This window comes from Methylobacterium persicinum, from assembly GCF_022179525.1.
Lineage (GTDB): Bacteria > Pseudomonadota > Alphaproteobacteria > Rhizobiales > Beijerinckiaceae > Methylobacterium > Methylobacterium persicinum.
The window spans coordinates 1-56,636 of sequence record NZ_BPQX01000042.1 but is presented as its reverse complement, the minus strand read 5'-3'; the positions used below and the strand labels follow the sequence as shown (position 1 = coordinate 56,636).

The window sequence follows — 56,636 nt, the reverse complement described above, 5'->3', positions numbered from 1 at the left end:
GCGACCGCCATAGCCGCGGGTGAGAAAGACCGGCGTCCGTCCGCCATCGCGCAGCATGGCAGCGAGGGCCAGGGCGGCCGGCGTCTTCCCGGCCCCGCCCAGGGTGAAGTTCCCGAGGCACAAAACGGGGCAGCTCGCCCGCTGCCCCGGCCGATCCATGCGCTTGGCACCAGCCGACCCATACAAGGCTGCAAGCGGCGAGAGCAGACGTGCGGTCCAGTGGTCCGGCGCGCCCTGCCAGAAACCGGGCGGACGCATCAGGTCCGGCTTCGTGCGGACGGATGGACGCCGTGCAGCTTCATCTGCGCCACGAAGGGATCGAGCACGGCAAGGGTCCGGCCGACCGCACCCTCGAAGGGCCTTAGGGCCGCCTGACCGGCCTCGGCCATCTCTGCGAGGCGCGTGCCGTCGCCGAGCAGCCGTCCGACGAGATCCGTCAACTCGGCACCGTCGGCGACCAAAGCCGCGCCGCTGGATCGGTCGAGGGCGCTGTAGACCTCAGCAAAGTTGTCGGTATGGGGCCCGTGCAGGACCGCCGCATCCAGCCGCACCGCTTCGATGGGGTTCTGCCCCCCCCGGGGCGCGAGGGATCCGCCGAGGAAGACAAGGGGGCAGAGCCGGTAGAACAGACCCAATTCGCCGATCGTGTCGGCGACATACAGATCGACGCTCGGATGGGGGCGACCACCAGCCGAGCGGCGGGCGGTCCGAAGCCCCGCTTCCGTTCCGATGGCGGCGGCTTCGCCCCCTCGCCGGGGATGCCTCGGCGCGAGGATCGTAAGCAGGTTCGGAAACCGCCCCTTCAACTCCGCATGGGCGCGGGCAACGGCGGCCTCCTCGCCCGGATGGGTGCTCGCCGCCAGCCAGACCGGCCGTCCTGCCATCATCGGCCGGAGGTAGTTGAGCTGCTGCGGATCCGCGGGCGGAACGGGGGCATCGAACTTGAGATTGCCGACGACAGACACGCGCGGGGCGCCGAGCTTGGCGAAGCGGGACCCATCCTCCGCCGTTTGGGCGAGGCAAACGGCGATCCGCGAGAGCAGAGCCGCCGCCGTACGACGGGAGCGCTCCCAGCCCCTGAAAGACCGCTCGGACATCCGGCCGTTCACAAGGATCAGCGGGATATCCCGCTCGTCGAGGGAGATGATCGTGTTGGGCCAGATCTCCGATTCGGCGACCACGGCGATGTCAGGCTGCCAATGATCCAGGAAGCGCTCGATCCAGCGCGGCGCGTCCAGGGGCATGTACTGATGCACAGCGCCCGGCGGCAGGCGGGCGCCGATCAAGTCCGCGGCGGTCCGAGTCCCGGTCGTGACCAGGACCGAATATCGCCGGGCGATCATGCCCTCCACTAGGGCGACGAGAGACAGGACCTCGCCGACGCTCGCGCCGTGCATCCAGACCAGGGGGCCGATCGGCCGCGCCCGCCCCGGCAGGCCGCGCCTTTCCCCGAGGCGACGGGGATCCTCCTTGCCATGGCGGGCCCGCCACGCCAGCAGGCCGGCCACGGCGGGCTCTCCGATTCGCAAGCCGGCCCGGTAGATCTGCAACGGCAACGTCAGGGGAGGGTGCCTCAAGCCGCGCCCTCCTGGAGCGCTCCTGCCGACGCGGCGGGCTCGCCGTAATAGGCGGCCCGGTCATGCCGCCCGATCAGGGCGTAGGCCCGGGCGTGGACCCGGTCCATCTCCGCCTCGAGCTGGCGGCGCAAGCCCTCGAACGCCTCGTCCTCGCAGTCCCTCGGCACGACGATGGGGTCGCCCAGCACGACCGCTCCCCGGCCGAAGGGAAGGGCGAGGCAGGCCCGGTCCCAAGATCCGAATCGGAGGTGGCGGCTCGTCGCCACCGCGGCGGGGATGATCGGTCGTCCTGAGAACCTCGCGAGGGTCAGGATGCCGGCATCGCAGCGGCGCGTCACCTTGGGCACGTCGGCACTGAACGGCACCGATTCCCCGGCCTTCAGGGCCTTAAGCATGGCCCGCAAACCCTCCGCACCACCCTTCGCTCGGGTATCGGCGGTCCTGCGGCGCCCTCGGGCCCCGGAGGCGCGGATCACCCGCACACCCAGGCATTCGAGGGCGATGGTGTTGATGTCCCCGTCCGGGTTCCGGGAGATGATGGTCGCCACCCGGTCGGAGGGGCGGCGCATCAGCGGCATCTGGATATGCTGCCCGTGCCACATGCCGAAGATCGCCGGCAACTGCGCGTCGAGCCAGGCATTCGCATCGCCGGGGCCGCCGGCCCGGCTCCCCGCTTCAAACGTGAAGCGGTTGGTGGCGCCGACGAGACGCAGGTAGCGGGCGGCGAGGCGCCCGAGCGCCCGCTTCACAGGCGGCTGTCGAAGAAGGCGCTTGATGAAACTCATTACGGCCCGCTGGTCAGGCGTGGCGGCATACGCCCTGCGACAGGGACGACACAAGTCGCCAGATTGCACTCTCCACGTTCCCGTACGGCGTACCAAGCCGCCGGAGACCGACCGAACCAAGCTCACAAAGGCGTGTCGTCGGCTTGTTTGGAGCGATTCCAGATTGTAGATTGGAATTGTTCCAGAACGGAGGCGGCGATGGCGTTGGTGGTGGAGGAGACGGCCGAAGTCCTGGCGGAGGCGCGGCGGGAATTCGTTCTGCGCTATGTCCAGCCCGGCTTGGCCGGCCTGATCGACGGGTCTGTCTCGACCCTGGCGCCGATCTTCGCGGCCGCCTTCGCCACCGGCCACAACTGGTCGACATTCCTCGTGGGCCTCGCGGCCTCGATCGGGGCCGGGATCAGCATGGGCTTCACGGAAGCCCTCTCGGACGATGGAAGCGTGACGGGGCGGGGCAACCCGCTGATCCGGGGCCTCGTCTGCGGGGTCATGACCACGATCGGGGGCCTCGGCCACACCCTTCCCTATGCCATCCCGGACGACCTTCCCCCCGGCTGGCCGAACGCCTTCATACTCGCCACGGGGCTCGCCATCGCCGTGGTGGTGGTCGAACTCGCGGTGATCGCGGGCATCCGCACGCGATTCATGGCGACGCCGTTCTGGCGGGCGGCCCTGCAGGTGATGCTCGGCGGCTTGCTGGTCCTCGTCACGGGGATCGTGATCGGAAGCGCTTGACGCGGGGACCGGCCGCCGCGATGCCGGGGCGACATCCGGAGCGCCCCCTCACTTGCCCTTCCGCCTCGCCCATCTCAGCGACCCGCATGTCGGCCCGCTCGGCCGGCCGAGGCTCCATCAATTGTTCGGCAAGCGGGCGACCGGCTACGCCAATTGGCAGCGGGGGCGGTCCCGCAGCCACGACATGGCGACCCTGTCCCTTCTGGTGGCCGATCTTCGCGCGCAGGGAGCAGATCATGTCGCCTGCACAGGCGACCTCTGCAACATCGGCCTGCCCAGCGAATGGGCGACGGCGCGGGCCTTCATGGAGGCGCTCGGGCCGTCGGCGGATGTGAGCCTCGTGCCGGGCAACCACGACGCCTATGTCCGTGGTTCACTCGAAGGCCTGCTCGCGTCCTGCGGAGCCTACATCACGGACGACTCCGGAGTGCCGGCGCATTTCCCCTACCTCCGGCGGCGCGGGCCGATCGCCCTCGTCGGCCTTTCGAGCGCCATCCCCACGAAGCCCTTCGTCGCCAGCGGACGCCTCGGACCACCGCAACTTGCGGCGGCGGAGACGCTGTTGAGGGCGCTGGCCACGGAACCGGGGCGCCCCTGCCGAGTGGTGATGATACACCATCCGCCCCACCCCGGCGGGGCGTCGCCGGGCCGCGAGTTGAAGGACGCCGCCGCCTTCGCCGCGATGATCGGGCGGGTCGGCGCCGAACTCGTCATGCACGGCCACAACCATGTGGCGAGCCTCGCCCGGATGGCCGGTCCGGGTGGCTTCGGGGTGCCGGTGGTGGGCGTGCCGTCCGCCTCGGCCCTGCCGGACGGACATGGCGCTTTGCCGGGGCGCCGGGCAGGCTATGCGCTCTACGAGTTTGAGAAAGTCGGCGACGGCTATGCCATCGCCGCCCGCCGCCGCGGCCTCGATGCCTCCGGCGTGATGGCCGATCTCGGCTCCTTCGACCTGAAGACGGCCGCGCTCACGGGTACGGCGGCCTGAGGGGCCTGTCAGGTGGCGTTGGCGAGGACACCCGCCGGGCGACGGACGATGCTGGCCTCGTAACGCTCGGCCTGGACGCGGGTGAGACCGCTGACCAGGGCGAGCTTGCCGAGATACACGGTGTAGGTGCCGTCGTGGGTCGGCTTGACTCGAATGGTGTCGGACATGGGAACCTGCCTTGTGCTGGAGAAAGCTGTCGCAGGATTGTCGGCCTCACCGGTCCCCTTCTGGGCCGGTATCGGTGGCGCACGCCGTGAGTGGAGGTTAGGCAAGTCGTCCTTGGACGCAAGGCCAGCCTGTGGTGAAGTACCGACGACCGGAAAGTTGCAGCGCGGGAAGGCTTTGACGAGTCACGCGATCCGGCGCTTGCTCAAATAATGGGCAAGACCCATGCATTTTGTATAAGGCCGCAAATACCGGATTGAGCCGGCTCAACAACTGGCGAATCACCGTATTTCCGACAGAACCGAGGTCGAGCCCATGGAATTCTGGCGTCTCACAGCCACGGAACTCTCCCACAGGATTAGCAGCGGCGAAGTCTCAGCCCGGGAAGTCGCCGCAGATGCCCTCGGCCGGCTGGAGGCGGTCAACGGTGCGCTCAACGCGGTGGTGGAACACCGGCCCGAGGAGGTTCTGCGCGAGGCCGATGCGGTGGATGAAAGCCGCCTGCGGGGCGATGCCCTCGGGCCACTCGCCGGCGTGCCGGTGACCATCAAGGTCAATGCCGACCAGCGTGGCTTTCCCACCACGAACGGGCTGCGCTTGCAGAAGGATCTGGTCGCCGAAGCCGACAGCCCGGTCGTGGCGAACCTCCGCCGGGCCGGGGCGGTGCTCCTCGGCCGCACCAACACGCCGGCCTTCTCCCTGCGCTGGTTCACCACCAACGGCTTGCACGGCGCGACGAAGAACCCCCGTGACCCGTCTTTGACTCCGGGCGGATCGTCCGGCGGGGCCGGGTCTGCGGTGGCGGCGGGCATCGGCGCCATCGCCCACGGCACCGACATCGCCGGATCGGTGCGCTACCCCGCCTATGCGTGCGGGGTCCACGGCCTGCGCCCGAGCTTCGGCCGGATCCCGGCCTGGAACGCGTCGTCCCCGGAACGCGGGATCGGCCCGCAACTCATGGCGGTGTCTGGGCCCCTGGCCAGGAGTATCGGCGACATCCGCCTTGCCCTGTCCGCGATGGCGGCACCGGATCCCCGCGACCCGTGGTGGGTCCCCGCACCTCTCGAAGGCCCGGCCAGGCCGCGCCGGGTGGCCCTTTGCCTGCGTCCCGGCGGCCTCGCCATCGTGCCGGAGGTCGAGGCGGCCCTGCGCGACGCCGCCGCCCGGCTGGGCGCCGCCGGCTGGGAGGTCGAGGAGATTGCCGATACGCCGCCGATCCGCGAGGCCAACGACATCCAGCTCACGCTCTGGCTCGGGGATGGCTATGCCGCCGTCCGGGCGGCGGCGGAGCGCGAGGGCGACCCGGAGGCCATCGGCCTCCTCGAAGCATTCCGGAGCAGGGCGGAGTCCCTTGGGCCGGACGCGATCCCACAGGCGCTTGTCCGCCGGGCGACCCTCGTCCGGCAATGGTCCGTCTTCCTAGCCGACCACCCCGTTCTGCTGCTGCCCGTCTCTGGTGAACTGCCCTTCCCGGACGGGCTCGACCGGACCCCGGATGGCATCGCCCGCGCCTTCGAGGCGAACCTATTGCAGGTGGGACTGGCGCCGCTCGGCGTTCCCGCCCTCACCGTCACGACGGGTCTCGTCGGCCGCACGCCGGTGGGCGTCCAGATCGTCGCCGCCCGGTTCCGGGAGGATCTCTGCCTCGCGGCGGGCGAGGCGATCGAGGCTGGCGGCGTACCGGCCATGCCGGTGGACCCGGTGGGCGTCTGACCCGTCCGGTCCCGGGGGCAATGGCGGGACAAGGAGAAAGGATTGGAGGAGCGACGACGGCCTGCCGAGCGTCAGGCCCCCAGCCGCAACAGCAGCCCGGCGAAGAGCCGCGCCCGGCCCGGAAGCGAGTCGATCAGCACGTGTTCCTCGGGCGTATGGTAACCGCGCCCCAGGGCGCCGAGCCCGTCGAGGGTCGGGATGCCCAGGGCTCCCGTGAAGTTGCCGTCGGACCCGCCGCCGGCACTGCCGTGGGTGAGCACGATGCCGGCCCGGGCGGCGATGTCCTTCGCGATGGCGTAGAGGGCGAGCGTGCCCGCGTCCGGCTCCCAGACAGGGCGCGTGACGCCCCGGCTCACGCTGAAGTAGACACCGTCCTCCTCCCCGCAGAGGGCGAGCATCCGGTCTACGACGCGGTCGAGGTCGGCTTGGCGCTTGGCCATGCTGAGGGCCTGTCCCCGGCAGAGGGTGGGGACGCAGTTCACCCATTGCCCGCCCGAGACGATGCCGGTGGACACCGTGCAGTCGGCATCGGACAGGGCGTCGATCGCTAGGACCTTCCGGGCCATGGCGCGGATCGCCGAGCGTCCCTCGGCCGGCGATGAGCCGGCATGGCTCGGCCGGCCCACGGCCTCGAGGTGGAATCGGGCGATGGCGTAACGCCCGGTGACGACACCGTCACCGGGTTGGCCGGGTTCCGGAACGAGGACGAAGGCATGGCGCGCGGCCTCGGCCTCGATCAGGTCGCGGGTCGAGGGACTTCCCACCTCCTCGTCGCTGGTGAACAGCACGGTCACCGGCAGGGGTGTCCGGGACCCCGCGGCGGCGAGGGCGCGGATCGCCGCAAGGGCGATGACATTGCCGCCCTTCATGTCGAGGGCGCCCGGCCCGTAAGCCCGGTCGCCCTCGATCCGCCAGGGCATGTGCGCCAGACTTCCCACGGGATGGACCGTGTCGAGATGGCCGAGGACGAGGATGCCGGGCTCATCCCGGCGGGGATGGGGGAATCGGGCTCGGACGCAGTCCCCCAGGCCCATGCGGCCGGGGATGGTCTCGACTTGCGCCCCGGCGATGGCGAGGTCGCGGGCGGCCAGGGCCATCATGCGGTTCACCGCCGCCGCATCGTGGGTCGGGCTTTCGCACTCCACCCAGGCCCGCAGGGTATCCAAGATCTCGTCCGGCGCGACATGCAGTGCGCTTGTCATCGGGCAGCCTCCGGGGCGGTGGCGGAGAACGGGTCGGCAACCCGCGGCCAGTAGCGCGGATCGCGCTTCGTGTAGGGAATCGCGCCGTAATCCGGGGGCACCGCGCCGGGCGCTGCCACGTAGCGCACGGTGGAGGCGAAGGGGATGAAGCCGGCATAGAAATGCTGCATCGACTTCACGACGACGATGCGCTTGTCGTCCAGCGTCAGGCCGAGGCCGGTGAAGGCGTCGGGGGCGAAGGGCTGCTGCCGCTTGTGCGTGAGCACGAGATGGATGCCGTTTGCCTCCACCCAGGCCGCCGGCCCGAGTTGCGCCCGCCCGCCGCTGAGGCCGCCCTGGCTGTGATCCTCGGACAGGCCCCGGACCGTTACCCGAAGATCCACCGGTTCGCCTGAGGTCACGCCGCACTTGCCGCCAATCCGCAGGTCGAACGTCGCGCCGAGGCCCGCCTCGTGGCAGATGCCAACGGCGCCGGGGTCCCAGATCATCCCCAGCGCGGCCCCCTTCACCCCGCGGGCAACGAGCCGCGCGAGGACCGCCGTGTTGTCGGAGGGCGCGCCAGCGCCGGCGTTGTCGGCGGTGTCCGCCAGCACCATCGGCCGGGGGTCGTCCGAGTCCAGGGCCGCATCGATGGCGGCGTCGATCGTGTCGAAGGCGGTGGCGGCGGCGTCCCGCATCGCCCAGACTTCGGCGGCGAGTTCGTCGGCCAGGGCCTGCGCCCTGTCATCGTCGCCATCGGCAACGACGAGCATCTTCGCGCCGACATCCGCCACGTCGGCGTAGGGGAAGCCGTGGCCGAAGGAGACGGAGAGGATGCCGTCCCGCCCCTCGAGCGCGGTCATCCGGCGGACGAAGCCCGCCACCGGCTCGCGGGTGGTGCGCCACATGCTGACCATCCGGCAATCGGCATAGGCCATGACCGGGCGGATGCGCCGCTCCGCCGTCCCGATCACGAGCGGATAGAGGTCCCGGGCCCGGTCCACGATGTCGGTGTGCGGGTATTCCTTATAGATCACCATCACGTCCGCGGCCCTGCGCATCGCTTCGGTGAGGTGACAGTGCAGGTCGATCTCAACCCCGATGGTCACGTCCGGCCCGATCAGCGCGCGGACCTGTTCGAGGGTGTCGCCCTCGCAATCGTCGTAGCCTTCGGCGACCATCGCCCCATGCATGAACAGGAGCACGCCATCCACGGGCAAGGCGGCGCGCAGATCGTCGAGGAGCGTGTCACGGAGCTCTTCGTAGACGCCCCGAAGCGTCGTTCCGCCGGGCTGGGCGAAGGTGGAGATGCTCTCCACGACTTCGTGCCCGTCCGCCTCGGCCAACTCCCGCCATGCCTTAAGGCCGATATTGCTCAGGGAGGGTGGCGCGCGGGTGCCGTTCCGTCGGGAGTAGTCGGCCAGGAAGGCCGCGCGGCCGGTGGGCAGGGGGGCGAAGGTGTTGGTCTCGGTGGCGAGCCCGGCGATGAAGAGCTTCAAGGGGTCTCCTTGGTATGAAATCGCCCGGGCCACCAGCAAGTCATGCGCCGGTTGCCGGGGTGAGGAGGATCGTGTCCCGCGTCGCAGCCTCCACGGCTCCCGGCGAGTAGGGCATCGGGACGTGCTCTTGGCGGGACCAGACCTCCGCAAGGTCGCGGTAATGCGGGCTGCGCGGGTCGCCCGATTGGCCGGGAACGTTGACGAAGACCGAGCGGTCCCAGGCGCCGACATCCACCACCATGCGGAACGACGCCCCGTTCGTGATGCGGAACGTGTCGGTCCGGTACTCGGCATGCATCGGGCTTGCCCCGGCCCCGCCGAGGGCAAACGGGCCGACATCCCAGCCGCCACCGGCCCCGAGGGGCGAGAGGGGATGGGTAAACAGGGCCCGGTGTATCCGCCCCCATGTCCAGGCGTCCGGATCGTCGCCCATCTTATCCCGGCAAGTCGCCCATGCCGCCGCGAGGGTATCGGCCAAAAGTTCGTCGCGCCGCCCGGGTGCGAGGCGGCTTTCCAGCCCCTGAATCAGGCTTTCGGCGTCGCCGGGCGGGATCAGGCGCCGGATGGCCGGATCAGGGACCAGCGCCGCGATCAGGGCCGGGCGCAGGTGGCGGACCCAGAGCACCTCCACCAGGGCGGCGGCGGCACTGCCGGCGGCGAGGGTGCCGTCGAAACCCCGGAGCATGTCCTGCGCGGCGCGGATCTCCGCCCGGTCCCCCGCTGGCATGGCGCAGGCGATGCTGGCGATCCGTAGGGCCGGCTCGGAGAAGGCGTCCGCCTGCAGGGCCTGCGAATCGGCGATGCCGTGCGCCTCCTGGCCGCCGAGCACGGAGCGGATGCGGTTCGCCCGCCACGGCTCGTGCCATTCGAATCCGAGCTTCCGCTCCCCGGCCGGGTAGCCGGGGGGCAGGTTCATCTCGTTGGCGGTGGCAAGCCAGCCCTCGACAGGGTCGATGGCGCGGGGAAGGGCGGCGGCATTGTGGAAACCATCCCAATCGAACCGCCCGTCCCCCGGCACGGGGAGCAGGCCGTCATGGGCCGGGCGCCGGGGCGCCTTGCCGGCCATGAACCACGCGATCCGACCGTCACAATCGGCGTAGAGTTGGTTCACGGAGGGCGCCGACCAGTGGCGAAGGGCGTCCCCGAAGGCCTCCGGGGTGGTCGCTCCGAGATAAGCGAGGCTGCCGAGATAGGCAGCCGCCCCCGGTGCGGACCACACTGTGGCGAGGGCGAAGGCCCGGGTTGCATCCTCCGCGATGACCGGCCCCTGGCGGGTGAAGGCCAGGGTGACAGGCTCGGCGGCCTCGCCCCGGACGGGGATGGTGTCGGCGATGCGGAGGATGCGCTCCCAACCCTCGTCCCGGCGCACGAGGTCCGGGTCGTCGGGATGCTTCTCGCAGACGAAAAGGTCCTCCTGATCCATCGGCGCGATGGTCAGGCTGAAGGCGGCATGGCCGTTATGGCCGATGGAAATGCCGGGCAGGGCGGGCTCCCCGGCGCCGATCACGTCGAGGCCGGGCGCGGTCAGATGCACGGCGTAGCGCAGGGACGGGTTCAGGTAGACCCGGTGCGGATCGCTCGCGAGGATCGGCCGCTCGGTATCGGTGCGTCTAGGCCCGACGACCCAGTTGTTCGAGCCCTCAGCGGGCTCGGGCGGCACCGGAGCCCCCGTCCGGCACACGGCGCCGTAAGCGTCCACCTTGCACCAAGCCCAGGCCTCGGCACGGGTCGCCGCCATCCGCTCCGGCGTGAAGGTCACCTGCGCGGTGGCGAGGCGGAACACGTCGAGCAGATCGTCGGGCCAGTCGGCGGCGTCGAGCCCCTCCGGCACGACGACGTCGTGGGGCGGGCTCAGGCGCTTGCGCAGGTCGTCCGTGGCGAGGCCCCCGCCCCGGGCGAGCACCTTCGCCCGGGCCACCTCGGACAGGACGTTGCGCACCAACCCGTGGCTGCGGATCCGCACCACGTCCTCCGGTGCCCAGAGGGCGGGCGCAGTACCCGTCACGGCGAATTCCGGCGGGAGCAGATCGGGCCGCTTGGCGGTCAGGCCGATGAAGGCGTTGAGGCCGCCCACGAAGGCGGTGACGATCGCCTTCGTATCCTGCGGTCCGTAGGCCGCCCATTCGGCCGCCATGTCGCCCCGGTAGAGAAACAGGCGCGCGGCCCGGTCCTGGGCGAGGAAGCCCGGGCCGAAATCCGCGGCCAGGAGCCCGAGCCCCCGCTTGCGCCACAGGTCCAGCTGCCAGAGCCGGTCGCGGGCGGCGTTGAAGCCCTGGACGCGGAAGGCGTCGAGGGCGCTCCCCGCGCGGATATGGGCGAGGCCCCAGCGGTCGATGCGGATCTCGGCCGGCCCGGTGAGGCCCGGCAGGGTGAAGCCCGCGCTCACAGCACCACTTCGATCAGAAAAGGCCCCCGCTCGGCGAGCCCGTGCTTCAGGGCATCGGTGAATTGCGCAAGGGTCTCGACCCGGCGCCCGTCGACGCCGAAACCGCGGGCCAGGGAAACCCAGTCGATCGCCGGATTGTCGAGGCTCAGCATCCCGATGGCCTTGGGGCCGGGATTGAGGGCGCCGACATTGGCGAGTTCCCCCCGCAGGATCGCGTAGGCGCGGTTCGACCAGATCACCGTCACGACGTCGAGTCGCTCGCGGGCCTGCGTCCAGAGCGCCTGCACCGTGTAGAGGCCGCTGCCATCCGCCTGCAGATTGATCACCTTGCGGTCGGGGCAGGCCACGGCGGCCCCCGTCGCCATGGGAATACCGACGCCGATTGAGCCGCCGCTGAGCTGGAGCCAGGTATGCGGCGCGCTGGCCTTGGTGAGGCCGAAGAAGTTGCGGCCCGTGGTCAGCGACTCGTCGCAGATGATAGCCCCCTCCGGGATCAGGGCGCCGATCACCGCCCCGATGGCATCCTGCTCGAGGGCGCCGGAGGTCGGGATCTCCGGCCGCGTGCCGAGGTCGGGCAGCGCGACCTCAGGGGCGTTCACGGCTTCGGCGAGGCGTTCCAGCGCGTCGATCTGGTCGTCTTCCGGCGTCGCGAGGGTGTGCGTGCGGCAGCCCTCGGGAGCGAGCAGGCTCGGCTTGCCGGGGTAGGCGAAGAAGCCGACAGGCCGGGTCGCGCCCACGAGGATGATGTGCCGGAAGCCCTTCAGGGCCTCGATGGCTTGGTCGATCGGATAGGGCAGACGCTCGATCGGCACTGTGCCCGCGCCCCGGTCGATCCGCGCATTCGACGTCATGGCAAGGAGCTTCGCCCCCGTCTTCCGGGCAATCCGGTCCGCCAGAACACGGCCTTCCCCCCGCACCGCCCGGTCGCCGAGGTGCAGCAGCACCGGCTCGCCGCTCGCCAGGGCATCGGCGGCGGCCGCGACCGCATCGTCTGTGACGCGCGCCCGGTCAGGCACCGGCGGAACGGGGGCGACGCCGGTGCCGGGGTCCCAGGCGGTGTTGGCCGGCAGGATGAGGGTCGCGACCTGCCCCGGCGCCGTGCGGGCGGCGGCGATGGCGTCGGCGCCATCCCGGCCGATGGCCTCCGCACTCATGCCCGTGCGCAGCCACGCCGACATCGGGCGGGCCAACCCCTCGATGTCGGAGGTGAGGGGCGCGTCGTATTCCCGGTGATAGGTGGCGTGTTCGCCGACGATGTTCACCAGGGGCGAGCGCGCCCGCCGGGCGTTGTGCAGGTTGGCGAGCCCGTTGGCGAGGCCGGGGCCGAGATGGAGCAGGGTCGAGGCCGGCTTGTCGGCCATGCGGGCGTAGCCGTCCGCCGCGCCCGTGGCGCCGCCCTCGAACAGGCAGAGCACGCAGCGCATTCCTTCCACCCGGTCGAGGGCGGCCACGAAATGCATCTCGGACGTGCCGGGATTGGTGAAGCAGACCTCGACACCCCCCGCCACCAGGGTGCGTACCAGACTTTCGGCGCCATTCATCGGCGCAGCCGCCGCCTCCGTCGTCGGTTCAGCCACGCCTGTCCTCCCAGAACCCGCGAAATCCACTCATCGTGGCACGGCGGAGCCTGGGCGCAAGGGGCCGCCGATGCAGAACCGCGCCGCTGTTCCCCTCCGCTTCGGCACAGCTCGTGGCGCGGGTCTTGCGGAGCTGACCCAGCCGCGTCAGCCGAAGGCCGATCGGCCCGCGCCATCGATCACCGCGAAGTCGAGGCCCGCTAACAGGGTCGCCCTCGCGCGGCTCACGCGGCTCTTCACGGTGCCGACCTGGCAGCCGATCCGATCCGCGGCCTCCTCGTAGGTGAAGCCCTCCGCACCCACCAACAGCAGCGCCTCGCGTTGCGCGGCGGGCAGGCGATTCAGACGGTCCCGCACGGCGGTTAGGGTGCTGGCATCCTCCTGGTCGGACAGGGCGACGAGGCGCGCGGCATGGGCGCCGTCGGCATCCTCCACCTCGCGCTTGGCCTTGCGCAGATCCGAGTAGAAGAGGTTCCGCAGGATCGTGAAGACCCAGGCGGTGAAGTTGGTGCCGGGGCGAAAACGGTGCTGGTTAGCCCAGGCCCGGGCGAAGGCCTCCTGCACGAGGTCGTCCGCCCGGGTCCCGTCCCCGCAGAGCGAGAGGGCAAAGGTCCGCAGGGCCGGAAGCGCGTTGATGATGTCGCTGCGGAAGTCGAAGGCGGCGGCGGCATCGATCTCCCTGAACAGGGTTTCGAGCCAGCCCACGAGGCCGGACAGCCGATCGGGCACCGGATCGTTTTGCGTCACGGCGAAATAATCGCGCAGGGGCGCAGCCAGATGCCGTCCGACGTCATGGGCCGTGCTCGACCGTTCGCGTTTTAAGGAAAATTCCCCTGGAGTATCGGGCAGTTCGACAGCCATCCGCTCGCCTCCTGTATATTGCATTTTGAAGACTATCGAAGTTTCCTAGGTCGCCTTCGCTGAACCGTTGCTAAACAGGCCCGTCAGCATTTGCCGGATCGTCCCGGTTCCCCGAACCTTGGCCTTCCATTCGCGGGGTGGCCTTAACCGGAGGCAGGGTGCATTCTCCGGCAGAGGGCAGAGGCATGGCGCACGATCACGGGCATTCCGCCCCCCATCATCACGGGGGCGATCACGATCACGGCAGCGATCTCGCGCCCGTCGAGGCGCGTGTCAGGGCGCTGGAATCCCTCCTCGTCGAGAAGGGTTACGTCGATCCCGCAGCCCTCGACGCCCTGGTGGAGATGTACGAGACCAAGGTGGGTCCGCATCTCGGCGCGCGGGTCGTCGCGCGGGCCTGGGTCGATCCGGCCTACCGCGAAAGGCTGCTGGCGGATGCGACGCCGGCCATCGCCGAACTCGGCATCGGCGGCCGCGGCGGCGAGCACATGGTGGTGGTCGAAAACACACCCGAGACGCACAACATGGTCGTGTGCACGCTGTGCTCCTGCTACCCCTGGCCGGTGCTGGGACTGCCGCCGGTCTGGTACAAGGCGCCGGCCTACCGGGCCCGGGCGGTGATCGATCCCCGCGGGGTGCTTGAGGAGTTCGGCGTCGCCCTCCCGGCGACGACGCGCATCGCGGTATGGGATTCCACGGCAGAGACGCGCTTCATGGTGCTGCCCATGCGGCCGGCCGGGACCGAGGGCCTAACCGAGGAGGCCCTGGCCTCCCTCGTCACCCGCGATGCGATGATCGGCACCGGCCTTGCCCTCGCCCCGGGCGGGAAGAGCAAGCCATGAACGGGGCGCAGGATCTCGGTGGAAGCCACGGGTTCGGGCCCGTCCTCCCGGAGGAGAACGAGCCGGTCTTCCATGCCGAGTGGGAGAAACGGGTCTTTGCCCTAGCGATGGCGATGGGCTTCACCGGCACGTGGAACCTCGACGGCAGCCGCGCGGCCCGGGAATCCCTGCCGCCGGCGCAGTACCTCGCGTCGAGTTATTACGCGATCTGGCTCGAGGCCCTGGAGGCGCAGATCCGCGCCCACGGTCTCGCCACACCGGAGGAGATGCGGTCAGGGCGCTCGGTGCAGGCGCCCGCGCCGATCGCCCGGATCCTCACCGCCGACATCCTCGAACCCCGCTTCCGCGCCGGCTTCCCGAGCGACCGTCCCGCCGAGGCGCCGGCCCGCTTCGCCGTGGGAGATGGTGTGATGGCGAAGGTGATGAACCCGGTCGGACATACCCGCCTGCCGCGCTACGTCCGGGGACGGATGGGGACGGTCGAAGCGGTCCATGGGGCCTTCGTCTTCCCCGATAGCAATGCCTACGGCCGGGGCGAGAACCCGGTCTGGCTCTACACCGTCGGCTTCGACGCAGCCGAGATCTGGGGTCCCGACGCGGATTTCGGTGGGCGCATCACCATCGCGGCCTTCGAACCCTATCTCGATCCGGCATGACCGCTCCTGAACCCCAGTCTCCCTTCGCGGCCCCCTGGGAGGCGCAGGTTTTCGCCCTCGTCGTCGCGCTGCAGGAGGCGGGCTTGTTCACGTGGTCCGAATGGGCCGACGCCCTCGGCCGGACGATCCGTCCCGAGGGGGAGGGCGAGCAAGCCGCCGATTACGGATGCTGGCTGCAGACGCTGGAACGCCTCCTCGCCGAGCGGGGCGTCGCCGATGCGGCTCGCCTCGACGCGCTCACCGCAGCATGGCAGCGGGCTGCCCACGCCACGCCCCACGGCCAACCGATTTTGCTCGCGAACGACCCGGCGGGCGCGGCGTAGGGGAAAGATAAGCCGGAGCAAACCCTACCAGCGCAGTTCCGCCAGCGGCACAGGATAGGCATGGGGGCGCGTGGCGAGCATGCCGTCGATGAGCGCCAGGACCTCGGTACGTCCGCAATTGGCGGCCGGCTCGAAGGGCGTCCAAGTTTGGGTGAAGTCGAGTCGCTCGAACACGTCGCGGTAGTGGCGCAGCTCGTTTACCGTCAGAGGCACGCCTCGGACGAAGGCCTTGTGGGCTGAGATGGTCCGCGCCCGGCGAAAATCGTCCGGCTCGAGTTCGAACTTTAAAGCGTCGCCGCAGAGGCAGATCTTGCGCTTGCGATCGAACAGGACGGCATGGCCGTCGAAATGACCCGCCGTGCGGTGCAGTTCGAGGCCGGGGAGGGGTTCCAGGAAATCGTCGTAGGGCCAGCTCACCTGCAGGGCCGCGCTCCACGTGAAGTCCGCCGCGGGCAGGCAGAGTTCCGGATCGAACCGGTCCTGCAACTGCACCAAAGCGCCGTAGGAGTGAGGATGCGAGGCCGACAGGATCCGCATGCCGCCGAGGCGCTCGATCTGATCCAGCGCCGCCTCGCTGAAGACAGGGCACCCCTCGAAGCCCATGTTCCCGTCCTCGGTGCGGATGAGGTAGGCGGAGGGGCCGATGCCAGAGACCGGTTCGTTCCAGAACCGCCAGACCCCCGGTTCCAGCTCCTCCCAGTGGCAGGGGAAGGCGGCCTGCGCCTCGGTGGTGGTGCGGAAGCGCCAGCCGTCCTGCGGCACCACGTGCCGCGCGTCGAGGCACATCGGGCAAGCGGCCGGCGGCTCGAAATGGCGCTGCCAGAACCCACAATTGTCGCAGGTGTAGGCGGGCAGCTTCAGGGCGCCCGCGAAGGGCAGGTATCCGGGCATTGTCTCAGGTCCTCGGCGAATCCGGTGGCAGAAGAACCGGCCCGCTGGTCGCGCCGCCTCACGCGACGGTGAAGGCACCGCCAGAAACTGTCCTCGAAGGCCACGGTTTCCAGGTGCAACCGGTCACATCCTCCACCCCGCGCCGCGACATCTCTGCTTAAAGATCGCGCTCGACGGCTGGGGTGAACCGGGACACACTTCATCGACCGGACGCGGCAGGGCGCCGCCCGGCCGGTGCGACGCCGTCGCAATCCGAGGCGAATGGGGACTATCCCATGCCGACAGCACGTCCGTTCAGGCTCCCGATCGATCCGTGGCCGAGGGCGTCCCTCGGGGAACGCGCCGCCGTCGGGTCCGTGCTGTTCTTGCTGCTCGCCCTGCCGTGCGTCGCCGCGGCCCTCGCCCTGGCGCTCGCGGCGATTCTGGCGCATCACGCTTACCGGTCCTACGATCTCGGCACTGCCCTGCGCGCCTTGATCGACAGGCGCAGACGTCACGGACGGCACGGGTTCCCCCTACCGGGAACCGGCCGCCGCTGAACCGGATGCGTCCCGGATCCCGCCGGATTTGACCTCGGCGCTCTGCCTGGGTCAGTCATGGCGCGAGGCCGGAGACCGACATGTTCCGTTCGTTGATGACCGCACGGCGTTTCGCGCCGCTGTTCTGGTGCCAGTTCTTCTCGGCCTTCAACGACAATTTCCTCAAGAATGCGTTGGCCTTCCTGATCCTGTTCGGCCTCGGCGGCGGGGCGGGGGCGGGCGATGGGGACCATGCGGGCGTGCTCGTCACCCTCGCGAGTGCGGTGTTCATCGGGCCGTTCTTCATCCTGTCGGGCCTCGGCGGCCAGTGGGCTGACCGCTACGACAAGGCGCTGATGGCCCGCCGGCTGAAATTTGCGGAGATCTTCGCCGCAGGCTGCGCCGTCGTCGGCTTCCTGCTCCACTCGGTCCCGGTCCTGTTCGTGGCGCTCGGCCTGTTCGGGACGATCGCGGCCCTGTTCGGCCCGATCAAGTACGGCATCCTGCCCGACCATCTCCGGCGGGAAGAACTCCCAGCCGGGAACGCGCTGGTCGAGGCGGCGACCTTCCTGGCGATCCTCCTAGGGACCATCGCGGCGGGCACGGCCTCCGCCATGGGCGGTTCGGGCGCGCTGTTCGGCGCCCTCGTCATGGCCTTCGCGGTGTTGTGCTGGCTCTCGGCCCGGATGATTCCCGCGACCGGGGAGGGCGCCCCGGACCTTCACGTCGATCCCAACATCGCCCGCTCCACGGTCTCGCTCCTGCGCGACCTGTGGGTCGATACCCGGCTTTGGCGGGGGTCGCTGATCGTCAGCTGGTTCTGGCTCGTGGGGGTCGTCGTCCTGTCCCTTCTGCCGGTGCTGGTGCGCCAGTCCTTCAACGGCACCGAGACCGTCATCACCCTTCTGCTGGCGACCTTTTCCATCGGGATCGCCCTCGGATCGGGCCTCGCGTCCTGGCTCGCCAGCGGACGGATCGTGCTGCTGCCGACCCCCGTCGGCGCCGTGCTGATGGCCCTCTTCGGGTTCGACCTCGCCTGGACCGTGGGGCACCTGCCGCCGCCTCCCGCCGAGGCGATTGGACCGCTGGCCTTCCTCGATACCGGCCACGGCCTGCGCACGGTCATCGATTTCCTCGGCCTCGCCGTGGCGGGGGGGCTCTACATCGTGCCGTCCTTCGCGGCGGTGCAGGCCTGGGCCGAGAAGGCGATGCGCGCCCGCATCATCGGCGCGGTCAACGTCATCACCGCCGCCTTCATGGTCGGCGGGACCCTCGCCCTCGCGGCCCTGCAGGCGGCGGGGTTGTCGATCGCCAGTCTCCTGGCGGTGGTCGCGGTCCTCAATCTCGTCGTCGGCGGCGTCGTGCTGGCGACCTTGCCGACGAGCCCGTTCCGGGACGCCCTGTCGATCCTGTTCCGGGCCTTCTACCGCCTGGAGGTCCACGGCCTCGACAACATTGAGAAGGCCGGACCCAACTGCATCGTGGCGCTCAACCACGTCTCGTTCCTCGATGCGCCGCTGGCCCTGTCGCTACTGGACCAGGAGCCGGTCTTCGCCGTCGACAGCGGCATCGCCCGACGCTGGTGGGTGCGCCCCTTCCTGAGCATGACCCGGGCGATGCCCCTCGACCCGACCAAACCGCTGGGCACGAGGACCCTCATCAACGCGGTGAAAGCGGGGGAGACGCTGATCATCTTCCCCGAAGGACGGCTCACCGTCACGGGCAGCCTGATGAAGGTGTACGACGGGGCCGGCCTCATCGCCGACAAGACCGGCGCGATGGTGGTGCCCGTGAAGATCGACGGGCTCGAGCAGACGATCTTCTCCCGCCTGTCCCAGCGGCAGGTGCGCCGACGCTGGTGGCCGAAGGTCACAGTCACCGTCATGCCACCTCTGCGACTTACCGTCGATCCTGCGCTCAAGGGCAAAGCCCGGCGGCTGGCGGCAGGTGCGGAGTTGTACGACGCGATGTCCGAGTTGCTGTTCCGCACGGCGGAGATCGACCGCGGGCTCATGGCGGCGCTGATCGAAGCCGGCGAGCATCATGGCTGGCGCCGCAACGCCCTGGAGGATCCGGTCACGGGCCGGCTGACCTATGGGCGCCTCGTGATGGGCGCCAACATCCTGGGCCGCAAGCTGATGCCCCTCGCCCCTGAGGGCGGCCGCATCGGCGTGATGCTCCCCAACGCCAACGGTACGGCGGTGACCTTCTTCGCCCTCGCCTCGGCAGGCCGGGTGCCGGCCATGATCAATTTCTCGGCTGGGGCGAAGAACGTGCTCTCGGCCTGCGCCACGGCGGAGGTCGATACGGTGCTCACATCGCGGGCCTTCATCGAAAAGGGGCGTCTCGGCCCCCTCGCCGAGGTGATGGCGGGCAAGGTGAAGCTCGTCTACCTCGAGGACATTCGCGCATCGGTCACCACGACGGACAAGATCCGGGGCTTCCTGAGCCCGCGAAAGCCCCTCGTCCCGCGCCGGGGGGAGGATCCGGCGGCGGTGCTGTTCACCTCCGGCAGCGAGGGCACGCCCAAGGGCGTTGTGCTGGCTAACCGGTGCATGCTCGCCAACGTCGCGCAGGTGGCCGCACGGATCGATTTCGGGCCGATGGACAAGGTGTTCAACGTCCTGCCGGTGTTCCACGCCTTCGGGCTCACGGCGGCGCTCGTCCTGCCCCTCGTCTCCGGTGTCCCGGTCTACATGTATCCCTCGCCGCTCCATTACCGGATCGTGCCGGAGCTGATCTACGGGACGAACAGCACCGTGCTGTTCGGGACGGACACCTTTTTGAAGGGCTACGCCCGGGCCGCGCATGCCTACGACCTGCGCTCGCTGCGCTACGTCGTCGCCGGCGCGGAGGCGATCAAGGACGACACCCGCCGGACATGGCTGGAGAAGTTCGGCCTGCGTATCCTCGAGGGCTACGGCGTCACCGAATGCGGCCCGGTGGTGGCCCTCAATACGCCGATGTTCAACCGCTTCGGCACGGTGGGCCGGATCCTGCCCGGCATCGAGACCCGCCTCGATCCGGTGCCGGGCATCGACGAGGGGGGCCGCCTGTGGGTGCGTGGCCCCAACATCATGCTGGGCTACCTGAAGGCCGAACGGCCGGGGGTCCTGGAGCCGCCGCCGGAGGGCTGGCACGACACCGGGGACATCGTGACCATCGACGAGACCGGGTTCGTGACCATCAAGGGCCGGGCCAAGCGCTTCGCCAAGGTGGCGGGCGAAATGGTCTCCCTCGCCGCGGTGGAGGCCCTGGCCGCGGAACTGTGGCCCGACCGGCCGAGCGCGGTGGCCGCGCTGCCCGATCCGCGCAAGGGCGAGCGGCTCGTGCTGTTCACCCAGGCGAAGGAGGCCACGCGCGCCGCGTTCCAGACCTTCGCGAAGGGGAAGGGCGCGTCCGACGTATCGATCCCCGCCGACGTCGTCGTGCTCGACGCGCTTCCGATGCTGGGGGCGGGGAAGGTCGATCTCGTGGCCGTCGCCAAGCTCGCGCAGGAGCGGGCCGGCGCCGAAGCCGCCTAAGCATCTGGCTGGACAGGGAGTATCTCCTCTCCCCGAAGGCGTGGAGAGGGGGGAACGCACGTTTCCCGACGAGGTCCGCTCGCTACTAGCAGAGCGCGGTTGAACGACCCCGCCGGACAGGGCATCCTCGCACCGTGACCATGCCGCGGCGATCCCGCCCGGCGGGCGGGAGATCAGGGATGCGGGGCGGGGGGTCTCGTCTTCTCCTGCAAGTCTGCGCGGTACTCCCGCTGGTCTGTCTCCTGGCGCTCTGGACCTACGCGCAGTCCCTGCCGCCCCTCGACCTGACGGCGGCGCGGGCGCGCTCGGCGGTCATCCTCGACAGGTCGGGGGCGTTGCTGCGCCCCTTCGCCACCACGGATGGCCGCTGGCGCCTGCCGGTGACGGCGGATGCGGTGGACCCACGCTACCTCGCCATGCTCCGCGCCTTCGAGGACCGCCGGTTCGCGCACCATATCGGCATCGACCCCCTCGCCGTCCTGAGGGCGGCCGCCCAGGGGCTCGGACGGGGCCGTATCGTGTCCGGCGGCTCCACCCTGTCGATGCAGGTCGCCCGCCTCGTGGAGCCCCGGGCCAAACGCTCGGTGGAGGCCAAGCTCCGGCAAGCCGTGCGGGCTGTCGAACTCGAACGCCGGCTCGGCAAGGCTCAGGTCCTCGAGCTCTACCTCGCCCTGGCTCCCTTCGGCGGCTCCCTCGAAGGCATCCGGGCGGCGAGCCTCGCGTATTTCGGCCGCGAGCCGGCGAGGCTGACGGCGGGGCAGGCCGCCCTTCTCGTGGCGCTGCCGCAATCCCCCGAGACCCGCCGGCCCGACCGCTTCCCCGAACGGGCCCGGGCCGCGCGGGACCGGGTGATCGACATCGCCCACCGGAATGGGCTTCTCGGCGATGGCGAGGCGGCCTCGGCGAAGGCGGAGCCGGTTCCCACGATCCGGCTTTCATTCCCGATGGTGGCCGCCCATGCGGCCGAAGAGGCCCTCGCCGCCAACCCGACCGCACCAATCATCGGCCTCACCCTCGACGGGCGGCTGCAGGCGAGCCTGGAAGCCCTCGCGGCCGAACGGGCCGTGGCCGCCGGACCGGCCCTCTCGGCGGCGATCGTGGTCCTCGACAACCGCGATGGCCGGGTCATCGCCCGGGTCGGCAGCGCCGGCTATCTCGATGCAAGCCGCCGTGGCGCCATCGACATGTCCCGCGCCATCCGCTCACCGGGCTCGGCCCTGAAGCCCTTCGTCTACGCGATGGCGTTCGATGGGGGGATCGCCCATCCCGAAACCCTGATCGAGGACCGGCCCTCGCGCTTCTCAGCGAGTTATGCACCGGAGAATTTCGATCTGACGTTTCAGGGAACGGTCACGGCCAGGCGCGCCCTGCAGCAGTCCCTGAATGTACCCGCCGTGGCGCTGATGGAGGCAGTGGGTCCGGCGCGCTTCGTGGCGCTTCTGCGGAACGCCGGGGCCGACCTTCGCCTGCCACAGGAGGCCGCACCCGGCCTGCCCGTCGCCCTCGGCGGACTCAGCCTCACCCTTACCGACCTCGCCAGGCTCTATGCCGGTCTCGCCAGGGGCGGGGACATGCCGCCGACCGCCTGGGAGACCGGCTCCGGTCCGCCGCCGGGCTCCGGCAGGCCGATCGCCGGAGATGTCGCGGCGTGGTACGTGGCCGATATCCTGCGCGGGACGCCGCCGCCGGATAACGCCCTGCCGGGGCGCATCGCCTACAAGACGGGCACCTCTTACGGTTACCGGGATGCCTGGGCCGTCGGTTTCGACAGGCGCATCACCGTGGCCGTCTGGGTCGGACGCCCCGACGGGGCGGCGGTCATGGGCCTCGTCGGTCGCCTCGTGGCCGCTCCAATCCTGTTCGACGCCTTCGCACGCTACGGTGGCGAACCCATTGCCGACCCCCGTCCGGCGGATGCCCTCCTCGCCGCCAACCCGGACCTGCCGCCACCCCTGCGCCGTCTCGACCGCGGCGGTGCACAGGAGGGCCCGGCAGCCCTGCGGATCGCCTATCCGCCGGACGGGGCACGGGTGGATCTCGGGCTGGCGAACCCGGCGGCCCGCGGTGCCGTATCAGAAGGCGACGGCGTGATCCTCAAGGCATCAGGGGGCGTACCTCCCCTCACGTGGATGATCGACGGGATGCCCGTCGCGCGGACCAGCCGGCGGCAATCCGTCTGGACGCCGGAAGGCGCCGGCTTCGCGCGCATCTCCGTTCTCGACGCCACGGGCGCAAGCGACAGCGTCGCCGTTCGCATCGAGTGACCGGGCGCGGCGAATGCTGCTACCATCGTGAGTGCGTGCTTACCTTGATCTTTGAGACTGGCTTTACGGAATCTCAATAAGCGCCCGTCCATAATAACATGTGATGCTTGTAAGACTTCTTACGTTTGCCGCCGGTGCGGCGGGGCTGACGGCGCTCGCCCTCGCCGCTGGTCCAGCAGGACCGGCGGAGGAAGGCCGTCGTGCCGAATGGCGTGCCGAGTACCTTCCGCCGGCGTCAATCCCGTTTCCGGAGTCGAACCCGTATTCGCCCGCCAAGGCGGAGCTGGGCCGCAGGCTGTTCTTCGATCCCATCCTGTCCGGCGACCAGACCCGCGCCTGCGTGAGCTGTCACCGGCCGGATCTTGCTTGGGGCGACGGGAGGGCCCGGGCCGCCACCCGGGAAGGCGGCGAAATGGACCTCCGGTCGCCGACACTCCTGAATTCGGCGTGGCAGGACGGACCGTTGGGTTGGGACGGCAAGTTCCGGTCCCTTGAAACAGTCTCGCGGGTTCCGATCGCCGCGCCAAGCAATATGAACCTCAAGTTGTCCGACGCGGTGGCCCGCCTCTCCGCCGACGACGGTTACCGTGACGCCTTCGCGGCCGCGTTCGGCGATCCCGCCGTGAGCACCGACCGTCTGGAGGCGGCGCTTGCCACCTTCGAACGTCTCATCGTGGCGGGGAAGGCGCCGTTCGATCGATGGATCACCGGGGATGAGGACGCCATCCCCGCCTCCGCCAAGCGGGGCTTCGACCTGTTCAACGGCCGAGCCGGCTGTGCCGGATGCCATTCCGGGTGGTCCTTCACGGACAATTCGTTCCAAGATATCGGCACCGCCACCGGCTCCGATATCGGCCGGGGCAGGCTGATGCCGAGTTCGGTCGCCCTGCAATATGCCTTCAAGACGCCGACGCTGCGCGAGGTGGACCGGCGGGCCCCGTACATGCACGACGGATCAGTGGCGACCCTTTCAGCGGTGATCGACCTTTATGACCGAGGGGGCATCGATCGTCCCAGCCGCGCCCGGCAGATCAAGCCGCTGAACCTCACCCCCGCCGAGAAGGCCGACCTTCTCGCCTTCCTGGCGACACTAACCGCCGAGGCCGACCGGGAAGAAACGTCCACAGTCTTCCCTCCGGATGCCCCGAAGCCCTGAACGGGCCTCCTTGAGCATGTCTCCTGGCCAAGGCAAATGAAGGCCGCGCCGGCCGTGGTCTAGCGGAACACCGGCAGGCCGGATCCGAGCAGGATCAGTCCAGAGACGAGGAAGACGCCGCCCGACGTCTCGAAAGCCTGCGCACGCAGCCCGGCCGACGGGGCGCAGGCCGCGCAGACGACACCGAGGCAGAGGCTCAAGGCGCTCGCCAATCCCACCATCAAGACACTCTCCGCACCTACATCGGTCGCGTCCCCGCGGCCATGTCGGCACGCTACACGCCGGGCCTTAACCCCAAGCTTCCGAGGTCCGTTCCGACCCGGCCGGGAGGGGGCGCCGCATCCCAGTCTCACGGGCAGAAGCGCCTACGCCCAAACCCGGAATCCACAGCGTTAACCTTCTGGGCACACTCATTAACAAAGGCTTAGCGGACCGGGGGGAATTCGACTTAAATAGATTTCATAGACGACCGACGCGTGAGTCGAGGAACCTATGAAGTCCCCCAGGACAGCGTTTTCTGGTTTGCTTCCCTCCCTCGCGCTCGCGGCGCCGCTATGCTTAGCCGCGTCAGGAGAAGCCAGCGCCCACGTGAAGTGGTTCTGCGCTTACGACATCGCCGGGCAGCCCCGCAGCCTCGAGAATGTCCTGTGCCTGAACTTCGAATGGCTGGTTGGCCTTGCCCTCGTCTGCCTGATGTTCGGTTGTCTTGCGGAGGGGACGCCGCTCGGCACTGCGCTGCTCAACGCCCTCGACAGGGTGACGACACGGATCCGCACGGACACCGAGCTGCTGGTACGGGCCACGGTGGGGTTCTTCTTCGTGTCCCTCTGGGGTCTCGGCAACGTCATCCTGACGCCTGAACTGACGACGGACGTGGCCTGGATCCCGTGGCTCCAGCTCGGCCTCGCCGCCTGCCTGATCTGGCGGCGGACAATGCCGCTGACCGGGCTCGGGATCGTCTTCCTGTTCTCCTCCGCCACGGCGCAGTACGGGGTGTTCCACCTTGCCGATTACCCGGTCTTCCTCGGGGTGGCGCTCTACCTGATCCTGCGCGGACTTGAGATCGAACCGTTCGGCATCCGCCCCCTGGACATCGTTCGCTGGACCGCCGCCGTCACGCTCATGTGGGCCTCGGTCGAGAAGTGGGCCTATCCGCAGTGGACCGATCCGCTGATCGCCGCCAAGCCGTCGATGACCATGGGGGCGAGCCCTGAGCTCTTCATGCAGGCTGCAGGCGTCATCGAATTCACCCTGGCCTTCGCCCTGATCTGGACACCGCTGGTGCGCCGCACCGCCGCCCTGATCCTTGCCGGCGTCTTCATCTCGGCCGTGTTCGAGTTCGGGAAGATCGACGCGATCGGCCATTCTGGGATCATCGTCGTACTGCTCGGCATCGCCGCCGATGACGTCCGGGCGAAGGTCCGCGTCCGGCACGCGGTGATGGCGCCGGCTTGGTACGCAGCCTCCCTCGGCGTCTTTCTGCTGCTCTACTACCTCGGCCACGCTGCCCTGTTCGGCGGCCTCTCCGAACTGCCGGTCATCTGACCGCCCCCCATGCCGCCTCCGTCGCCCCACGGCGAGGAGGTGGCCTTCACCGGCTGAAGGCGGGGAAGGCGTCCCGGAGGCCTGTCAGGAGGATCTGGGTCCCCACGCACAGGAGCAGGAACGCGAACAGCCGCCCGAGCACGCGCGCCCGCGCCGGGCCGATCAGGGCGACGACCCGGTCGGCCGCGCCATAGACGAGGGCGACGATGAGAGCGACCCCCAGCGCGGCGAGGGAGATGCCGCAATAGAAGCCCAGGCGGTCCGCGAAGGGCTCCGGCCGGCTCGCCCCTAGGGTGATCGCGACGGCGATGGTGCCGGGGCCGGTGGTGAAGGGCAGGGTGAGGGGGAAGAACGCGATATCGGTGAGCGCCGCGGGCGGCGTGTCGGCCCGGCGTTCTGGTGAGGTCTCCGGGCCCTTCCGGTCACGGGATCCGGATGCCTCGGCCTGCTTGCGCGCCTCCCGTGCCTCCGGCCGGTTAAGCTGGGTCCAGGCCGAGGACATCACGACGAGGCCGCCCGCGATGCGCAGGGCCGCAAGGCTGACGCCGAAGAAGTTGAGGATCGGCGTCCCGGCCCACAGGGCGCCGAGCATGATCATCGAAGCGTAGACGCCGATCCGGCGCGACAGCTCGACCCGTTCCAGATGGCTGAACCCGGCCGCGACCTGGGCGAAGATCAGCGAGCCCCCGATCGGATTGACGATGGCGATCAGCCCGGAAAAAGCCAGCAGGAAATGCTGGAACGCTGACTCGACGCTCACCTTAATTCCCCCTCCGTACGGCCATCGCCGCGGCGGCTCCAACGCCAGGTCGCACCCTAAGCCGCCCTAAGGGGACGCAGCGAAGCACGGACCATCGCGGTGGCCGGGAGGTTCGTTACCCCGGCGCGGGCGCCGGCACGAGGACCCGGGCCGGGGCGAGGCGACGGGCCCGGCGCACCTGTGTCACGGGGATCGGCCGGAAGAGCTGCTTCGTGGCGTCGATGACGTGGAGGCCGGCGAAGGGCATCGCGAGGCTGGTGCCGCAGGCCTCCCAGATCGGCCCCGTCCGCAGGAGCACCCGGGAGCGCACCGGTGGCATGTACAGCGTCTCGGCCCACCCCTCGGGCGAGAACAAGGTATCGCGCATCAGGCGCCCGAGTTGCGAGCGGCTGTAGGGCTGACCATGCCCGAAGGGCGTGGCCTCCCGCCTTGCCCAGATCCCCCGCCGGTTCGGCACGACAAGCACCATCCGCCCGCCGGGTGTCAGGGTGCGCCAGACCTCCTGAAGCAGTTCGGTGGGGCTTTCGACGGATTCGAGGGCGTGGACCAGGATCACGCGGTCGATCGCCGCCTCGGGCAGGGGCATCATCGTGGGATCGGTCAGGGCCGTGCACGAACGCCCGGTCCCCGGCCAGTTCACGACGCCCTGGGAGGCCGGCATGAAGGCGAGCGTCCGCTCGGCGATGCAGTGGACGGGAGCGAGATACGGCGTCGCGTAACCGATTCCAAGGACGCGCAGACCCGAAACCGACCCGAGGAAACCATGCACCGCGCGGCCGACGACCCGCAGGGTCGTGGCGCCGAGGGGCGTGGCATAGAAGGCCCTCAGGCCGTTGACGTCGAGGCGCATGGCCTTTCTACGCGCAGCAAGCTCACCCGCTCCCGGCGCGACCCCCGGCTTGGATGGGGACGCACCGCTTTAAGGGGCATCAATGGTGCCGGGAAGCGTCCTCGACAAGGAGCGGCGGAACCGTCGCTTGCGAATCCCGGTTTTTCACCACAGGCTTAAACAGTTTTTCGCCAGCGGGCCGGCCGGCGGGGGGAAGGGGCGTCGAGGTGGAAGCGCAAGTCCGGACTTTCCTGTGCCGCTCGGACAATATCGGCGTGCTGATCCGCGATCCGGAAACGGGCGCCTGCGCTGCCATCGACGTGCCGGAGGCGGCTCCGGTTCTCCGGGCCCTGGACGAAACGGGCTGGCGCCTGACCGACATCCTCGTCACCCACCGCCACGGGGATCACATCGCGGGGATCCCCGAGGTCAAGCGGGCGACCGGGGCTCGCGTCACCGCACCCCGCAAGGCTGAAGGGTCGATCCCCGATGTCGACGTCGCCGTGGGGGAGGGGGATGTGGTCCGCGTCGGATCGCTCGCCGCTCAGGTCTGGGAGACCCCCGGGCACTGCAACGATCACATCACCTACTGGTTCGAGCAGGCGGGGGTCGTCTGCGCCGGCGACACGCTCTTCACCCTCGGTTGCGGGCGCGTCCTCGAAGGTCCGCCCGAAGTTCTGTGGCGGTCCCTGCAGCGCTTCGCGGATCTGCCCGGCGAGACGCAGGTGTACAGCGGCCACGACTATGTTCTGTCGAACGGACGCTTCGCCCTGGCCGCCGATCCTGACAATGCGGCCCTGCGCGCCCGTGTCGCGGAAGCCGAGACGGCCCGGAAGGAAGGCCGCTTCCTGATCCCCTCACGTCTTTCCACTGAGCGCGAGACCAATCCCTTCCTGCGGTGTGGCACTTCGGAAATCGCTCACAACGTCGATTTGCCAGCAGGCAGCTCACCCGAACAGGTGTTCGTTACTCTAAGGTCGTGGAAAGATCGTTTCTGAGGGTCTTGTCGCGAGAAAATTTTGTTGCGTTCTCAAAACAATTTGAACATAGGACGAATAAGCGGCGGTGCAGCCGCGTGAGCACGCGGGCTCCCGCGGGGGGAAGCCGCAACGTCAACCTGAAGCGTTTCCGCGCTTCTCTCCGGAACGATGGGGGTCCGCCTCGCCCTACCACCTGTCCTCTTCCCGCCTTCCGCTTCCATTCGTGAGACCGGATGTCGACTCGTCGAAGGACGACGAGAGCGAACTCAAGGTGAACCTTACGGACATCGATGGAATTGCCCCGGCCTCCCCGCGCGACTCCGCCGAGGCCGGTGGTCCTGCTAAAGCGCGTGCGCCCGTCTCGGCGGATATCCGCCTCCTCGGCATCGCCACGGAACATCTTGCGCGGCTCGGTCCGAAGAGGGTGACGGTCGTCGCCGTAGCGGCCGAAGCGGGCATGACGCACGCCAACGTCTACCGCTACTTCCCGTCGAAGGACGCCCTGCTCGATGCCGTCGCGGGCCGTTGGCTGCGAGATGTCGAGACCCGTCTTGCGGGGATCGCCGACGCCCCCGACCCTGCCGACGACAAGATCGAGCGTCTGCTGGTCGCCCTGGCGGCGCTCCAACGGGATGCCCTCGCCAACGAGCCGAACCTGTTCGCCGTACATCTCGACGCCACCGTCGCTGCCCGGCCCATCGCAAGGCGGCACCGGGTGCGGCTGCGCAGCCTCGTGGAACGGGTGGTCGAGGAAGGGATCACCTCGGGTATCTTCTCCGCCCGGGACCGGGAGCGGGCCATCGCCTACATCTTCGATGCGAGCTACCGCTTCACCCACCCCCTGGCGATCCAGCACGATGCGGATGTGCCGCGGGACCTGATCGAGGCCCGCTTCGGCGCGGTGATCCATGCGATTCAGCGGGTGCTGCGGGCCGGCATTCTCTGAGGCTTCTTCCGGGATCGCGTCCGCGCGGTCCTTTTTTCTGTGCTCCCGGCGAATGGCAAGGCTGGGCAGGCGCCTTTTGTCGGCAACTCGCGGATCTTCCTTTCAGTGTGATCTCTGCAGTTCGTATCCACACCGAGGGTAAGACTGCGAACTTTTGGCGCTCCCTGAAAGTCCCCACCGTCATTGCGAGCGAAGCGAAGCAATCCAGGGCAGCTGGCCGCCTCAGGACGACGCGAATCTCTGGATCGCTTCGCTTCGCTCGCAATGACGGGTTTGCCAGACGACAAACGCCGTTCCGCTCGCCGCCACTGCGATCTCCCCCCGATCACGAAAATGCAAAATGACAGGTTCCGCGATCTGTCATTGCGGTTTCCAGCCTCGCTGCATCGCACCTAAAACCCTCGCAGCACAGCGGTTTCCCGAACCAAGCCGGCGATGCGCGGTACGTCCGCGCTGATGAGCGGGCCTTATGGCCAAGCTGCATCGGGTTGAAGCCACGGTGCTTTTCCGCCACACAGCCGCGCAGAATTTCGGTCGCGAACGACCCGGTGCATCGCACGCCGGAGCAAGCCCTCACGCGCCCGGACGCACGGTTTCACAGGAGGCACAACCGACATGGCACGCAGCAAGATCGCCCTCATCGGTGCCGGCCAGATCGGCGGGACCCTGGCCCTGCTGGCCGGACTCAAGGAATTGGGCGACATCGTGCTGTTCGACATCGTCGACGGCGTCCCGCAGGGCAAGGCCCTCGACATCGCCGAGGCCGCCCCGGTCGAGGGCTTCGACGCGAAGCTCGCCGGCGCCAGCGACTACTCCGCCATCGCCGGGGCCGACGTGGTGATCGTCACCGCCGGCGTGCCGCGCAAGCCGGGGATGAGCCGCGACGACCTGATCGGCATCAACCTCAAGGTCATGCAGGCGGTGGGCGAGGGCATCAAGGCGCATGCGCCGGACGCCTTCGTGATCTGCATCACCAACCCCCTCGATGCGATGGTGTGGGCGCTGCAGAAGTTCTCGGGCCTGCCGAAGAACAAGATCGTCGGCATGGCCGGCGTGCTCGACTCGGCCCGCTTCCGCCACTTCCTGGCCGAGGAGTTCAAGGTCTCGGTGGAGGACGTCACCGCCTTCGTGCTCGGCGGCCACGGCGACGACATGGTGCCGCTGGTCCGCTACTCGACGATCGCCGGCGTGCCGCTTCCCGACATGATCAAGCTCGGCTGGTCCACCCAGGAGAGGCTCGACGCGATGGTCGAGCGGACCCGCAAGGGCGGCGGCGAGATCGTCAACCTGCTCAAGACCGGCTCGGCCTTCTACGCCCCGGCCTCCTCGGCCATCGCGATGGCCGAGAGCTACCTGCGCGACAAGCGCCGCGTGCTGCCCTGCGCCGCCCATCTAGACGGCCAGTACGGCATCGACGGCCTGTTCATCGGCGTGCCGGTGGTGATCGGCGCGGGCGGCGTCGAAAAGGTTCTGGAAGTCGAGTTCAACGGCGACGAAAAGGCGATGTTCGAGAAGTCCGTCAACTCGGTGAAGGGCCTCATCGAAGCGTGTAAGGGTGTGGACTCCACCCTGGCGTGAGCCGCCGAGCGAATAGCGAATAGGGAGTAGCGAATAGGCGGCGCAACGCCTCCACCGCATCTCCCGAAAACTATTCGCTCTTCGCTATTCCCTATTCGCTCCTCATAAGAGGCTCCGATGAACATCCACGAATACCAGGCCAAGGCGGTCCTGCGGGAATTCGGCCTGCCGGTCTCCCGCGGTGTGGCGATCTTCAATGCCTCGGAGGCCGAGGCGGCTGCTAAGGAGCTCGGCGGTCCGGTCTGGGTCGTGAAGAGCCAGATCCATGCCGGCGGTCGCGGCAAGGGCACGTTCGTCGGCGCCCCGGCCGGCGCCAAGGGCGGCGTGCGCGTCACCAAGTCCGTGGACGAGGTGAAGCAGTATGCCGGCGAAATGCTCGGCCAGACGCTCGTGACGATCCAGACCGGCCCGGCCGGCAAGCAGGTGAACCGCCTCTACATCGAGGAAGGCGCGCAGATTGCCGCCGAGTTCTACCTGTCGATGCTGGTGGACCGGGAGACCGGCGGCGTCGCCTTCGTGGTCTCCACCGAGGGCGGCATGGATATCGAGGCGGTCGCCCACGATACCCCTGAGAAGATCCACACGATCCCGGTCGATCCGGCCACGGGCGTGATGCCCCACCACGGCCGCGCGGTCGCCAAGGCGCTGGGCCTCACGGGCGCCCAGGCCAAGGAGGCGGCCGACGTCACCGACAAGCTCTACAAGGCGTTCGTCGCCAAGGACATGAGCCTCTTGGAGATCAACCCGCTGGTCTTGACCGGCGACGGGCACCTCAAGTGCCTCGACGCCAAGATGGCCTTCGATTCGAATGCCCTCTACCGCCACCCGGACATCGTTGCACTCCGCGACGAGACCGAGGAGGACGCCAAGGAGATCGAGGCGTCGAAGTACGACCTCGCCTACATCGCCCTCGACGGAACGATCGGCTGCATGGTGAACGGCGCGGGTCTGGCCATGGCCACCCTCGACATCATCAAGCTCTACGGCGAAAGCCCGGCCAACTTCCTCGACGTGGGCGGCGGCGCCTCGGAGGAGAAGGTGACGGCGGCGTTCAAGATTATCACCGCCGACCCGAACGTGAAGGGCATCCTCGTCAACATCTTCGGCGGGATCATGAAGTGCGACGTGATTGCCAATGGCGTGATCGCGGCGGTCAAGGCGGTGGGCCTTCAGGTCCCGCTGGTGGTGCGCCTCGAAGGCACCAACGTCGAGCAGGGCAAGGAGATCATCCGCGCCTCCGGCCTGAACGTCATACCGGCCGACGACCTGGACGATGCCGCCCAGAAGATCGTCGCCGCCGTGAAGGGAGCCTGATCATGTCGGTGATGATCGACGCCAACACCAAGGTCATCTGCCAGGGCTTCACCGGCAAGAACGGGACCTTCCACTCCGAGCAGGCCCTCAGCTACGGCACCAAGATGGTCGGCGGCACCTCCCCCGGAAAGGGCGGCTCGACCCATCTCGGCCTGCCGGTGTTCGACACCGTCGCCGAGGCCCGGGACGCCACGGGCGCCGACGCCTCCGTCGTCTACGTGCCGCCGCCCGGCGCCGCGGACGCGATCTGCGAGGCGATCAGCGCCGAGATCCCGCTGATCGTCTGCATCACCGAGGGCATTCCCGTGCTCGACATGGTGCGGGTGAAGCGGGCGCTGACCGGTTCGAAGTCGCGCCTCGTCGGCCCGAACTGCCCCGGTATCGTCACGGCGGGGCAGTCGAAGATCGGCATCATGCCGGCCAACATTTTTCGTCAGGGCTCCGTTGGCATCGTCTCGCGTTCCGGGACGTTGACCTACGAGGCGGTGTTCCAGACCTCCTCGGCCGGCCTCGGCCAGACCACCGCGGTCGGCATCGGCGGCGATCCGGTGAAGGGCACCGAGTTCATCGACGTGCTCGAGCTGTTCCTGGCCGACGACAAGACCGAGTCGATCGTGATGATCGGCGAGATCGGTGGCTCCGCTGAGGAAGAGGCGGCGCAGTTCCTCCGCGACGAGGCCAAGCGCGGCCGCAAGAAACCGATGGTCGGCTTCATCGCCGGCCGCACGGCGCCCCCCGGCCGCCGCATGGGCCATGCCGGCGCCATCATCTCGGGCGGCAAGGGCGGGGCCGAGGATAAGATCGCGGCGATGGCGGCGGCGGGCATCCGCGTCTCGCCGTCGCCGGCTCGCCTCGGCTCGACCCTGGTCGAGGTGCTGAAGGGCTAACGGCTCCGGTCTCTCCGGGGTTTGAACGACACGATCGGGTGGGGGGCGCAGGGGCGCCCTTCACCGCTTTCCGAAGCCGGCGAAGACCCGGCACCGCGATGCGGGTGGCTCCGCCGCCCGCCCGAGCGACAGGATGGACGGACCATGGCACGCCAGGACGTGAACGAAGCGCTCCTCGAAACCTCGTTCCTCTACGGCGCGAACGCCGCCTATATCGAGGAATTGCAGGCGGCCTACGCGCGCAACCCCCACTCCGTCGACCCCGAGTGGCAGAACTTCTTCAAGGCGCTCGGCGAGGACGAGACCCTCGTCGAGAAGAACGCCGCGGGCGCCTCGTGGGAGCGGGCCAACTGGCCGGTGCCCCTGAACGGCGACTTGGTCTCGGCCATGGACGGCAACTGGGCCGCCCTGGAGAAGGCCGTCGGCGATAAGATCGTCGCCCGGGAGAAGAAGGGCGAGGCGCTTCCCGGCAAGCCCGTCGATGCCGCCGCGGGCGGCGTCCTGGCCACCACCGGCGTCTCCGTCGAGCAGGCGACCAAGGATTCGGTGCGGGCGATCATGCTGATCCGCTCCTACCGCATGCGCGGCCACCTCCATGCCAAGCTCGACCCGCTGAGTCTGGCCCCGCGCGGCGACCACGAGGAGCTGCACCCGCAGCATTACGGCTTCACCGAAGCCGATTACGACCGCCCGATCTTCCTCGACAACGTGCTCGGCCTGCAGTTCGGGACGATCCGCGAGATCGTGGATATCCTGGAGCGGACCTACTGCCAGACGCTCGGCGTCGAGTTCATGCACATCTCCGACCCCGCCGAGAAGGCGTGGATCCAGGAGCGCATCGAGGGCAAGGACAAGGAGATTTCTTTTACGCCCGAAGGTCGGCGAGCCATTCTCAATAAGCTCATCGAGGCTGAAGGTTTCGAAAAATTCCTCGACCTCAAGTACACCGGCACCAAGCGCTTCGGCCTCGACGGCAGCGAGGCGATGATCCCGGCTCTGGAGCAGATCATCAAGCGTGGTGGCGCGCTGGGCGTGCGCGAGATCGTGTTCGGCATGGCCCATCGCGGCCGCCTGAACACCCTCACCACCGTGATGGCCAAGCCCTTCCGGGCGGTCTTCCACGAGTTCAAGGGCGGCTCGGCCTCCCCGGCGGAGGTCGAGGGTTCGGGTGACGTGAAGTATCACCTCGGCGCCTCGTCCGACCGGGCGTTCGACGGAAACAACGTCCACCTGTCGCTCACCGCCAATCCGTCACACCTGGAGATCGTCGATCCGGTGGTGCTGGGGAAGGTGCGCGCCAAGCAGGACCAGTGGGCTAAGCCCAATGTCGAGCGCCGCACCGTCCTGCCGCTGCTGATCCACGGCGACGCCGCCTTCGCCGGCCAGGGCGTGGTGGCCGAGTGCTTCGGCCTGTCCGGTCTGAAGGGTCACCGCACGGGCGGCTCGGTGCACTTCATCATCAACAACCAGATCGGCTTCACCACCGATCCGCGCTTCTCGCGTTCCTCGCCCTACCCGTCCGACGTGGCGAAGATGGTCGAGGCACCGATCTTCCATTGCAACGGCGACGATCCCGAGGCCGTGACATTCGCGGCGAAGATCGCCGTTGAGTACCGGCAGAAGTTCGGCAAGCCCGTCGTCATCGACATGCTGTGCTACCGCCGCTTCGGCCACAACGAGGGCGACGAGCCGGCCTTCACCCAGCCGAAGATGTACCAGCGGATCCGCAAGCATCCGACCGTGCTGGAAACCTACGGCCGCAAGCTGGTGGAGAACGGCACCCTCACCCAGGAGGCCCTGGACGCCCGTAAAGCCGAGTTCCGCGGGATGCTCGACAGCGAGTTCGACATCGCCACGAACTACAAGGCCAACAAGGCCGACTGGCTCGACGGGCGCTGGTCCGGCGTGAAGGCCGTCCATGAGGACGTGGACGATCCCCGCCGGGGCCGCACCGCCGTGCCCGCGGAGACCCTTCAGGAGATCGCCCGGAAAATCACCCAGGCGCCTCCCGGCTTCCACCTGCACCGCACGATCCAGCGCTTCATGGACAACCGCGCCAAGGCAGTGGAGACCGGCGCCGGCATCGACTGGGCGACCGCCGAGGCCCTGGCCTTCGGGGCGACGCTGCTCGACGGCAACCGGGTCCGCCTTTCGGGCCAGGACGTTGAGCGCGGCACGTTCTCCCAGCGCCACGCGGTGGTGATCGACCAGGAGAACGAGCAACGCTTCACGCCCCTCAACGCCATCCGCGACGGGCAGGCTTCCATCGAGATCATCAATTCGATGCTCTCGGAGGAGGCGGTGCTCGGCTTCGAGTACGGCTATTCGCTGGCCGAACCGAACGCCCTGGTGCTGTGGGAAGCGCAGTTCGGCGACTTCGCCAACGGCGCGCAGGTGGTGTTCGACCAGTTCATCGCGTCCGGCGAGCGCAAGTGGCTGCGCATGTCCGGCCTCGTCCTGCTGCTGCCGCACGGCTACGAGGGGCAGGGGCCGGAACACTCCTCCGCTCGCCTGGAGCGGTATCTTCAGGCCTGCGCCGAAGACAACATCCAGGTCGCCAACTGCACGACGCCGGCGAACTACTTCCACATCCTGCGCCGCCAGCTGAAGCGCGACTTTCGCAAGCCGCTCATCCTCATGACGCCGAAGTCGCTGCTGCGGCACAAGCGGGCGGTGTCGAAGCTGTCGGACATCGCCGAGGGCTCGACGTTCCACCGCGTCCTCTGGGACGAGGCTGAGAGCGAGGGCAGCGAGTACAAGCTGGTTCGCGACGACAAGATCCGCCGGGTCGTGCTGTGCTCGGGCAAGGTCTATTACGACCTGCTGGAAGAGCGCGAGAAGCGCGGCATCACCGATATCTACCTGATGCGTGTGGAGCAGCTTTATCCGTTCCCGCTCAAGGCGCTGGCCAACGAGATGGCCCGCTTCCGCAATGCGGACGTTGTGTGGTGCCAGGAAGAGCCCAAGAACATGGGCGCGTGGTCCTTCGTCGAGCCGTATCTCGAATGGGTCCTGGGCCAGGCCAACTCCCCCGTATCGCGGGCCCGCTATGTCGGCCGTCCGGCCTCCGCCTCGACGGCGGTGGGCCTGATGTCGAAGCACCAAGCGCAGCTCCAGGCCTTCCTCAACGAGGCCCTGGCGGTCTGAACCCATCCCGACACTCCGGCGGTCGCATTTCCGGCGGCCGCCGCACCGTTCCAGGGTCCTTCAAGGACCCGCCGACCTGACAGAGCGAGACCATGGCAACCGATATCCTCGTCCCGACGCTCGGGGAATCCGTGAGCGAGGCCACGATCGGCCGCTGGTTCAAGAAGCCCGGCGATTCGGTGGCCGCCGACGAGCCGTTGGTGGAACTCGAGACCGACAAGGTCACCCTTGAGGTCAACGCCCCCGCCGCGGGCGAGCTGGGCGAGATCCTGGTCAAGGACGGTGAGACGGTGGAGCCGGGTGCGGTGCTCGGCTCGATCGTCGACGCGACGGCCGGCGCTAAGAAGCCTGAGCCGAAGGCCGCCGCCAAGGAGGCCCCGAAGCAGACGGCCGAGACCAAGGCCGAGAGCCGCAGCGAGAGCCCGAAGCCCGCCGAGGCGAAGGCCCCCGAGGGTGGTGCCGGCTACGGCAACCACAGCGAGGCCGCCCCGGCCCAGCAGCGGCCGGTGGGCGATAACGGCCCCGCCGTCGCCAAGCTCGCCCGGGAATCCGGCGTCGATCCGTCGGGCGTCAACGGCTCGGGTAAGGACGGCCGCGTCACCAAGGGCGACATGCTCGGCGCCATCGCGAAGGGCCCTGCTGCGGCCCCGGCGAAGGAAGCCCGCCCGAGCCTGCCCCGCGCGCCCTCCGCACCGGACGATGCCTCCCGCGAAGAGCGGGTGCGGATGACCAAGCTCCGCCAGACCATCGCCCGCCGCCTCAAGGACGCCCAGGACACGGCGGCGATGCTGACGACGTTCAACGACGTCGACATGTCGGCCGTGATGGCGATGCGCAGCCAGTACAAGGACATCTTCGAGAAGAAGCACGGCACGAAGCTCGGCTTCATGGGCTTCTTCACCAAGGCGGTGATCGGCGCCCTCAAGGATGTGCCGGCGGTGAACGCCGAGATCGATGGGCAGGACCTCGTCTACAAGAACTACTATCACATCGGCATCGCGGTCGGGACCGATAAGGGCCTCGTCGTGCCGGTGGTGCGCGACGCCGACGACCTGTCGATCGCCGGGATCGAGAAGAAGATCGCCGGCTTCGGCAAGAAGGCCCGCGAGGGCAAGCTCTCCATCGAGGACATGCAGGGCGGCACCTTCACCATCACCAACGGCGGCATCTACGGCTCGTTGATGTCGACGCCGATCCTCAACGCGCCTCAGTCGGGCATCCTCGGGATGCACCGGATCGAGGAGCGCCCGGTGGTCCGCAACGGCAAGATCGAGGCCCGGCCGATGATGTACCTTGCCCTGTCCTACGATCACCGGATCGTGGACGGGAAGGAGGCCGTCACCTTCCTCGTCCGGGTGAAGGAGGCCCTGGAGGATCCGGCCCGGCTCGTGCTTGACCTCTGAGGGACTGAAGCCTTCGGCTGACCGGCAAGCGAGGAGCGGAGACGTGAGCGGAGAATTCACCCCCGTCGCCGTCGTCACGGGCGGCAGCCGCGGCATCGGCCGCGCGGTTTCGTTGATGCTGGCGGAGCGTGGCTATGCGGTCTGCCTGAGCTACGTCTCGGATGCCGGGTCCGCCCAGGCGGTGGTCGATGCGATCACCGCCAAAGGCGGCCGGGCCGTGGCGGTGCGGAGCGATGTCGGCATCGAGGCCGACGTCCTCGCCCTGTTCGAGGCGGCCGACCGGCTCGGGACCGTGAAGGCGCTCGTCAACAACGCCGGCATCGTCGATGTCGCCGCCCGGGTGGATGAGATGGGCGTGGCGCGCCTGCAGCGGATGATGACGACCAACATCGTCGGCAGCATCCTCTGCGCCCGCGAGGCGGTGCGGCGGATGTCCACCCGGCACGGCGGCACGGGCGGCGGGATCGTGAATTTGTCCTCCGTCGCGGCTCGGCTCGGCGGACCCGGCCAGTATGTCGATTACGCCGCCTCGAAGGGCGCCATCGACAGCTTCACCCTGGGCCTCGCTCGCGAAGTCGCGGGGGAGGGCATCCGTGTCAACGCGGTGTCACCGGGCATCATCGATACGGAGATCCATGCGAGTGGCGGCGAACCCGATCGCGTCGCGCGTCTCGGTCCCGGCCAGCCCATGGGCCGGGCCGGTACCGCTGCGGAAGTGGCGGCACCAGTCGTCTGGCTCCTCTCGGACGAAGCCGCCTACGTGACGGGCGCCAACCTCGACGTGTCCGGCGCCCGCTGACCGTCTCACCCGTGAAAAGTTAACACGTCCGGCCTCCACCGCCGGACCGAAGGAACGAGCGACTATGTCCTACGATCTCGTCGTCATCGGCACCGGCCCCGGCGGTTACGTCTGCGCAATCCGCGCGGCGCAACTCGGCCTGAAGACCGCCGTCGTCGAGAAACGCGCCACCCACGGGGGCACATGCCTCAACGTCGGCTGCATCCCGTCCAAGGCTCTGCTCCACGCCTCCGAGGCGTTCGAGGAGGCGAACAAGCACTTCGGTGACCTCGGCATCGAGGTGAGCGGGGTGAAGCTCGACCTGAAGAAGATGATGGGCTTCAAGGCCGAGGGTGTCGCCGGCAACACCAAGGGCGTCGAGTTCCTCCTGAAGAAGAACAAGGTCGACACCTTCCACGGCACCGGCCGGATCGCCGGGGCGGGCCGCGTCGAGGTGCTGTCGGAGGACGGCGGCAACCAGATGCTGGAGACCCGGAATATCGTCATCGCCACGGGCTCGGACGTGGCGAACCTGCCGGGCATCGCCGTGGACGAGAAGGTCGTCGTCTCCTCGACCGGTGCCCTCGAGCTTGATCGGGTGCCGAAGAAGCTCCTCGTCATCGGCGCGGGTGTGATCGGCCTCGAACTCGGGTCGGTGTGGCGGCGCCTCGGCGCCGAGGTCACGGTGGTGGAATATCTCGACCGCATCCTGCCCGGCATGGATGGCGAGGTCGGCAAGCAGTTCCAGCGCATCCTCGCCAAGCAGGGCATGGAGTTCCGGCTCTCGACGAAGGTGACCGGCGTCGAGGTCGGCAAGAAGGGCGCGAGCGTCACGGTGCAGCCGGCCGCCGGCGGGGAGGGCGAGACCCTTCAGGCCGACGTCGTACTCGTCTGCATCGGGCGCGTCCCCTACACTGAGGGCCTCGGCCTGGAGACGGCCGGCGTCCAGAAAGACGAGAAGGGCCGCATCCACGTCGACTCGCACTTCGCCACCAACGTCACCGGCATCTATGCCATCGGCGACGTGATCGCCGGGCCAATGCTCGCCCACAAGGCGGAGGACGAGGGTGTCGCGGTGGCGGAGATCCTGGCCGGTCAGTCCGGCCACGTGAACTACGAGGTGATCCCGAACGTCGTCTACACCTTCCCGGAGGTGGCCTCCGTGGGCCGCACGGAGGAGGAATTGAAGAAAGACGGGATCGCCTACAACGCAGGCAAGTTCCCCTTCACCGCCAACGGCCGGGCCAAGGCGAACGGCACCACGGACGGGTTCGTGAAGGTGCTGGCCGACGCGAAGACCGACCGGGTGCTCGGCGTCCACATCGTCGGCGCGGATGCGGGCAACCTCATCGCCGAGGTGGCGGTGGCGATGGAGTTCGGCGCCTCGTCCGAGGACATCGCCCGGACCTGCCACGCCCATCCGACCCTCACCGAGGCAGTGAAGGAAGCCGCCCTGGCGGTGAACAAGCGCGCCATCCACGTGTGACGAACCCGCCGCACTCCGGTCGGCCTCTGCGGAGATCGGTGCGGAATGCGAACGAGAGCGACATCTCCCACCGTCTTTGCCAGCGCAGCGAAGCATTCCAGGGCAGCGAAACGTCTGAGAAGAAGGCGGCTCCCTGGATTGCTTCGCTCACGCTCGCAAAGACGGGGTCGGCGGACGGAAACGGGCAAGGGCGCCGTATCCTGTCCCCGCAGCAGGGGAGGAAACGGCCGCCTCAGGCCGCCCGGATCCTGGCCCGTGGATGCGCCGCCTCGTAGGCGCTCATCAGGCGGGCGGCATCGACCTGGGTGTAGAGCTGGGTCGTCGAGAGGGAGGCGTGTCCCAGCAACTCTTGGATCGCGCGCAGCTCGCCCTGGCGGGCGAGGAGATGCGTTGCAAAGGAATGGCGCAGTGCATGGGGCGTCGCCCCGTCGGGAAGCCCGAGGGCGCCGCGTAGCCGGGCGACCGCATACTGGATGATCCGGGGCGAAAGCGGCCCGCCGCGGGCGCCCACGAAGAGGGGTCCCTCCGGCGGCAGGGGGAGGGGGCAGGCGGCGAGGTAAGCCGCCACCGCGTCCGCGACCACGGGGAGGATCGGCACCATCCGTTCCTTCCCACCCTTGCCCAGCACCGTCACCTGATCGACGCCTGGGACCGGCGCATCGATCCGGCGCAGGCCCAATGCCTCCGAGATGCGCAGGCCCGCGCCGTAGAGCAGGGCCAAGACCGCCGCGTCCCGGGCGAGGACCCAGGGCTCGCGATCCTCGTCCGCCCGGATCGCCACATCTGTCATTGCCACGGCCGCGGCGACGGGGAGCGGTCGCGGCAGGCGGCGGGGTACCTTGGGCGAGCGCACCGCCGCCAGGGCGGAGATCGTGCCGTGCCCCTCCCGTTCGAGGTACCGTCCGAAGGAGCGCAGGCCCGCCAGCATGCGCATGAGCGAGCGTCCGGAAATCTCCTCGGCCCGGCGGGCGGCCATGAAGGCACGGACGTCCCGAACCTTCAGGGCGATGAGCATGGTGATGGTCGGCTCACCCCGCCGCTCCGCGAGATGGACGAGGAACTGCCGCAGATCCCGGCGATAGGCCTCCACGGTGTTGGCGGACATCCGCCGCTCCCGGGCAAGGGCCTCGGTCCAGCCCTCCACCGCCGCCCGCAACCCCGCATCCCCCGGGGGAAGGAGCGAGGCAGCGATGGCGGCAGGAGTGGAATTCGGGCGCATGCCCCCATCAGACCGCGACGGGATTAACGCTCCCCTTCGATGCGTCGGGGTTGGGCAGGCCGACCGACGGAGAATCCGTGGAACGGCGTCCACGCGATGGTATGGCTGATCGTGCGGACGGGAGCCCTATGAACCACACGAAGATCTCAGCATGACGGCCCTGATCTATCCGGCAGCGGCCCTGGCCGAGATCGCGGGTTGCTACGCCTTCTGGGCGTGGCTGCGCCTGGGCTATTCCCCGTGGTGGGCAGTCGCCGGAACCGGCTCCCTCATCGCCTTCGGCTTGCTGCTGACCCTTGTGGAGAGCGAGGCGGCGGGGCGCGCCTTCGCCGCCTATGGCGGGGTCTACATCGTCGCCTCGCTGTGCTGGATGTGGTGGGCGGAGGGGGAGCGCCCCGACCTGCGCGATGCCCTCGGCGGGTTCGTCTGTCTCGTCGGTGCGGCGATCATCCTGCTCGGGCGCGGGAAATGACCCTCAGCCGCGTGCCATTCCGTAGAATTCCCCGTTGGGCCGAAGGTCAGCCGCGCTGGCGAGGCGGTTCGACAGGGCGAACAAGGCGGTGATCGCCGCCACATCCCAGATCTCGTCCGGTGTCAGGCCCGCCTGCGCCAGGGTGGCATGGTCGGCCTCGCCGACTGCGCCGGGATCGATGGCGAGCTTCACGGCGAAGTCGAGCATCGCCTTCTGCCTGGGTGTGATCGGCGCCTTGGCATAGTTCACGGCGATCTCGTCGGCGAGCAGGGAGTCCTTGGCCCGCACCCGGAGGATCGCCCCATGGGCCACGACGCAATAGAGACACCGGTTGGCGGCGCTGGTGGCCACCACGATCATCTCTCGCTCCGCCTTGGTGAGGCCTCCCGCCCGGTCCATGAGAGCGTCATGGAAGGCGAAGAAGGCGCGGAACTCGTCGGGCCGGTGGGCAAGCGCCAGGAAGATATTGGGCACGAAGCCCGCCTTTTCCTGGACCTGCTCGATCCGAGCCCGGAGGTCGGCCGGCATGTCGGCCAGGGGTGGCACCGGAAAGCGGCTGATCGGACCTTCTTGGCGCATGGTCGTCCCCGTTTGGTGAAGCATGGCGATCGCGGTACGGATGCCGGCGCCAGGAAGCCCTGAAAGAGCACCATGACCGCCGCCAAGACGTCCGGTCCGAACGCGCCGGTTCGGATCCTCGGGATCGATCCGGGCCTGCGCCGCACCGGCTGGGGCCTGATCACCGCCCGCGGTACGAGTTTGACCTACCACGATTGCGGGGTCGTCACCTCCGATGGCGAGTTGCCCCTGGCCCTCCGCCTGCGCGAACTGTTCGAGGGTCTCAGCCGGATCTGCGAAGCGCTCCAGCCGGACGAGGTCGCCGTGGAGGAGACCTTCGTCAACAAGGACGCCCAGGCCACTCTCAAGCTCGGTCACGCCCGTGCGGTGGCCCTGCTGGTGCCGGCGCTCGCCGGCGTGCCGGTCTTCGAATACGCCGCCAACCTCATCAAGAAGACGGTGGCGGGTTCCGGCCATGCGGACAAGGCGCAGATCCAGGCGATGGTGCGCTTCCTGCTGCCCAAGGCCGAATTCCGGATCGCGGACGCGGCCGACGCCCTGGCGATCGCCGTGACCCATTCAAGCCACAGGGACGCCCATGCCCTCCGGGCGCGGCATTCGCCGGGCCGGGCCGCGCGCAACCTGTCCGGGGTCGCACAGGCGGGACAGAGCCTGGAAGGGAAAGGTTATTCCGCCGCCGCTGCCGCCCGTATCGAGGCAGCCCTGGCGAAATCGCGGTAAGCGCGGGGACATCGCAGCAGCGCAGGGCCATTCGACCTGTGCGCTTTTGCCAGCGATGTGAGGATCTTGGTGGGGGAAGTAGGACTCGAACCTACGAAGCTTACGCAGCGGATTTACAGTCCGCCCCCTTTGCCGCTCGGGACATTCCCCCAAGGTCGTGACGCCCGCCGGGCGTCCCGCGCCGTCCTTATGGTGGGGGGGTCGCCCCGTGTCAACGCTTTGCCGGTGCGACTCGCACAGTTCGTCCGCCGCCGCCGCACCGCCGCCGCCGAATCCGGTATTCGTAATACAACCACGGTCGTTTCTCGCTCCGGCCGAGGAAAGCGGGGAGGCCTTAGGGCAGTACGGCCATTCCAGAAAATCGGATTATCGGTCTCTCTGCCTTTGCCCGTGTACTTCGCACGCCATTGAGCGGGCTTATACTCTCTATCGGCGGCATGATGCCGATCCTTCGATAAAAAAATTTCATCATTTTCTGAGTGTCGCGAGATAACATTCACTTCTACGAATTTACTCCCGAACCATGATATAAAACATCTCATATCTCTAAATAGTGATTATAAGTGGTAGAGCTCGCAAGTTTGTGGTTCGCGAATGCGGTCCGCGAACATATAAATAACGGGTGTTTTCGCCCGATGAACTCAAAGTGCTCACGTTCGTGATCTGCCTCGGATGCCTTCTGAGTGGCGTGATCCTCGCTGCGCTCTCCGTGAAAGACCCGACGCGGTCGGCCTTTCTCGAGCGGTGGAGCGGGATCTGCCTGGTCGTGGGCCTCTGCCTGCTCGGGGTCGCCCTCGGTAGTTCACGCTGAGGTCGCATTCTTTGGAACGTCCGAACGCTGCGACATGTTGTCGACGCGCCACGCCGCAACCGGCGCAGCGCAGGACGGAGTGAACCTATGAGCCTTCTCGGCAACATCGTCAGCAAGATCCTCCACCCGTTCGGAGGTGGAGAAGCAGAGGCGGCGCCGTCGGCGACCACGTCCGGTTCGGGCCAGACGAGCACAGCTGCCCCGACCGGCAGCGCGGGCAGCAGCAGCAGCGGCGGCGGACAGCCGGTGGATGTCGAGGCGGTCCTCACCGGGATGGCGGAAAAGAACCCGCAGAAGCTCGACTGGCGCCACTCCATCGTGGACCTGATGAAGCTCCTGGACCTCGATTCGGGCCTCGCCTCGCGGAAGCAACTCGCCGACGAGCTGCACTACACCGGCGACAAGGAGGATTCCGCCTCCATGAACATCTGGCTTCACAAGCAGGTGATGACGAAGCTCGCCGAAAACGGCGGCAAGGTGCCGGACGACCTGAAGCACTAGGCCCATACGGCCCTCCCGTGATCCTTGGATCACGGGAGGGTATCGCAAAAGGGCATCGATCCCCCGCCCCGTTACCGCCCGGTACGGACCCGCGTCCAGAGCCGGGTGACGAAGCGCTGGGTGCGCTCGTCCCAGGCGGTGTTCACAGACAGGCGCTGCATCGTCGCCTCGTCGGGGTAGATGCCGGGGTTGTTGAGGATCTCGGGCTTCACGAACGCCTTCGCGGCGAGGTTTGCGCTCGCGTAGGACACGAAGTTCGTGTTTGCCGCCGCCACTTCCGGCCGCATCATGTAGTCAAGGAAGGCCAGGGCTTCGGCCGGGTGGGGTGCATCCTTCGGGATGGCGAAGGAATCGAACCACATCAGCGATCCCTCCTTGGGGACCACATAGGCCACGTCGACGCCGTTATTGGCTTCGTCGGCCCGCTTCTTCGCCTGCAACACGTCTCCCGAATAGCCGACCGCGATGCAGATATCGCCGTTCGCCAACGCCTGAATATATTCCGACGAGTGGAATTTGCGCACGCTGCCGCGCACCTTGTACAGGGCATCGGTGACGAGGGTCATGTCGTCCCAGCGCTTGCTGTCCGCCTTCGCGCCGAAGAAGGGCAGCATGCTCGGGATCAGGTCCTCCGGGCTGTCGAGCATCATGATCCCACACTCCTTCAGCTTGTTCGCCGAGGATGGGTTCAGGACGATGCCCCATGAGTTGACCGGTGCGTTCGGCCCGAGCTTCTCCCGCACCAGGGCAGCATTGTAGCCGATCCCGGTGGTGCCCCACATGTAGTCGATGGCGTAGAGGTTGCCGGGATCGTAGCCGGCCAGCCGCCCCATGATATCCGGCCAGAGATTGCCGAGGTTCTTCAATTTCGCCTTGTCGAGGGGTCGAAAGGCGCCGGCCCGGATGAGCCGCTGGAGGTACGGGCCCGACGGCACCACGATGTCGTAGCCCGACCGGCCGGCCAGGAGGCGGGTCTCCAGGATCTCGTTGTTATCGTAGGTGTCGTAGACGACCTTGATGCCCGTCTCACGGGTGAAGGCATCGAGCACCTGCGGGTCGATATAATCCGACCAGTTGTAGATGTTGACGACCCTCTCGTTCGCAGGGCGTGCGGCCCCGGCGAAGAGGGCGGTCCCGAGCGCCGCGGCGAGGCACGCGCCGAGAGCGGCGAGCCGCCCCCGCCCCGGAAGCCGAAACGCCATGCTCAGGCCGTCCGCGCGGCGACGACGACGATCTCGACGAGATATTCGGGCGCGGCGAGCTTTGCCTCGACGGTGGCGCGGGCGGGAGGATTGTCCTTCGACACCCAGGCATCCCAGGCGGCGTTCATCTCGGCGAAATGCGCAATGTCGGCGAGGTAGACCGTGGCCGTCAGGATATTCTCCTTGCCGGTGCCAGCCGACGCGAGCAAGCGGTCGATCTGTTCGAGGATGTTCTGCGTCTGACCGGTGACACCCGTGCCGACGGGCTCGTTGGCGACCTGCCCTGCGAGGTAAACGGTTTCACCATAAACGACGCCTTGGGACATCCGCGCCCCCGGCTCGATCCGCCTGATCGCCATACGCTCTCTCCATCCGTCCGCGACATACGCCGGACGACAGCCCGGCGGCGCCGTATGTGCCGCTGTGGACCGGCCCCCGTAAAGGGTGTTGCGGGCTATCAGTGTCGCAGGAGGGAACTGAGGAAAAAAAATCGCTCCCGTGGTGGGGTATTGGAGCAACCGGTTGGAAAACCCACGCGTTCAGAGGGCGTCAGCGGCCCAAAAGCGGGGAGAGTCATGGGCATTCTTTGGACGATCATCATCGGATTCCTGGCGGGTGTCGTCGCCAAGTTCTTAATGCCCGGCCCGAATGAGCCTGCGGGCTTTATCCTGACGACGATCCTCGGCATCGTCGGCGCTTTCGTCGCGACCTTCATCGGTCAGGCGGTGGGGTGGTACGGCCCGAATCAGGGGGCCGGTTTCATCGGCGCCATCGTCGGCGCCGTGATCGTGCTGTTCATCTACGGCTTCATCGCCAGCCGTCGCACCACGACCTACTGAAGACCCGCTCCGGCGGACACGAAGAGGGGCGCCACAGGGCGCCCCTTTTTTTGTTCGATCCAGGGATGGCGAAGGGCGAGCCCTTCGCTGGGGTCCAGCGCGACGCCCCTGGTGAGCAGGGCGCCGCCCTGCACCCGCCAAAGGACTCGTCCTTTGGGAACCTGCATTCAGAGTTCGTGCGCCACCGCCTTGATGGCGCAATGCCCCGTCGCGCCGCGCATAGCGAGGCCGACGCCCACCACGAGGGCTGCAAGGCTCAGCCACTTATTCGGACGGGGCTGAGCCGCCGCCGCTGCGATGCCGAGGCCGAGCGCGACAGACACAGCCCGCTCCGTCGTGGTCAGGTTCTGCTCGCCGCTGAAGATGTCGTGGATCATGTCGTTGGCCATCAGGCTCCTCCGCTTCCAATCGCGGGGCGAACGCGGAGGCAGCCAGGGCGTTCCGGCCGGACGGTCCACGCCGTCGATCCGGGCGTGGGAGACAAAAAAAGAAGCGCGGCCCCCGAGGGGGGCCGCGCTCCGAACTTCAGTACACGTGGGCCGGCGAAGCGATTACTCGCCCGCCTCGCGGCGGCGCTCGCCCCGGTGACGGCTGCCGTTCTCCCGGCCTTCGCGGCCTTCCCGAGGCTCACGGGGCTCGTCGCCCCGCTCGGCCCGGTCGGAGTCGCGCTGCGCCTTGATCTTGTCGGTGATGTCCTCGCCCGTCTCCTGGTCGACGACCTTCATGGACAGGCGGATCTTGCCCCGGTCGTCCTGACCGAGGAACTTCACCTTCACCTTGTCGCCTTCCTTCACCACGTCGGTAACCTTGGCGACCCGCTGGGCGGCGAGTTCCGAGATGTGGACGAGGCCATCCTTGGCGCCGAAGAAGTTCACGAAGGCGCCGAACTCCATGCACTTCACGATGGTGCCGTCGTAGATCATGCCGGCCTCGGGCTCGGCGACGATCGAGCGGATCCAGTTGTAGGCCGCCTTGATCGCCTTGCCGTCGGCGGAGGCGATCTTCACGATGCCGGTATCCTCGATGTTGATCTTGGCGCCGGTCTTCTCGACGATCTCGCGGATCACCTTGCCGCCGGTGCCGATCACGTCGCGGATCTTGTCCGTCGGGATCTGCATGGTCTCGATGCGCGGCGCGTACTCGCCGAGCTCCGGACGAGCCGCCGTGAGGGCCTTGGCCATCTCAGCGAGGATGTGGGCACGCCCGTCCTTCGCCTGATCGAGGGCGACCCGCATGATCTCCTCGGTGATGCCGGCGATCTTGATGTCCATCTGGAGCGAGGTCACGCCCTCGTCCGTGCCGGCCACCTTGAAGTCCATGTCGCCGAGGTGATCCTCGTCGCCGAGGATGTCGGACAGCACCGCGAAGCGCTCACCCTCAAGGATAAGGCCCATGGCGATGCCGGCCACCGGACGGCGCAGCGGGACACCCGCATCCATCAGCGACAGCGAGCCGCCGCAGACCGACGCCATCGAGGACGAGCCGTTGGACTCCGTGATCTCGGACACGACGCGGATCGTGTACGGGAACTCGTGAGCCGGCGGCAGCACCGGGCGGATCGCCCGCCACGCCAGCTTGCCGTGGCCGATCTCGCGGCGGCCCGGGGAGCCCATGCGGCCCGTCTCACCCACCGAATAGGGGGGGAAGTTGTAGTGGAGCAGGAAGCGCTCCTTGTAGGTGCCTTCCAGGGCGTCGATGAACTGCTCGTCCTCGCCGGTGCCGAGGGTGGCGACCACGAGGGCCTGCGTCTCGCCGCGGGTGAACAGGGCCGAGCCGTGGGCGCGGGGCAGAACGCCGACCTCGGAGAGGATCGGGCGAACGGTCTTCACGTCACGGCCGTCGATGCGGGCGCCGGTATCGAGAATGTTCCAGCGGACCACCTTCGACTGGGCCTCCTTGAAGGCGGCCTTCACCTTCTCGGCATCGAACTTCGCCCCACCCTCGGCCGGGCAGAGGGCGGCCATCACCTTCGCCTTCACGACGTCGACGGCGGCGTAGCGCTCCTGCTTGACGGTTTTGGTGTAGGCGGCGCGCAGCTCGCTCTCGCAGATCTCCAGGACCGCCTTCTCGACGTCGGCGTTCTCCGGCGGGGAGAAGTCCCGCGGCTCCTTCGCCGCCTTCTCGGCCAGACGGATGATCGCCTCGATCACCGGCTGGAAGTGCTTGTGGCCGAACATCACGGCCCCGAGCATCACGTCTTCCGAGAGCTCCTTCGCCTCGGACTCGACCATCAGGACGGCGTCCTGGGTGCCGGCGACGACGAGGTCGAGGGAAGACTCTTCCTTGGTCTCGGTGACCAGAGGGTTCAGCTTGTAGCCGCCGTTGACGTAGCCCACGCGGGCCGCGCCGATCGGGCCCATGAACGGCACGCCCGAAAGGGTCAGCGCCGCCGAGGCCGCCACCATGGCGACGATGTCGGGATCGTTCTCAAGGTCGTGGGTCAGCACCGTGACCGTGACCTGGGTGTCGTTGCGCCAGCCCTCGACGAAGAGGGGACGGATCGGCCGGTCGATGAGGCGGGAGACCAGGGTCTCCTTCTCCGAGGGACGGCCCTCGCGCTTGAAGTACCCACCGGGAATGCGGCCGGCGGCGTAGGCGCGCTCCTGGTAGTTCACGGTGAGGGGGAGGAAGTCGATGCCGGCCTTCGGCTCCTTGGCGCCCACGACGCAGGCGAGCACCGAAGTCTCGCCATAGGTGGCGACGACGGCGCCGTCCGCCTGCCGGGCTACCTTGCCCGTCTCGAGGACGAGCTTGCGGTCGCCCCACATCAGCTCTTCGCGTTGAACGTCGAACATGGTCAGTCTGTCCTTGCCTTCATGCGGCGGGCTTCGCCCGGCACGGCGGGGGCAAGACGACGGGGGGCTTCGCGAAGCCCCCGGTGATCCTGCCCCGATCACGTGCGATGGGGCGGCCCGTGCGGCCTGCCCGAGCCCCATGCCCGGACCGGCCAAAGTCGAACGCGGCCCCGGGGACCGGAGCCGCGCGAAATCAGGGGAGAATCAGCGGCGGATGCCGAGCTTCTCGATGAGGGTGCGGTAGCGCGCCTCGTCCTTGCGCTTCAGATAGTCGAGGAGCGACCGGCGCTGGGAGACCAGCTTCAGGAGGCCACGGCGGGAATGGTTGTCCTTGCTGTGGGTCTTGAAGTGGCCGGTCAGGTTCGCGATCCGCTCGGACAGGATGGCCACCTGCACCTCAGGGGAGCCGGTGTCCTTCGCGTCGTGGCGGTGCTGCTTGATGAGCGCGCTCTTGCGCTCTGCCGTGATCGACATCGCGTGCCTTTCGGGTGTTTTCGTACGGTGAGGCGCCGGGTCACGGCGCCAATGCCTGCGGAACGGCCTGTGCCGGGATGTCGTCCAGCACGGTCTGCCGCAAGCGGCTCAAGCCCCGCCCGGTATCCGGGTCGAGGCCGGGGCGATCCATACACGAAACCGCCGCGGATACCAGCCCCGGGTGCCTCGCGGGGACAGGCGCGGGACTTGCCCTGCCCATCCCGATCGCGCGCGAGGCGACACGATCCACAGTAGCGGGACGTTTCCGGACGGCGCGCTATCGTGGGTTGCTTCGCGCAATAGGCATGGGGCGGCGGGGAACCAGGGATGGCCATGAGGGACGGCGCAGCTGCGACACCGGAGCGTGGCCTCGCCCGCGCCCTCACCGCCCCCGGCCTCGTCTGCATCGGCCTCGGCGGGACGATCGGGGCGGGCATCTTTGTCCTGACCGGGACGGCGGCGGCGCACGATGCCGGGCCGGCCCTCGTCCTGTCCTTCGTGATCGGTGGACTGGTCAGCGGCCTCGTCGGACTTTGCTATGCCGAACTCGCGGCGATGATCCCGGAGGCGGGATCGACCTACGCCTACACGCGCGTCAGCCTCGGCCTCCTGCCGGCATGGCTCGTGGGCTGGGACCTCGTGCTCGAATTCGCCTTCGCTGCCGCGACAGTGGCCGCGGGATGGTCGGGCTATGCCCAATCGCTGCTGGCGGATTTCGGCCTCCACCTGCCTCCGTCTCTCGCCGCGGCGCCGGGGGAGGGGGGCATGATCGACCTGCCGGCTGCGGGGATCGTGCTGGCGCTCACCTTCCTGCTCACGGGGGGCGTGCGACAGGCCGCGGGCGTGAACGCCGCCCTGGTGGCGCTGAAGGTGGCGATCATCCTCGCCTTCGTGGGGCTGGGCGCCGCCTTCGTGAAACCGGACCTGTGGCACCCCTTCGTGCCAGCGAACGCGGGCACCTTCGGCAGCTTCGGCGCCAGCGGTGTCGTGCGGGGCGCCGCGGTCGTGTTCTTCGCCTTCATCGGCTTCGAGACCGTCTCGACGGCGGCGGGCGAATGCCGCGATCCGCAGGCCGACGCCCCCGTGGGGCTCATCGGCTCCCTCGTCCTCAGCACCCTGCTCTACGTCGCCGTCGCCGGCGTGCTGACCGGTCTCGTCCCGTACAGGGAGCTCGACGTGCCCGATCCCATCGCCAAGGCGGTCGATACGATCGGCTATCCGGGCTTCGCCCTGTTCGTGAAAGTCGGCGCGCTCGTCGGGCTGACCACATCGACCCTCACCGCCCTCTACGGTCAGGGACGCATCTTCTACGCGATGGCGCGGGACCGCCTCCTGCCCGATGCCTTCGCCCGGATCAGTCCCCGCAGCCGGGTCCCGGCGGCGAGCCAATGGATGATCGGCCTCTTCACCGCCGCCATCGCGGGGCTGGTGCCCATCGCGGTGCTGGGCGAACTCGTCAGCATCGGCACCCTGCTCGCCTTCGGTCTCGTCTGCGCCAGCGTGCCGATCCTGCGGCGGCGGCAACCGGACCGGCCACGGCCCTTCCGGGTACCTGCAGCCGACCTCGTCGCAGGGCTCGGCCTCCTGGCTTGCGCCGGCCTGATGGTATCCCTGCCGCCGGAGACATGGATCCGGCTCACCGTTTGGCTCGTGATCGGGCTGGCGATCTTTTTTGGGTATGGCCGCAGGCGCGTAGTCGAGCGGGGGGACTAAACCCAGCAGGCTTATGTCGCCGCCATTCCCATCCCTGATCGCAAGCGCAGAGACGCAATCGAGAGCCACGTTTCAGAGGCGGCGCGCTGCCCTGGATTGCTTCGCTGCGCTCGCAATGACGGGGAGGGAATGACCAGGCGGCGGGGTGCCAAACCTACCGCAACGACAGCCCAGCGGCGGCCTTCAGGTCCTCCGTATCGGTCAGCCGCAGGCCCCGACGTTTGAGGCCGGCCAGCATCGCCCGGTCGGGGAAGGGGCAGTAGGGCAGCATGTCGACCATTCTCCCCTCGGGCAGGGTGCCAGTGGCGACGACGGTATCGAGCAGCCGGTCGAGCATCCCCCGTCCGTGGGCGTGGAGCATCACGGCGGCCCGGGTCGCGGTGACGTCCGCGGGCAGGCGCACCGCCTCCTGGTCGAGGATCGCCCCGGCATCGATGGCGGCGGCGAGCCGGTGCAGGGTCATCCCGAAGGCGTCGGGCCCCTCGGCCAAGGCGTGGATCGTCGGCACCGGTCCCCGGTGGCGCGGCAGGAGGCCCGGATGGCCGTTGATCCCGCCGAGCCGGGCCAGGGCGATGGTCTCGGGCTTGAGGATCTGGTCGAAGTGATAGGTCAGGATCAGATCCGGCTCGGCCTCGCGGAGGGCCTTGGCGGTCTCCGGCCCGTTCACGTCATCCACCTTGGCCGCGCGGATGCCGAGACGCCGGCACAGGGTCGCCAGGGGGGTCGCCTCGGGCCGATCCGTGCTGCCGGCGGCGGCCTGGGTCAGGGGCGCGAGGGGACGCAACAGGTCCGGCAGGCCGAAATTCACCGCGAGGTAGGGCAGGATGCCGGTTCCCGACCGAGAGAGATGGCGGCGCATCTGGCCCGTGAGGCCGCCGGTCGAGGGACGTTCGGCATTGGACAACCCGACGAAGACGATCTCGCCCGCCCGGTCGGCCACGAGCCGCCGGACGGTCCTGGCGTTCGGCAACGCTTCGAGGACGAGGAGGGCGATCCGCAAGTCCGTCACCGCTGATTGAACTTGAAGGCCGAAAGCCCGATCCGCCTGACCCATTCCGGCAGCAGCAGCACCGAGCGGGCCAGCACGGCCAGGGGCAGGGGGAAGGACACCACATCCCGATCCCGGGCGAGACCCCGGGCGATGATCGCAGCAGCGTCGTCCGCGCTCAATTCCAGGGGGCGCCAGCCCTTGAGTTCGCCGCCCATGGGCGTCTTCACATAACCCGGCGTCACGACGCTGATCTTCACGCCGAGCGGCCAGACCTTCTGCCGCAGGGCCAGGCCGTGGGCCACCAGGGCGGCCTTCGCGCCGCTATAGGTCGGGGCGTCGGCCAGGGGCGCATAGGCCGCAAGCGACGACATCAACGCGATCTGTCCCCGTCCGCGGGCGAGCATCAGGCTCAGCGCCGGAAGCATCACGTTGAGGGAGCCGGTATAATTGATGTCCGCCGTCTCGAAGGCCGTCTCCTCGGTCTCGACCCGCCCCTCGCGCCCACCGCCGTTGATGGCGGCGTTGACGACGACGAGGTCGAGGGGTGAGCGGGCATCGACCTCGGCCAGGAGGCGGCGGATCGCCGCCCGGTCGCGGGTATCGCCCTGGGCGACCTCGGCGACGGCGCCCTTCGCCCGGCATTCCTGCGCCACCGCCGCGAGGCGTGGCTCGTTGCGCGCGACCAGGACGAGGCGGGTATCGGCTGCGGCGTAGTGGCGGGCGAGGGCGGCGCCGATGCCGCTCGACGCCCCCGTGATGAGTATCGTCCTCACCGAACGCCGCCCGGCCTGCCGCTGATGGATGCCGCCATGTTCTCCGCCTTCCCGTCTGAGGCGTCGCCCCGCCTGCCACCCGCCCGACGCCGCCTTCCTTGACGCTGTCGTGGCGATATGAAAGGGGCCGCCCCGTCGCGGGCCTCGTAGAGTGCTCCCCGCCGCAGGGGAAGCCGATTTCGGCGTGGAAGCCGCCGGTGTTATGCCCGGATGCGTTGCAACTGGGCCGGGCAGGGTCCGCTTCGAAGACCAAACCGGGTTATTCGGGCGGGACTTGGCTCAAGCGGGATCTGCCTCAGGCGGAATTCGGCTAAAGCTGAATTCCGCCTGAGGCAGGTATGGCCCACGCAGTTCCGGGATTGGATGACACACGGATGGAAGGTGGCAAGCTCAAGCGCCTGTGGCCGCGGACGCTCTCGGAGATCGAGATGCCCGGGGGAAGGCCGGTGCGCCGCCTCGGCAGCGAGCCGGTCTCCCGCCGGGTGGGCCACGCGGACCGCTGGGACGAGGGTTTCCTGCGCCTGCCAGGCGCCCGGACCCTGCGCCCCCTGAGCTCCATCGTCGACGGGCTCGGCATCTATTACGACGCCACCGCCCCGAGCGAACTGGAGACGATGCTTCAGGAGGGCGGCTGGGAGAGCGACGAGATCCTCGCCCGCGCCGAAGCCGGCATCGCGCTCCTGCGCCGGGCGCGGCTCAGCCTCGACAACGATCCAAGGCGGGTGGACCTTTCGACGGTGCTGGTCGAGCGAAACCGGCGACGGCCCCTCGTCGTGATCGTCGATCAGGTGCCGAAGGACCCGACCATCGGCTTCGGTCTGGCGAGCGAGAAAGCCTTCTCCACCATGCTCGAGGCCGCCGCGGCGGAACACCCGGATGCGGACAGGGTGGTCGTCATGGATCCGGCCGCGCGGCCGGGCCATGCTGGCCACCTCTCACCGGCCGCCGTCGAGGCGTCCGGCGCCCGGGCGATCACCCGGCCGGTCGAAGCGTGGTCCGTGATCGAGTCGGCGGACCGGCTCTACGTGGTTACGAGCCATATTGGCTTCGAGGCGGCCCTCGCCGGCCGACAGGTCACGTGTTTCGGCGTGCCCTTCTACGCCGGCTGGGGCTTCACCGACGACCGGCTCGATCCGATCCGCCGCACGCGGGACCGCTCGCCGGCCGAAGTCTTCGCCGCCGTCTACCTGATCTGCTCCCGCTACTTCGAGCCCTATGGCGGCGAGACCTGCCGGTTCGAGGAAGCGGCCGCGATCCTTCGCCTGATCGTGGAGGAGCAGCGGGTGAACGCCGCTCGGACGCTCTGCATCGGCTTCGCTGCCTGGAAGCGCCGGTGGCTGGTGCAGGCCCTGGCCTCCCCGGGGCGGATCCCCGCCGTAGCCGCCCCGCGACACGATCCAAAGGCCGCTGAGATCGCCCGCTATGACCGGGTCGTCGCCTGGGCGAGCCGAGCTCCGGAGAACCTCGACCGCGCCTGTCGCGAGGCCGGGGTGCCGCTCATGCGCATGGAAGACGGTTTTATCCGCTCCATCGGGCTCGGCGTCGCCCTGAGGCCGGGTGCCTCGCATGTGCTCGACGGCACCGGCATCTATTACGACGCGACCGCGCCGAGCGACCTCGAACAGATGCTGGAAAATGGCGGCTTCCCCGCCGACGTGCTGGAGCGGGCCAAGCGGCTGCGGGCGGCGGTCGTGGAGGCTCGGCTCAGCAAGTACAATGTCGGCTCGGCACCCCTGCCGGCCATGCCGAAGGCGGGCCGGGTCGTGCTCGTCGCCGGACAGGTCGAAAACGACGCCTCGATCCGGCTCTGCGCGGCGACGGTCACGCGGAACGCCGATCTGCTCATGCTGGCGAGGAAGCGCCATCCGGACGCGGTGATCGCCTTCAAGCCGCATCCGGACGTGGAGGCGGGCCTGCGTCCCGGCTGGGTCGCTCCGGCGGACATCGCCGCCCACGCGGATATCGTCCTGCGGGACGTGTCCGCCGCCGACGCCCTCGAGATCGCCGACCATGTCGAGACCATCTCGTCACTGATCGGGTTCGAAGCTCTGTTGCGGGGGCGGAGCGTCACGACGCACGGGCTGCCGTTCTATGCCGGCTGGGGCCTGACGGAGAGCCCCGCCTGCCCCCGCCGGACCCGGCGCGTCACCCTCGACGAGCTGGTCGCCGGCGCTCTCATCGTCTACCCGCACTACGTCGATCCGCGGACCGGCCTGCCCTGTCCGCCGGAGGTGATCATCCAGCGACTGTCGGAGGGCGATGCGGGGTTGATGCGGCGGGAGCCCACCGTCGAGGCGGTCCTGAAGCAGGTCTGGTCGCTGACCTCGCGCCACCTGCTGCGGCGGCGGTAGCGCCGCGTTCACCAGGGGGGATGCCGGTACGACACACGCATCGGCCTTCGCCGCACATTCTTAAACGGCTTGATCATCTGCGCGCCCGCGGGACGAACCCGCGGGCGCGGGGGTGTCAGACGTTCTGAAACCCGAAGCCGTGTTCGGGGATCGCGAGATCCTCGCCCTCAGTGCTCCGCCGGGCGCGGGTGCGCATCTCGAGCCAGGCACCTTCGGTCAGGTCGAGGCGGGAGGCCGTGGCCTGAACGGCCGCCGCGAGGCCGTCCTTGGCATAGTACACGCCGCGGATCTGGATATGGGCGACGATCGCCCGGACGAAGGCGTGCCAGAGCTCCTTCCGGGGCGGCCGCGCTTCGGTCCAGAACCGGTCGAGGGGCCCCTGGAAGGTCAGACCCTCGATGTCGTAGACCGCCGTGCCGAGGGTGATCGTGGGCACCGCCACGCGCATCGCCCAGAGGCCCACGGTGCTGTTCACGGTGATGCAACCCTTCGAGGCATCGAGCATCACCGCAAGGTTGCCGCCGTCCACGAAATCCACACGGCCCGAGACGCCATGCTTCGCCGCCGAGCGGCGGACGATCCGCGCCCAGTTGCGCATGCCCGGGTCCAGGGGATGGGCCTTGATCAGGAGACGGGTATTGGCCGGCGCATGCTTAGCGAACGATGCGACGACGGTATGGATCGGCGCCTTGAAGTCAAAGAACGGCGAGTAGGCCCGGAGCTGGAAGTCGTTTTCCATCTGCAGGGGCAGGACGTAATAGGGCGCCTTCTCCGCCTTCAGCTTGGCGACGTAGCGATCGACCTTCGGCGTGCTGAACTTGGCGCGCAGGATGTGCAAGCCCGTGCCGATATAGACGAGGGCCGGATGGTAAAGCTGGTGGGAGCGGTAGAATGGGAACAGGAACCACAGCCAGTTGCTGAGCAGGTGGTAGGCGATGTCCCAGATCACCTGCGTCTTGAAGCTGTCGGGATAACGCGGCTCCAGATCCGGTTCCGGAAGGCCGTCGGCCAGGGCCATCACCTCGTCGGGATTGCGGGGAAAGCAGCTGTCCCCGGACATTCCGTCGCGTTCGAGGGTGATCCAGTCCGGGCGGAGGTAGCCGAAATCCGTCACCGTGACGTTCAGCTTTCGTGCCTTCGCCGCTGCGATTGCCACCTTATGGTAGAACCGCTGCTCGCCCAGCAACATCAGGTCGGTGACGCCTTCCCGGTCGATCAGGTCGGCGATGAAGGCGGGCCAGTTCTCCCGGCGACCGCGATAGTTGATCGCCCCGGGCCGGCGCCAGAACAGGGTGTCGCCGAAGCAGAGGTTGACGCGCAGGCAGCGGTGGCCCCGGGCCTCCAGCGCGTCCGCTGTATGGGCGAAATAGGGAGTGATCGGCCCCTGGAGGAACAGGAAGACCTGCCGGCCGGACTGCCGCTGGTTCGCCTTCCCGGCCGTGCCGCGCTCTTTGTTCATGTCCCCGCCGGTTCGGCCCACGGTGCGGAGGCCGCGAACGGCCTCGTCGTTGAGGTGAGAGGTTACAGGGCCGGGAGCGGGGTTCAATGCCATGAAAGCAACACTTTCCGATCGCGCACCGTCGGAGCGAAGTCGGCGCTACGTCTCGCCGGTCTCCGCCGCGTTCTGACACTCGTCCTGGCTCCGAAAAGGCGGCAGCATGATGGTCGCGGGAACGCACCCCACAGCTTGCAAGCCATAGTTGCAGAGATGGTACGCTTTCGTGCTTCGAAAGGTGCGATCCTCGAACCGGCCTCAATTCACCGTTAAGCTGATAGCAGTCTTCACGCCCCCTTATGGGCTCGCGGGCCGGTTCGCTGGGCCCGGCACAACGGATTTCTGGATGATGCGTTTGGGCAACCTGGCTGTCACGTCGGCCTGCATCGCCGCGACGGCGCTGTCGG

At 68.6% G+C, this 56,636-nt stretch carries 48 protein-coding genes, 1 tRNA gene and 1 pseudogene (1 of these 50 running past the window's edge); 26 read left to right on the top strand and 24 right to left on the bottom strand.

Annotation, left to right across the window (positions count from 1 at the left end):
* The 3 genes in view from lpxK to MFF22_RS17915 are tightly spaced (each overlapping or abutting the next) and all read right to left on the bottom strand, a layout consistent with a single transcriptional unit that may run on beyond the window.
* Positions 1–258 carry the beginning of a tetraacyldisaccharide 4'-kinase gene (gene lpxK, locus MFF22_RS17925; RefSeq protein WP_238250442.1) on the bottom strand. It extends 732 nt beyond the left edge of the window, so the window shows 258 of its 990 coding nt (coding positions 1–258); it begins with the start codon at positions 256–258; its stop codon lies beyond the left edge, outside the window.
* Entirely contained in the window at positions 258–1,577 is a 1,320-nt protein-coding gene (locus tag MFF22_RS17920) for a 3-deoxy-D-manno-octulosonic acid transferase (RefSeq protein ID WP_238250441.1), read from the bottom strand. Before MFF22_RS17920 ends, lpxK begins: the two co-directional genes overlap by 1 nt.
* Positions 1,574–2,362, bottom strand: a complete 789-nt coding sequence (locus MFF22_RS17915) for a lysophospholipid acyltransferase family protein (protein ID WP_238250440.1) — start codon at positions 2,360–2,362, stop codon at positions 1,574–1,576. Before MFF22_RS17915 ends, MFF22_RS17920 begins: the two co-directional genes overlap by 4 nt.
* A 243-nt stretch (positions 2,363–2,605) precedes the next feature.
* Here MFF22_RS17915 and MFF22_RS17910 point away from each other — a divergent pair.
* Both MFF22_RS17910 and MFF22_RS17905 read left to right on the top strand, forming a co-directional pair.
* A pseudogene (locus MFF22_RS17910) lies at positions 2,606–3,097 on the top strand (VIT1/CCC1 transporter family protein); the annotation flags it as partial.
* 52 nt (positions 3,098–3,149) lie between these two features.
* On the top strand, positions 3,150–4,085 hold the full coding sequence (locus MFF22_RS17905; protein WP_238250439.1) for a metallophosphoesterase family protein: 936 nt from the start codon (positions 3,150–3,152) through the stop codon (positions 4,083–4,085).
* A gap of 8 nt (positions 4,086–4,093) precedes the next feature.
* Here MFF22_RS17905 and MFF22_RS17900 read toward each other — a convergent pair whose 3' ends face one another.
* A complete protein-coding gene (locus MFF22_RS17900) occupies positions 4,094–4,252 on the bottom strand; it encodes a hypothetical protein (protein WP_238250438.1) in 159 nt (52 codons plus the stop codon).
* A 313-nt stretch (positions 4,253–4,565) separates the two neighbouring features.
* Between MFF22_RS17900 and MFF22_RS17895 the strand changes: the two genes are divergently transcribed.
* Complete coding sequence (locus tag MFF22_RS17895; RefSeq protein ID WP_238250437.1) at positions 4,566–5,963, top strand: amidase family protein; 1,398 nt, start codon at positions 4,566–4,568, stop codon at positions 5,961–5,963.
* Positions 5,964–6,034: 71 nt separating this feature from the next.
* On the opposite strand, the gene MFF22_RS17890 is transcribed toward MFF22_RS17895, so the two are convergent.
* From MFF22_RS17890 to MFF22_RS17870, 5 genes are all read right to left on the bottom strand, one after another.
* Positions 6,035–7,165, bottom strand: coding sequence for a M20/M25/M40 family metallo-hydrolase (locus tag MFF22_RS17890; RefSeq protein ID WP_238250435.1), 1,131 nt, complete (start codon positions 7,163–7,165; stop codon positions 6,035–6,037).
* Complete coding sequence (locus MFF22_RS17885) at positions 7,162–8,643, bottom strand: M81 family metallopeptidase (protein ID WP_238250434.1); 1,482 nt, start codon at positions 8,641–8,643, stop codon at positions 7,162–7,164. The genes MFF22_RS17890 and MFF22_RS17885 overlap by 4 nt, the downstream gene beginning before the upstream one ends.
* A 40-nt stretch (positions 8,644–8,683) precedes the next feature.
* Positions 8,684–11,029: a penicillin acylase family protein gene (locus MFF22_RS17880; RefSeq protein WP_238250433.1), complete on the bottom strand. Its 2,346-nt coding sequence runs from the start codon at positions 11,027–11,029 to the stop codon at positions 8,684–8,686.
* Positions 11,026–12,570: an acetolactate synthase large subunit gene (locus tag MFF22_RS17875; protein ID WP_238250498.1), complete on the bottom strand. Its 1,545-nt coding sequence runs from the start codon at positions 12,568–12,570 to the stop codon at positions 11,026–11,028. Before MFF22_RS17875 ends, MFF22_RS17880 begins: the two co-directional genes overlap by 4 nt.
* Positions 12,571–12,753: 183 nt before the next feature.
* Positions 12,754–13,467 (bottom strand): sigma-70 family RNA polymerase sigma factor, encoded by a 714-nt coding sequence (locus MFF22_RS17870; RefSeq protein ID WP_238250432.1) that lies wholly within the window; start codon positions 13,465–13,467, stop codon positions 12,754–12,756.
* Positions 13,468–13,652: 185 nt separating this feature from the next.
* Between MFF22_RS17870 and nthA the strand changes: the two genes are divergently transcribed.
* From nthA to MFF22_RS17855, 3 genes are read left to right on the top strand one after another with little or no spacing between them, the layout of a single operon-like run.
* The gene (gene nthA / locus MFF22_RS17865; protein ID WP_238250431.1) at positions 13,653–14,309 is read left to right on the top strand and encodes a nitrile hydratase subunit alpha; all 657 of its coding nucleotides are present in this window, start codon (positions 13,653–13,655) and stop codon (positions 14,307–14,309) included.
* Positions 14,306–14,965: a nitrile hydratase subunit beta gene (nthB, locus tag MFF22_RS17860; RefSeq protein ID WP_238250429.1), complete on the top strand. Its 660-nt coding sequence runs from the start codon at positions 14,306–14,308 to the stop codon at positions 14,963–14,965. The genes nthA and nthB overlap by 4 nt, the downstream gene beginning before the upstream one ends.
* On the top strand, positions 14,962–15,288 hold the full coding sequence (locus MFF22_RS17855; protein ID WP_238250428.1) for a nitrile hydratase accessory protein: 327 nt from the start codon (positions 14,962–14,964) through the stop codon (positions 15,286–15,288). The genes nthB and MFF22_RS17855 overlap by 4 nt, the downstream gene beginning before the upstream one ends.
* 24 nt (positions 15,289–15,312) lie before the next feature.
* On the opposite strand, the gene MFF22_RS17850 is transcribed toward MFF22_RS17855, so the two are convergent.
* Positions 15,313–16,179, bottom strand: a complete 867-nt coding sequence (locus MFF22_RS17850) for an MBL fold metallo-hydrolase (RefSeq protein ID WP_238250427.1) — start codon at positions 16,177–16,179, stop codon at positions 15,313–15,315.
* 275 nt (positions 16,180–16,454) lie between these two features.
* Here MFF22_RS17850 and MFF22_RS17845 point away from each other — a divergent pair, with 275 nt between their 5' ends.
* From MFF22_RS17845 to MFF22_RS17830, 4 genes are all read left to right on the top strand, one after another.
* Entirely contained in the window at positions 16,455–16,718 is a 264-nt protein-coding gene (locus MFF22_RS17845; RefSeq protein ID WP_238250425.1) for a hypothetical protein, read from the top strand.
* Between the two features lie 80 nt (positions 16,719–16,798).
* Complete coding sequence (locus MFF22_RS17840; RefSeq protein WP_238250422.1) at positions 16,799–20,221, top strand: acyl-[ACP]--phospholipid O-acyltransferase; 3,423 nt, start codon at positions 16,799–16,801, stop codon at positions 20,219–20,221.
* A 179-nt stretch (positions 20,222–20,400) separates the two neighbouring features.
* Entirely contained in the window at positions 20,401–22,485 is a 2,085-nt protein-coding gene (pbpC, locus tag MFF22_RS17835; RefSeq protein ID WP_370877599.1) for a penicillin-binding protein 1C, read from the top strand.
* A 103-nt stretch (positions 22,486–22,588) separates the two neighbouring features.
* Positions 22,589–23,641 (top strand): cytochrome-c peroxidase, encoded by a 1,053-nt coding sequence (locus tag MFF22_RS17830; RefSeq protein WP_238250419.1) that lies wholly within the window; start codon positions 22,589–22,591, stop codon positions 23,639–23,641.
* Between the two features lie 59 nt (positions 23,642–23,700).
* On the opposite strand, the gene MFF22_RS17825 is transcribed toward MFF22_RS17830, so the two are convergent.
* Positions 23,701–23,865 (bottom strand): hypothetical protein, encoded by a 165-nt coding sequence (locus tag MFF22_RS17825; RefSeq protein WP_238250410.1) that lies wholly within the window; start codon positions 23,863–23,865, stop codon positions 23,701–23,703.
* A 268-nt stretch (positions 23,866–24,133) separates the two neighbouring features.
* Here MFF22_RS17825 and MFF22_RS17820 point away from each other — a divergent pair, with 268 nt between their 5' ends.
* Positions 24,134–25,186, top strand: a complete 1,053-nt coding sequence (locus MFF22_RS17820) for a hypothetical protein (RefSeq protein WP_238250408.1) — start codon at positions 24,134–24,136, stop codon at positions 25,184–25,186.
* 46 nt (positions 25,187–25,232) lie between these two features.
* Here MFF22_RS17820 and MFF22_RS17815 read toward each other — a convergent pair whose 3' ends face one another.
* Complete coding sequence (locus tag MFF22_RS17815; RefSeq protein WP_238250406.1) at positions 25,233–25,946, bottom strand: MarC family protein; 714 nt, start codon at positions 25,944–25,946, stop codon at positions 25,233–25,235.
* A gap of 115 nt (positions 25,947–26,061) precedes the next feature.
* The gene (locus MFF22_RS17810; protein ID WP_238250405.1) at positions 26,062–26,796 is read right to left on the bottom strand and encodes a class I SAM-dependent methyltransferase; all 735 of its coding nucleotides are present in this window, start codon (positions 26,794–26,796) and stop codon (positions 26,062–26,064) included.
* A gap of 206 nt (positions 26,797–27,002) precedes the next feature.
* Here MFF22_RS17810 and gloB point away from each other — a divergent pair, with 206 nt between their 5' ends.
* The 9 genes from gloB (at position 27,003) to lpdA (ending at position 39,294) form a co-directional block, all read left to right on the top strand.
* Entirely contained in the window at positions 27,003–27,773 is a 771-nt protein-coding gene (gene gloB, locus MFF22_RS17805) for a hydroxyacylglutathione hydrolase (protein WP_238250404.1), read from the top strand.
* 268 nt (positions 27,774–28,041) lie between these two features.
* Complete coding sequence (locus MFF22_RS17800) at positions 28,042–28,701, top strand: TetR family transcriptional regulator (protein WP_370877603.1); 660 nt, start codon at positions 28,042–28,044, stop codon at positions 28,699–28,701.
* 615 nt (positions 28,702–29,316) lie between these two features.
* On the top strand, positions 29,317–30,279 hold the full coding sequence (gene mdh / locus MFF22_RS17795) for a malate dehydrogenase (RefSeq protein ID WP_238250403.1): 963 nt from the start codon (positions 29,317–29,319) through the stop codon (positions 30,277–30,279).
* 117 nt (positions 30,280–30,396) lie between these two features.
* The gene (gene sucC / locus MFF22_RS17790; protein ID WP_238250399.1) at positions 30,397–31,593 is read left to right on the top strand and encodes an ADP-forming succinate--CoA ligase subunit beta; all 1,197 of its coding nucleotides are present in this window, start codon (positions 30,397–30,399) and stop codon (positions 31,591–31,593) included.
* 2 nt (positions 31,594–31,595) lie between these two features.
* Positions 31,596–32,480 (top strand): succinate--CoA ligase subunit alpha, encoded by an 885-nt coding sequence (sucD, locus tag MFF22_RS17785; protein WP_238250398.1) that lies wholly within the window; start codon positions 31,596–31,598, stop codon positions 32,478–32,480.
* 144 nt (positions 32,481–32,624) lie between these two features.
* Positions 32,625–35,627: a 2-oxoglutarate dehydrogenase E1 component gene (locus tag MFF22_RS17780; protein WP_238250397.1), complete on the top strand. Its 3,003-nt coding sequence runs from the start codon at positions 32,625–32,627 to the stop codon at positions 35,625–35,627.
* A 92-nt stretch (positions 35,628–35,719) separates the two neighbouring features.
* Positions 35,720–37,030: a 2-oxoglutarate dehydrogenase complex dihydrolipoyllysine-residue succinyltransferase gene (odhB, locus tag MFF22_RS17775; RefSeq protein ID WP_238250395.1), complete on the top strand. Its 1,311-nt coding sequence runs from the start codon at positions 35,720–35,722 to the stop codon at positions 37,028–37,030.
* Between the two features lie 43 nt (positions 37,031–37,073).
* Positions 37,074–37,829, top strand: coding sequence for an SDR family oxidoreductase (locus MFF22_RS17770; RefSeq protein ID WP_283206189.1), 756 nt, complete (start codon positions 37,074–37,076; stop codon positions 37,827–37,829).
* A 64-nt stretch (positions 37,830–37,893) separates the two neighbouring features.
* Positions 37,894–39,294: a dihydrolipoyl dehydrogenase gene (gene lpdA / locus MFF22_RS17765; RefSeq protein WP_238250393.1), complete on the top strand. Its 1,401-nt coding sequence runs from the start codon at positions 37,894–37,896 to the stop codon at positions 39,292–39,294.
* Positions 39,295–39,526: 232 nt separating this feature from the next.
* On the opposite strand, the gene MFF22_RS17760 is transcribed toward lpdA, so the two are convergent.
* Positions 39,527–40,513, bottom strand: a complete 987-nt coding sequence (locus MFF22_RS17760) for a tyrosine recombinase XerC (RefSeq protein ID WP_238250391.1) — start codon at positions 40,511–40,513, stop codon at positions 39,527–39,529.
* A 151-nt stretch (positions 40,514–40,664) separates the two neighbouring features.
* On the opposite strand from MFF22_RS17760, the gene MFF22_RS17755 reads away from it, so the two are divergent.
* Positions 40,665–40,985 carry a YnfA family protein gene (locus tag MFF22_RS17755; RefSeq protein ID WP_238250389.1) on the top strand — a complete coding sequence of 107 codons (321 nt, stop codon included), beginning with the start codon at positions 40,665–40,667 and terminating at the stop codon, positions 40,983–40,985.
* A 3-nt stretch (positions 40,986–40,988) separates the two neighbouring features.
* Here MFF22_RS17755 and MFF22_RS17750 read toward each other — a convergent pair whose 3' ends face one another.
* A complete protein-coding gene (locus tag MFF22_RS17750) occupies positions 40,989–41,564 on the bottom strand; it encodes a peroxidase-related enzyme (RefSeq protein ID WP_238250387.1) in 576 nt (191 codons plus the stop codon).
* 72 nt (positions 41,565–41,636) lie between these two features.
* Between MFF22_RS17750 and ruvC the strand changes: the two genes are divergently transcribed.
* On the top strand, positions 41,637–42,284 hold the full coding sequence (gene ruvC / locus MFF22_RS17745) for a crossover junction endodeoxyribonuclease RuvC (protein WP_238250384.1): 648 nt from the start codon (positions 41,637–41,639) through the stop codon (positions 42,282–42,284).
* 67 nt (positions 42,285–42,351) lie between these two features.
* Here the strand turns inward: ruvC and MFF22_RS17740 are convergent.
* Positions 42,352–42,435: transfer RNA gene (locus tag MFF22_RS17740), tRNA-Tyr, on the bottom strand.
* A gap of 747 nt (positions 42,436–43,182) precedes the next feature.
* Here MFF22_RS17740 and MFF22_RS17735 point away from each other — a divergent pair.
* Positions 43,183–43,596, top strand: a complete 414-nt coding sequence (locus MFF22_RS17735) for a DUF3597 domain-containing protein (RefSeq protein ID WP_238250383.1) — start codon at positions 43,183–43,185, stop codon at positions 43,594–43,596.
* Between the two features lie 71 nt (positions 43,597–43,667).
* Here the strand turns inward: MFF22_RS17735 and MFF22_RS17730 are convergent, their stop codons facing one another.
* Both MFF22_RS17730 and MFF22_RS17725 read right to left on the bottom strand, forming a co-directional pair.
* Complete coding sequence (locus MFF22_RS17730) at positions 43,668–44,798, bottom strand: polyamine ABC transporter substrate-binding protein (RefSeq protein ID WP_238250382.1); 1,131 nt, start codon at positions 44,796–44,798, stop codon at positions 43,668–43,670.
* A gap of 2 nt (positions 44,799–44,800) precedes the next feature.
* Positions 44,801–45,157, bottom strand: coding sequence for a RidA family protein (locus MFF22_RS17725; protein WP_238250381.1), 357 nt, complete (start codon positions 45,155–45,157; stop codon positions 44,801–44,803).
* A 216-nt stretch (positions 45,158–45,373) separates the two neighbouring features.
* Here MFF22_RS17725 and MFF22_RS17720 point away from each other — a divergent pair, with 216 nt between their 5' ends.
* Positions 45,374–45,637 carry a GlsB/YeaQ/YmgE family stress response membrane protein gene (locus tag MFF22_RS17720; RefSeq protein WP_238250380.1) on the top strand — a complete coding sequence of 88 codons (264 nt, stop codon included), beginning with the start codon at positions 45,374–45,376 and terminating at the stop codon, positions 45,635–45,637.
* Positions 45,638–45,804: 167 nt separating this feature from the next.
* Here MFF22_RS17720 and MFF22_RS17715 read toward each other — a convergent pair whose 3' ends face one another.
* The 3 genes from MFF22_RS17715 to rpsO form a co-directional block, all read right to left on the bottom strand.
* Positions 45,805–46,026, bottom strand: coding sequence for a YgaP-like transmembrane domain (locus MFF22_RS17715; RefSeq protein WP_238250379.1), 222 nt, complete (start codon positions 46,024–46,026; stop codon positions 45,805–45,807).
* 162 nt (positions 46,027–46,188) lie between these two features.
* Positions 46,189–48,432, bottom strand: a complete 2,244-nt coding sequence (gene pnp / locus MFF22_RS17710; RefSeq protein ID WP_238250378.1) for a polyribonucleotide nucleotidyltransferase — start codon at positions 48,430–48,432, stop codon at positions 46,189–46,191.
* A gap of 204 nt (positions 48,433–48,636) precedes the next feature.
* On the bottom strand, positions 48,637–48,906 hold the full coding sequence (gene rpsO, locus MFF22_RS17705) for a 30S ribosomal protein S15 (protein WP_238250376.1): 270 nt from the start codon (positions 48,904–48,906) through the stop codon (positions 48,637–48,639).
* Positions 48,907–49,233: 327 nt separating this feature from the next.
* On the opposite strand from rpsO, the gene MFF22_RS17700 reads away from it, so the two are divergent.
* Positions 49,234–50,619 (top strand): APC family permease, encoded by a 1,386-nt coding sequence (locus tag MFF22_RS17700; RefSeq protein ID WP_238250374.1) that lies wholly within the window; start codon positions 49,234–49,236, stop codon positions 50,617–50,619.
* Between the two features lie 154 nt (positions 50,620–50,773).
* Here MFF22_RS17700 and MFF22_RS17695 read toward each other — a convergent pair whose 3' ends face one another.
* A complete protein-coding gene (locus tag MFF22_RS17695) occupies positions 50,774–51,628 on the bottom strand; it encodes a formyltransferase family protein (RefSeq protein ID WP_238250372.1) in 855 nt (284 codons plus the stop codon).
* Positions 51,625–52,383, bottom strand: coding sequence for an SDR family NAD(P)-dependent oxidoreductase (locus MFF22_RS17690; RefSeq protein ID WP_238250371.1), 759 nt, complete (start codon positions 52,381–52,383; stop codon positions 51,625–51,627). The genes MFF22_RS17695 and MFF22_RS17690 overlap by 4 nt, the downstream gene beginning before the upstream one ends.
* Before the next feature lie 374 nt (positions 52,384–52,757).
* On the opposite strand from MFF22_RS17690, the gene MFF22_RS17685 reads away from it, so the two are divergent.
* Complete coding sequence (locus MFF22_RS17685; protein ID WP_238250366.1) at positions 52,758–54,734, top strand: capsule polysaccharide biogenesis protein; 1,977 nt, start codon at positions 52,758–52,760, stop codon at positions 54,732–54,734.
* 115 nt (positions 54,735–54,849) lie between these two features.
* Here the strand turns inward: MFF22_RS17685 and MFF22_RS17680 are convergent, their stop codons facing one another.
* Positions 54,850–56,193, bottom strand: coding sequence for a capsule polysaccharide biogenesis protein (locus MFF22_RS17680; RefSeq protein WP_238250364.1), 1,344 nt, complete (start codon positions 56,191–56,193; stop codon positions 54,850–54,852).
* Positions 56,194–56,636: the final 443 nt, after the last annotated feature.

What these genes read in the sequence shown, in the direction of transcription:
- MFF22_RS17915 (WP_238250440.1), bottom strand. Translation starts at nt 2,362, where the DNA reads ATGAGTTTCATCAAGCGCCTTCTTCGACAGCCGCCTGTGAAGCGGGCG.
- MFF22_RS17900 (WP_238250438.1), bottom strand. Translation starts at nt 4,252, where the DNA reads ATGTCCGACACCATTCGAGTCAAGCCGACCCACGACGGCACCTACACC.
- MFF22_RS17895 (WP_238250437.1), top strand. Translation starts at nt 4,566, where the DNA reads ATGGAATTCTGGCGTCTCACAGCCACGGAACTCTCCCACAGGATTAGC.
- MFF22_RS17890 (WP_238250435.1), bottom strand. Translation starts at nt 7,165, where the DNA reads ATGACAAGCGCACTGCATGTCGCGCCGGACGAGATCTTGGATACCCTG.
- MFF22_RS17875 (WP_238250498.1), bottom strand. Translation starts at nt 12,570, where the DNA reads ATGAATGGCGCCGAAAGTCTGGTACGCACCCTGGTGGCGGGGGGTGTC.
- MFF22_RS17870 (WP_238250432.1), bottom strand. Translation starts at nt 13,467, where the DNA reads ATGGCTGTCGAACTGCCCGATACTCCAGGGGAATTTTCCTTAAAACGC.
- nthA (WP_238250431.1), top strand. Translation starts at nt 13,653, where the DNA reads ATGGCGCACGATCACGGGCATTCCGCCCCCCATCATCACGGGGGCGAT.
- nthB (WP_238250429.1), top strand. Translation starts at nt 14,306, where the DNA reads ATGAACGGGGCGCAGGATCTCGGTGGAAGCCACGGGTTCGGGCCCGTC.
- MFF22_RS17855 (WP_238250428.1), top strand. Translation starts at nt 14,962, where the DNA reads ATGACCGCTCCTGAACCCCAGTCTCCCTTCGCGGCCCCCTGGGAGGCG.
- MFF22_RS17850 (WP_238250427.1), bottom strand. Translation starts at nt 16,179, where the DNA reads ATGCCCGGATACCTGCCCTTCGCGGGCGCCCTGAAGCTGCCCGCCTAC.
- MFF22_RS17845 (WP_238250425.1), top strand. Translation starts at nt 16,455, where the DNA reads ATGCCGACAGCACGTCCGTTCAGGCTCCCGATCGATCCGTGGCCGAGG.
- MFF22_RS17840 (WP_238250422.1), top strand. Translation starts at nt 16,799, where the DNA reads ATGTTCCGTTCGTTGATGACCGCACGGCGTTTCGCGCCGCTGTTCTGG.
- pbpC (WP_370877599.1), top strand. Translation starts at nt 20,401, where the DNA reads ATGCGGGGCGGGGGGTCTCGTCTTCTCCTGCAAGTCTGCGCGGTACTC.
- MFF22_RS17830 (WP_238250419.1), top strand. Translation starts at nt 22,589, where the DNA reads ATGCTTGTAAGACTTCTTACGTTTGCCGCCGGTGCGGCGGGGCTGACG.
- MFF22_RS17820 (WP_238250408.1), top strand. Translation starts at nt 24,134, where the DNA reads ATGAAGTCCCCCAGGACAGCGTTTTCTGGTTTGCTTCCCTCCCTCGCG.
- MFF22_RS17810 (WP_238250405.1), bottom strand. Translation starts at nt 26,796, where the DNA reads ATGCGCCTCGACGTCAACGGCCTGAGGGCCTTCTATGCCACGCCCCTC.
- mdh (WP_238250403.1), top strand. Translation starts at nt 29,317, where the DNA reads ATGGCACGCAGCAAGATCGCCCTCATCGGTGCCGGCCAGATCGGCGGG.
- sucC (WP_238250399.1), top strand. Translation starts at nt 30,397, where the DNA reads ATGAACATCCACGAATACCAGGCCAAGGCGGTCCTGCGGGAATTCGGC.
- sucD (WP_238250398.1), top strand. Translation starts at nt 31,596, where the DNA reads ATGTCGGTGATGATCGACGCCAACACCAAGGTCATCTGCCAGGGCTTC.
- MFF22_RS17780 (WP_238250397.1), top strand. Translation starts at nt 32,625, where the DNA reads ATGGCACGCCAGGACGTGAACGAAGCGCTCCTCGAAACCTCGTTCCTC.
- odhB (WP_238250395.1), top strand. Translation starts at nt 35,720, where the DNA reads ATGGCAACCGATATCCTCGTCCCGACGCTCGGGGAATCCGTGAGCGAG.
- lpdA (WP_238250393.1), top strand. Translation starts at nt 37,894, where the DNA reads ATGTCCTACGATCTCGTCGTCATCGGCACCGGCCCCGGCGGTTACGTC.
- MFF22_RS17760 (WP_238250391.1), bottom strand. Translation starts at nt 40,513, where the DNA reads ATGCGCCCGAATTCCACTCCTGCCGCCATCGCTGCCTCGCTCCTTCCC.
- MFF22_RS17755 (WP_238250389.1), top strand. Translation starts at nt 40,665, where the DNA reads ATGACGGCCCTGATCTATCCGGCAGCGGCCCTGGCCGAGATCGCGGGT.
- MFF22_RS17750 (WP_238250387.1), bottom strand. Translation starts at nt 41,564, where the DNA reads ATGCGCCAAGAAGGTCCGATCAGCCGCTTTCCGGTGCCACCCCTGGCC.
- ruvC (WP_238250384.1), top strand. Translation starts at nt 41,637, where the DNA reads ATGACCGCCGCCAAGACGTCCGGTCCGAACGCGCCGGTTCGGATCCTC.
- MFF22_RS17735 (WP_238250383.1), top strand. Translation starts at nt 43,183, where the DNA reads ATGAGCCTTCTCGGCAACATCGTCAGCAAGATCCTCCACCCGTTCGGA.
- MFF22_RS17730 (WP_238250382.1), bottom strand. Translation starts at nt 44,798, where the DNA reads ATGGCGTTTCGGCTTCCGGGGCGGGGGCGGCTCGCCGCTCTCGGCGCG.
- MFF22_RS17725 (WP_238250381.1), bottom strand. Translation starts at nt 45,157, where the DNA reads ATGGCGATCAGGCGGATCGAGCCGGGGGCGCGGATGTCCCAAGGCGTC.
- MFF22_RS17720 (WP_238250380.1), top strand. Translation starts at nt 45,374, where the DNA reads ATGGGCATTCTTTGGACGATCATCATCGGATTCCTGGCGGGTGTCGTC.
- MFF22_RS17715 (WP_238250379.1), bottom strand. Translation starts at nt 46,026, where the DNA reads ATGGCCAACGACATGATCCACGACATCTTCAGCGGCGAGCAGAACCTG.
- pnp (WP_238250378.1), bottom strand. Translation starts at nt 48,432, where the DNA reads ATGTTCGACGTTCAACGCGAAGAGCTGATGTGGGGCGACCGCAAGCTC.
- rpsO (WP_238250376.1), bottom strand. Translation starts at nt 48,906, where the DNA reads ATGTCGATCACGGCAGAGCGCAAGAGCGCGCTCATCAAGCAGCACCGC.
- MFF22_RS17700 (WP_238250374.1), top strand. Translation starts at nt 49,234, where the DNA reads ATGGCCATGAGGGACGGCGCAGCTGCGACACCGGAGCGTGGCCTCGCC.
- MFF22_RS17685 (WP_238250366.1), top strand. Translation starts at nt 52,758, where the DNA reads ATGGAAGGTGGCAAGCTCAAGCGCCTGTGGCCGCGGACGCTCTCGGAG.
- MFF22_RS17680 (WP_238250364.1), bottom strand. Translation starts at nt 56,193, where the DNA reads ATGAACAAAGAGCGCGGCACGGCCGGGAAGGCGAACCAGCGGCAGTCC.